We start from the raw sequence: 57,671 nt of genomic DNA, 5'->3' as shown, positions 1-57,671 counted from the left end.
TGCTGGTGGCAACTTTCAAATTAATTTAAGTACCAATGTGGAGTGGACATATCAAATTACCAATGGCGATTGGATTCAAGATATTGAAACCACCGAAACATCAATAAAACTTTCTGCAGAAAAAAATAAAGGTACAGAGCGTTCGGCGACTTTAACTGTGAGTTCTGCAAATCATCCTACTTTAAGCAAAAGTGTTACCATTACACAATTGGATGGAAGTATTGTTTTAGAAGAACATTTCGATTGGTTAACCTACGGAAGCACGATTTTTTACACGACGTCTGGCGAAAAGCGCATGGACTCTTGGACGCAAGACGAAATGGATAGAGGCTGGACAAGTACCCCAAATACAAGTTCAAGCAATCAGCAAGTGGTGTATGCCAGAACAGGTTTTGTAAAACTTGGAAAAACAGGTTATGGTGGCGATTTGGTTTCTCCAAAATTTTTAATTCTAGACGAAGAAACTGATGTTAAGGTTACGTTTAAAGCAGTGCCTTATCAAACAAAAGGCGGCACACAAGACGATAATACTTTGAATGTTGGTGTTATTGGTCCTGGAACTACTAGTGTTGATGCATTTACCATTAGCAATTGGCCAGATTACGATGCCGATCCTGATTGTACAGCAATTTGGGAAGATGCTTCGGCAACTTACACTTTTACAATTACTGGTGCGACTGCCGAAACCCAATTGCAATTACTTGGTGGCGATTTTGCCCTTGTTGGCGTTGGTAAAGGTAAAAATCGCATTTTCTTAGATGATATTAAAGTTGAAATTATAGATTAATGAGTCAATCACGAAGAAAATTCATTAAGCTAAGTGGTTTAACAACGCTTGCAAGTGTTAGCGGTTTAGGCTTTACTTTGCTTAATTGTGAAAGTAATGATGAGGTTGAAATTGATGAGCATAACGACTTAAATATTTCTGGTGTTTCAATTCCTTCGTCATTAGATGTGAGTAGAGAAGGACAAACCACATTAACAGGAAAAGGATTTAAAGTTGGAGATACAATTGAGTTTGTATCTTCAACTACTTCATTAAGTTTTTCAGGAACGGTTGTTGAAGTTTCAGAGAGCACATTCACGTTTACAATTTCTGGAAATTTTGAATCAGGAAATTATGCCGTAAGTGTTTTGCGTAATGCTAACAAACTATTGTTGGGTAACATTTTGTGTAATGTAATAGCAAACACCAATATTCCTGATGTTGCAGGCAAAAACATAAAAGGTGTTGTGTACTGTAATGGTGAAGGTATAGCAAATGTAACGGTTTCCGATGGTTACGACGTTACAGTTACCGATGCACAAGGGCGTTATTATTTAGCATCACTTAAAAAAACAGGATTTGTTTTTATCTCCGTTCCCGGAAATTACGAAGTTACCAATGTTGGAAGTGCACCGCAGTTTTTCAAGCGTGTTAGCAACAGCACCGAAACTGTAGAACAAAAAGATTTCTCGCTTATTCAAGTGAGTAACGATAATCATGTGGTACTGCCTTTAGCCGATTGGCATTTGGCGAATAGAAATAACGATTTAGAGCAATTTACATCTAAAGTCTTACCAGACATCAACAATACCATAGGCAAATATTCCGCAAACGGTACAAAAGTGTATGCGCTTACTTTAGGCGATTTAACTTGGGATGCGTATTGGTACAATAACAATTTCGGACTCAACGATTACGTGCCATACATGAATAAAGTAAATGCTCCGGTATTCAACTTAATCGGGAATCACGATAACGATCCTTATTATGCTAACGACTGGGAAGCCGAAAATAAATACCGTGATATTATCGGGCCAACGTATTATTCTTTCAACTTAGGAAAAGTGCATTATGTGGTTTTAGATAGTGTGGAGTATATCAATTCAGGTGCATCTCAAGGTACTATTGGTAGCAGAAATTACAACGAGCGTTTAACCAACGATCAACTAGAATGGTTGAAAAAAGATTTAGCAACCATTACCGATAAAAGCACGCCAATTATACTGGCAATGCATACGCCGCTATACAAACATCCGGCGTTAGATACTAACGGAAATCAAGTAAATACAACCGATTTATTAAACGGAAGCACCTTAAAAAATGCATTAAGCGAATTTGCAACCGTTCATGTTTTGTCTGGGCATACGCATGTTAATTTTTCGGTAGAAGATAATAACATTATGGAGCACAATACGGCTGCCTTGTGTGCAACATGGTGGTGGACGGGTAGAAGCGGTTATGCCGATAATCATATTTGTAAAGATGGAAGCCCCGGCGGATATGGTATTTGGGAGATGAATAACCGTGATATAAAATGGCGTTTTAAAGGGATTGGTTACGATGAAGATTACCAGTTTAGAACTTACGATGTCAATAGTATTCATATTACTGCGGCTAATTACGCACCAAATTCCAATGATACGGATTTAGCCGATTATGCCGATGTTTACGCAAGCCCAAGTACAAATAACGATGTTTTAATAAACGTTTGGGGTTACGATTCGCAATGGCAAATTGAAGTTTTAGAAGGTAATACACCTTTAGAAATTTCACGAGTAAGCACTAAAGATCCGTTACATATTATTTCTTACGATGCTTTACGTTTAAATGCAGGAGCAACACCAACAAGTGCGTTTGTAACGAATAAAACAGCTCACTTTTTTAAAGTTACGGCTGCGGCGCCAGATTCAACTTTAAATATAAAAGTAACAGATAGATTTGGCAACGTGTACACCGAAAATATGGAGCGCCCCAAAGCACTAACCTTAGATATGAAATAAAAAATTATTAAGAAAAATGAAATCATTATACATTAAACAAACATTAACGGTAGCACTTTTTGCAACTCTAGGGTTTCAAGCTTTAGCACAAGAAAAAGTAGCAGGTTATGTGTTTAACGATGCCAATAAAAACGGCAAAAAAGAATCAAGAGAAAAAGGTATTGCTCATGTTGCTGTAACAAACGGTGTTGATGTTGTGCTTACCGATAAAAAAGGAAAATACGAGTTGCCTTTAGGGGATGATAATATTATTTCGGTGATTAAACCAAGTCAGTATGCAATTGCAACAAATGCCGATAATTTACCGCAATTTTTCTATAATCATAAACCAAAAGGTTCGCCAAAATCAAAATTCAAAGGTGTTGAGGAAACAGGTAAATTACCGCGATTACTTAATTTTCCTTTAATGCCTTCCGAAGAAAAAGACATTTTTACAGCATTAATTTTTGGCGATCCGCAACCGTACACTCAAGAAGAGGTTGACTATTTTGCAAAAGGTGTTGTAGAAGAAGTTGCAAATATTGAAAATGTGCCTTTTGGTTTGAGTCTTGGCGATTTGGTAGGGAACGATTTAGATCTTTTTAACCCATACATTGCTGCTACAAAAAAAGTTGGGATTCCTTGGTATAACCTTCTAGGAAACCATGATATTAATTTTGATGCAAAAACCGATAAGCTTGCAGATGAAACTTACGAAGCGCATTTTGGTCCAGCAAATTATGCCTTTAATTATGGTAAGGTCCATTTTATTGTACTAGACGATGTGTTGTATCCAGATCCAAGAAATGCTACTAAATATTGGGGTGGTTTCAGGGAAGATCAGCTTCAATTTGTAGAAAATGATTTAAAACATGTGCCAAAGGATTATTTAATTGTTTTGGCTATGCATATTCCATTAAGCGAACCAGCAAACGAAGATACTTTTAGAGACGAAGATCGTCAGAGATTATTCAATTTACTAAAACCATTTTCGAACACCTTGTCGTTATCGGCGCACACGCATATTCAGCGTCAAGATTTCTTTACTAAAAGTGAAGGATGGCCGCAAGAAAAGCCACATCATCATTACAATGTAGGCACAACAAGCGGCGATTGGTATTCAGGTAAGTTAGATGAAAATAAAATTCCTGTTTCCACCATGAGAGACGGTACACCAAAAGGCTATGCGTTTATAAATTTTAATGGTAATTCGTACAGTGTGGATTATAAAGTTGCGGGCAAGCCAAAAGCGTATCAAATGGAAATTTTTGCTCCAAAAGTAGTTGCTAAAGCTAAACGCACTAAGTCGGGAGTGTACGTGAATTTTTTCATGGGAAGTAAAAACGATGAGTTACTATATCGCATTGATAACGGCGATTGGAAGCCAATGAAATATATTAACGAACCAGACCCTTCGTATGTATCGCAAATTATTAATTGGGATGAATCTGAGGTTTTAATACCTGGAAAACGCGGTTCAAATGCTATAGATTGTACACATTTATGGCAAGGTAAAGTGCTTTCTAATTTAGAAGTTGGCGAGCACACCATAGAAATAAAGGCAAAAGATATGTATGGCAACGAGCATTTTGGAAGCAAAACATATCGTGTTGAAGCGCCTAAATTTTAATTTAAACCCTTTTTAAGATGAAATATTTACAGGTTTTACTATTGATTTGTATGGTTTTAGGATGTAAAGAACAGGCTAAAACATCAAAGTTAGAAACCTCAAAATCAGATGCAAACCGAGTTGAGGTGCAAGGTCATAGAGGCGAACGGGGTCATAGTCCAGAAAATACAATAATTGGTTTTAAAAATGCCATTTTGAAGGGTGTAGATGTTATCGAGTTAGATGTTGTAATATCTAAAGATGGTGAAGTTGTTGTTTCTCATGAACCTTACATGTCGTCATTGTATGTATTAACGCCTCAAGGCGATAGTATTTCAAAAGAAAACGAAAAGGAATACAATTTGTATCACATGACCTACGATAGTATTAAAACATACGAAGTAGGGTTAAAAGGCAATGTTAAATTCCCCGAGCAAAACAAAATTTCAGCCTATAAACCTTTGCTTTCCGAAGTAATCGATAGTGTAGAAACTTTTGTTAAAAAGCAGCAATTACCACCTGTGGGATATAATATTGAAATTAAATCGGTGCCTTCAGTTTACGATATTTATCAGCCACAACCCGATAAAATGGTCGCTTTAGTAATGCAGGTTTTAAAGGGTAAAACCATTGCAGGTAAGTGGAATGTTCAATCTTTCGATCCTGCAATTTTAAACGAAATGCATAAAACTTATCCAGAGGTTCAGTTGGCATATTTAGTAAGCAAAAGTGGTATTGAAGCTAATTTAAAGTTGTTGGAATTTACACCTCAAATTTATAGTCCTAATTATAAGTTGATAAAAAATAAAGCCTTTGTCGATTCTGTAAAAGCCAAACAAATGAAACTAATACCATGGACGGTAAACGATTCTTTGGCAATACTAGAACAAATAAAACTTGGAGTAGATGGCATTATTACCGACTACCCAGAAAAAGTAATACTACAAAACAATAATTGAGAGTTAATTGTAAATTGAGTATTTAGTTAGTTTTTTCATTGAAAAGCGCAGTTTTTACTGCGCTTTTTTTATTTCCTCGAATTTTTAAATCTGTAAACGATAAAGTTGGTTATAATCAATTAAGCTATTAATTTTACCTTGAATTTAAAATTTAAAAAATGGCGAAGTTATTTCCAATTGAAGGGAAAATCCAAAATTATGCTTGGGGTGGTACCACATATATTCCTAATTTATTAAGTGTTGATAAAAACGGCGAGCAATGTGCCGAATACTGGTTAGGCGGCCATAGTAAAGCTCCTTCAATGATTAAAACTTCCGAAGGCGAAAAATCGTTAGATACTTATATCGAGGCAAATTTAGAACCTGTTTTAGGACATTACATCGCAGAGAAATTTGGTCGACTGCCATTTTTATTTAAAGTTTTAGATGTGCGAGATATGTTATCCATTCAAGTACATCCTACAAAAATTGAAGCCGAAAAAGGTTTTAAAAAAGAAAATGAAGCTGGTATTCCAGTAACGGCACCAAACAGGAATTATAAGGATGATAACCATAAGCCAGAAATTATGGTGGCTTTAAGCGAGTTTTGGTTGCTTCACGGATTTTTAACCGAAGCTAAATTAAAAACGGTTTTAGAAACTGTGCCTGAGTTTAATCATTTAAAAACGGTTTTTGAAACTGGTGGTTATTTCGGACTATACAAGCATGTTATGGAAGAGTCTCAAGAAGAGACCAACAAAGTGCTTCAGCCATTAGTTGATAGAATTTTACCAGAATACAAAGCGGGTAAAATAGCTAAGTCTTCACCAGACTATTGGGCAGCAAAGGCGGTAGATTCTGCTGATGATGCGTCCATTTTAGATAAAGGTATTTACTCCATTTATTTCTTCAACATAGTAAAAGCTAACAAAGGTGAGGCTGTATTTCAAGATGCAGGAATTCCGCATGCATATCTGGAAGGGCAAAATATGGAACTTATGGCAAATTCTGATAATGTGTTACGTGGTGGTTTAACGCCAAAACATGTTGATGTACCAGAATTATTAAAGCACGTAGCGTTTGAAGAAACTATACCAAACGTGATGAAAGGTGACTTACAAGATGATGGTATTGAGCGCATTTACAAATCGCTTGCACCAGATTTTCAATTGAGTTTAATTTCATTAGAAACTTCAAAAACCTACAAAAATACGGCAAAAACTGCCGAAATTATCATTGTTATTGAGGGTGAAGTTGAAGCACAAGACGCTGATGCTAAAGTGAGCTTAGAAAAAGGGCAATCGGTTTTATTGTTGGCAGGTTGCGAGTACACTATTAAACCAAAAGCAAATTCGGTGTTGTACAAAGCGACTGCGCCTGTGGCTTAGGTAGTCTAGTTTTTTCAGAGAAAAATATAGTTTCTGAGTATTGTGTTTCAGAATAGGGACAATGCATCTATTAAAAATTAAAACCATCATAGTTTTGTAAATAACATTAAAAAGCTATTTTAGAGACATCTAATTAAGCTGTTTATGTTGTTTGAAAAAGGAAATTTACTTATTCGTTTAAGTAAAAAACTATTGTTGTGCTGTGTTTTTATGGTGCTTGCGTTTAATAAAGTGAGTGCACAAAAGCTTTTTTTCGAAAAAGTATATGGTCAAGAAAAATCGCCTGTAACTTCTATTCACGGTATCACAAAAGATTCTATTGGTTACATTTGGTTTGGTAGCTGGAATGGTGCTTACCGTTACGATGGTAAGGATTTCGATTTATACCAACATAATCCTAACGACGATACTTCAATCCCAAACAACCGTATTAGAAATATTGTAACCGACGAGAATTTAGGCTTGTGGTTGCTCACTTTCGATTGGAAATACGTAAAGTACAACTATAAACTCAACAGTTTTACGGTGGTTAACGACGATCAAGTTTCAGAAACCATTAAAACCAAGCTTAGTAATAAATCAAACAACATCAATCGAGATAATGTTATTAATGGTAATCACTATTTTATGCATTTACTTAGGTTTATGTCGCGCGATATTAAAACGGGAGAAGAAACCACCTATGTTGCCGATATTAACCAACCAGGGAATTTATTCGACGATTTTGTAACCTCTTTTTTTATAGACGATACTAACGTAATTTGGTTAGGTACGCGTAATGGTGATGTTTATAAGGTGAATCCAAACCGTAACCCGTTCGATTTACATTATACCTATCGCCCAAACACCAAAAAGGAAAAGTTAATAACCGTAAGAGATATTCTTAAGGTTGATGATAAACTATGGCTAGGGACAGACGAAGGCGTTATTATTTACAAAAATAATAATGAGTTAGATGCCAACAATGCCTTTTATAAGTCTAATCTTCAGATGAATTATGTGCGTACTTTTTTTAAAGATAAAAATGAAGATATTTGGATTGGTGGTGTTGATGGCTTAGAGTTTTACGACAGAAGCAAAAACAAATGTACCGAAGTGTTTAGTCGGGAGTTAGACTCCACACTTTTAATACCTGCGGTGCATGCCATGGAATCTTACAACGACGATATTTTATGGGTGGCTTTGTTCGATAGAATGGCGCGAATTAATTTAAAAGATAAGTCGGTAGATTTCTTTTTTTATGCTGAAGATTTACAAGGCCATATTGTAACCGATATTTTAAAACTAGATGACTATACGTTTTTATTAGCTACAGAAGGTAAAGGCATTATTCAGTTAAGTTCTACCAAAAAAATGAGCGAAACGGATAGTATAACATCTTCCGAATCTAAATTCAATAATGAGGTTTTAGGATCTATTTTATACGCACTACATCAAGATAAAAATAATGATATTTGGGTAGGTTCTATTGAAGGATTAAGCAGGATACGAGTAGAAAAGAATTCGTTTGTAACCGAAAAAATTAACCTGCGTTACGATACACCTGAAGCTTATATTTCTTCAATTACAGATGATGATGACAACATATGGGTATCGCACAAGGAAGGTATTTCAGCTATTGATATTAATACTGGATTTGTATCGAGTTATCAGAAAAAAGATCAATATAACTCATGGAGTTTTTGGGAACGCGCCTTTTTTAAAGATACCACAAACAATATTATTTATTACGGAACAAAAAATGGTTATGTGGCATTTAATCCTAAGGATATAAAATCGAATATTAGTAACACCAAGAAAGTGATTTTAAAATCGCTTTATCTCGCTAACGAGGAAGTGCATCCGTTAGATAGCATAAACGGGAAGCCTGTTTTGTTAAAATCTTTATCGCACACAAATTCTATAAATTTAGATTATGAAAACCGAAGTTTTTCGGTAGGATATTCGCTGTTTAACTACAATGAAGCGACCAAAGAAATTTTTGAATATAAGTTAGAAGGTTACGACGACGATTGGATTAAAACCTTAAGCAATAAGGTAACTTACAATAAAGTGCCACCAGGCGATTATGTGTTTAAAGTACGCCCGTTTAACCCAGATGCCGAAAAAACAATTCCTTACAGCTCTTTAAGCGTGCATATTGAAAATTTGTGGTACCGAACCATGCTCGCTAAGTCCGTTATTACGGTGGTGTTAATTGGTATATTTTTCTTCTTTTTCAGAGAAATTTTATACCGCGATCGTTTAAAAAATCAAATTAAGTTAGAGCGTGTAAATCGTGAGCAACAAGCGGCATTAAACCGTGATAAAATAGAGTTTTTTACCAATGTTTCGCATGAATTAAAAACACCCTTGACCTTAATTTCCGATCCCCTTAAACAACTTCAAAAAAAGGGAATTAGTAAAGAAAATAGTGAGATTTATTTATCTATCGTTAACCGAAATGTAAAACATTTAACCCGATTAATAAATCAGATTTTAGATTTTAGAAAATCAGAACAAGGCAAACTAAAATTAAAACCTTCGCCTTGCGATTTTAGCGACATCATTCAAAATTGTTCACAATCCTTTAAACCAGTAGCAAAAAACCGACAAATTGAGTTTAATTATTTGGTTGAAACAACGCCTTTGTACTGCGCTATAGATGCCGAAAAAACAGAGCAAATTATTATGAATTTACTTTCTAACGCGTTTAAATACACACCAAACGGCGGAAAAGTAAATTTAAACGTTAGGCTCAATAATAAAAAGCAAGCTATTAAAATAACCATTACAGATACTGGAGTTGGTATCGATAAAGAATCGTTAAACGAAGTGTTTAAACCTTTCAATAATATAGGTTCTCGTCCGTTTCATGGTAACTCATCAGGAATTGGTTTATCGTTAACCAAAAATTTAATCGATATTTTAAATGGATCCATCAAGTTGAGTAGCGAACCTCAAAAAGGCACTAAAGTTTCCGTAAAATTACCTTATGTTGAAGTTACTGAAGCCGAAGCGCTAGGGCTTAGTGAAAATTCAGCGAAAGCCGTAGTTGTAAAAACAGAGGAAGAAAGCACAAAGGACATTAACAAAACCACCATTTTAGTGGTGGAAGACAACGTTGATGTACAAACTTATTTAAATAAGGAACTTAGCGGAAAATACAGATTGTTGCAAGAGTATAATGGGAAAGACGGGTTGAAAGCCGCTATAAAAAACATTCCAGATTTAATCATTTCGGATGTGATGATGCCTATTATGGAAGGTGTCGATATGTGTAAGCATATTAAAATGAACGAATCTACATGCCATATTCCAATTATTATGCTAACGGCAAAGGCATCGGACGAACATCAAATTGAAGGTTTTAATCTTGGTGCGGAAGCGTACATCCCAAAGCCGTTTAGTATCGGTGTTTTAAAAGCTCAAATTAGCAGTATTTTAGACAATAGAGTGCTGTTGCAAAAACAGTTGGCGGGAATAAAATCCATTAATGAGTTACAAGAAGATGCGCCCGATTTAGATAATGTGTTCTTAAAAAAACTAACCGATTTTATAATGGAAAATATTCAAGATCCCGAGTTTAACTCAGAAAAATTAGCCGAGTATTTACAAATTAGTCAAAGTCAATTATACCGAAAATTAAAAGCGGTTAGTGGTAGTACTGTGCATCAATTTATTATTCGTGTTAAAATGGATCATGCTAAACAATTACTAATAAATTCTGACTTAAACGTATCGCAAATTGCTTACGAAACTGGGTTTACAGAACCTTCAAATTTTTCGCGCACATTTTCAAAATATTATGGCAGTAGTCCATCTAAATACCTCAGTAAGTTAAGCAGTTAATTGTTTTTTTTAGTAATTCAAAATTTGCAAACTATTATCAAAAATTCTCATTGCAAAGATTTGATAGGTGTTTGTAATTTATGATAATAAAAAAAGTCTGCTATCTCTGTATTTTTGGTAAAGTTCTACCACGAACTTATCAACCACTAGATACATGAGACAAAAAAAGTTCCTTTTTATTATTACATACATCTGTTTTGTAAGTACTATTTTTTCACAAATAGAAACCAATCAACGCGAAAAATTAAACTTCAATTATGGTTGGAAATTGCATGTAGGTGATGCTAACAACGCACAACAATTACAATATAATGATGCGTCTTGGAAAAAAGTGAATTTACCATTTGCATGGAATCAAGACGAGGCTTTTAAATTAGATATTACCGAGCTATCTACAGGTATCGCTTGGTACAGAAAATCATTTAGCTTACCAGAACATTTTAACAATCAAAATGTATTTATTGAGTTTGAAGGCGTGCGCCAAATGGGAGAAGTTTATATAAACGATACCTTTATCGGGCGTCATGAAAATGGAGTGATGGCTTTTGGGTTTAATATTACACCGTATTTAAAGCCTTATCCAGAAAAAAATGTTATTGCTGTAAAAACCGATAACGATTGGCGTTATAAAGAGCAATTAACAGGTTCGGGTTTTCAATGGAATAATAAAAATTTTAATGCGAACTATGGCGGTATTCCTAAAAATGTGTATTTGCACATTACACCTAAAGTTTATCAAACATTACCCTTGTACACTACTTTAGGCACTACTGGAACCTATGTGTATGCGTCGGATTTTGATATCGATAATCAAGAAGCTGTAATACATGTGTCTTCGCAAATAAAAAATGAAACCTTAAAACCAGTTGAAGCCCAATTACAAGTTAAGGTTGAAGATATGGATGGCAACATAATTTCGACTTTTACAGGCGATAAAACAATGATTTCACCTAATGGCATGTTTGATATTTCGGCTGCCAACAAAGTATCTAGTCTTAATTTTTGGAGTTGGGGTTACGGTTATTTGTATAAGGTGCATAGTCAGTTGTTGGTTAATGGTGAGTCAACAGACGAAGTTGTTGTTAAAACTGGATTTAGAAAAACAAAATTTCATAAAGGCATGATTTACTTAAATAATCGTGTGATTATGGTAAAGGGTTACGCACAACGTACCAGTAACGAGTGGCCTTCGGTTGGTATGTCGGTTCCTGCTTGGGTAAGCGATTATAGCAACAAATTAATGATTGAAAGCAATGGTAATTTAGTGCGTTGGATGCATGTAACGCCGTGGAAACAAGATGTTGAATCGTGCGATAGAGTAGGGCTTATTCAAGCAATGCCTGCGGGCGATTCGGAATCTGATGTTACGGGTCGTCGTTGGACACAGCGTTTAGAGTTGATGCGCGATGCGATAATTTACAACCGGAATAACCCGAGTATTATTTTTTACGAATCGGGTAACGAAAGTATTTCCGAAGCACACATGCAAGAAATGCTAGCTATAAAAAATCAATACGATCCTTATGGTGGTCGTGCCATTGGTAGTCGTGAAATGTTAGATAGTCGCGTTGCCGAATATGGTGGCGAAATGTTATACATCAACAAAAGCGAACGTATTCCGTTTTGGGCAACCGAGTATAGTAGAGACGAAGGTTTACGAAAGTATTGGGATGAGTTTACACCGCCATATCACAAAGAAGGCAGTGGCGGTACCACGCATGAAAATGTAAATGGCACAAATGTAAAAGATGCGAGTGCTTACAACCACAATCAAGATGCTCATGCTATTGAAGATGTAGTGCGTTGGTATGATTATTACGAAATGCGCCCAGGAACAGGCGAACGTGTAAGTTCAGGGGGCGTTAATATTGTTTTTAGCGATACCAATACGCATTACCGTGGTGCCGAAAATTACAGACGAAGTGGAGAAGTCGATCCTATGCGAATTCCTAAAGATGGCTTTTATGCGCATCAAGTAATGTGGGACGGTTGGGTAGATATTGAAAACCCAAGAGCACATATTTTAGGGCATTGGAACTACGAATCTGGTGTAGTAAAAGATATAACCGTAATTTCTTCAGCGGATGAAATTGAACTTTTTGTAAACGGAAAAAGTTTAGGAAAAGGGGAACAAAGCAAACAGTTTTTATTCACGTTTAAAGATGTTGCTTTTAAAGCAGGAAATATTAAAGCTGTGGGTTATAATAAATCAGGAGCAAAAATTTGTGAAGCTGAAAAAATAACAGCGGGTAAACCTGCAAAAGTAAAACTAACCACTTTAGAGAGGCCTGGTGGTAGTTTAGCAAACGCATCCGATTTAGTTATTGTACAAGTTGAAGTTGTTGATGCTAAAGGTAATCGTTGTCCAACAGCATTAAATATGATTGATTTTGATGTGAAAGGTGCCGGTGAATTTGTTGGTGGTATTGCGAAAGGTCCAGATAATTATATTGGTTCAAAGCAAATTCCTGTAGAATGTGGTGTAAATCGTGTGTTTGTTAGAACGACAGATAAAGCTGGAACAATTAAGGTTGAAGCGACTTCAAAAGGATTGAAAAAAGCTTCAGTTAGTATAAAAACACATGAAACAGATTTAAGTGCGCTTTCAAAAGAAATTCCTTCGGAAAGTTTGCCTTCAAATTTCGAAAAAGGGGCAACACCAAAAACAAAATCTTATACAAAAACACGACAAGCCGTAGCTATTGTTTCTGCTACTGCAAATTCGAATGCCGATGAGGTTGCGAAAAGTTTTGATGATAACGAACTAACCGAATGGGGAAATGTAAATGGAGAAACATCAACGATAACCTATGCATTAGCACATGAGGCAAAAATTAATCAAGTCGTGTTGAAGCTATCTGGTTGGAGACGTCGCCAATACCCAATTAGAATTTCGGTTGATAATAAAATTGTTTACCAAGGTTTAACCGAGTTGAGTTTAGGTTATGTGACTCTAAATGTAGAAGAAACCACAGGTAAAAATGTAAAAATTGAGCTTGTAGGGGAAGCTACCGATAGCGATGCCATTAACCTTGTAGAAATAACAGGTAAGGTTGATGCTGCAGGTTTAAAGGAAAGTAGCAACGTAAAACAACTTAGAATTGTTGAGGTTGAATTTTACGAAAGTTTGTAAATACACGCAAAGCGTTTAAAATATATAGTTTAGTTTGTAGTTGCCTGCATGTTTTTTGGGATTAAACCTAAAAAACAGCAGGCAATACTTTTTGTTTATTACAACTTTTGTAGTTTAATTATAGTATTGATTTCTTCTTCGTAATCGTAACCATCTTCATCTTTTGTTACTACAATTTTAGAGGTGTATGTGATTTTAAATTTTGAACCAATAAGTTTTTCAGAATTTAAATCGAAGGTTTTTAATATGTCTTCGTTTACTTTGTGAAAGGTAACCGTGTATTCTAAATCGTCTTCGGTGGCAATAAAATTATAGCCATAATCTTCTTTACCATCAAAAACGGCGGTAATTGAAATGGGATCATTTTGATTTTTTACAGTTGTAAAACCAGATAATATAACGGTAAATAAAGCCATTAAGCCTAAAATTGAATGTTTAGCTTTCATAATAAAATTTTTAAAAATATTTTTTTGACACTTTTTTTAACCGAAAAAATCTACCAAAGTTTCGGTTTAACTTATAACAACCTTACTCGTAAAGCTGTTGGTAACATAAGTGAAGTAAAAAGTACTGTCTGTGTCGTTAAATAATATTAGAAAGTTTGGCTATAAATAAATCGATAACCTCTATTACAATTAAAATAATGATGATCCACTCTAAACGACTGCTTTCGTTATGATCCATGATGTCTTTAAAGAGCTCAAGGTTTTCTTTTATAATTTCAATGCGGTCGTGAATAACGCGATATCTGTCTTTTAAATCGAAAGCTTGCTTAAGTTCTTGGTTAAGCCTGTTAAATTCTTCTTTTTCCCAAGTAATTTCAGGCGAATCGAAAATGTAAAGGTTTTCAGAAATTTTGTTTTTAATGTTTAAAACTTTTCCAATGAAGCGTTTTAATTTGTTTCCAGAAATATCAAGTTTCCCTTTTTCTTCTAGGTATAAGGTGTGCTTGTTGGTTTCAATTAATAATTCTTCGGTAATTTCAGAATACCGGTTTAGCGCCACAGATTGCGATGCGTTTAACATTACTAAACGAATCATTTCTTGGTCTAAATTGGGTAAAATAACGTTGTCGAATTCAACTTTAAGAGTGTTAGGTTGAATTACGATTTCAACAGAATCAGATAATTTTTCAGAAAAATAGTTGCTGCAATGCGATTTAAGTTGCTGCAAAGCGTCATTTATTTCGGTACTGGTCATGTTAAAAAAACTAACCATACCGTACTGAAAAATATAAATAAATTTATTGGGTGAGCTTGTGTAATAAAGCTCGTCGCTATCTTGAAACAACAATTGCCAAGGCAACTGTTGTTTGCTAGATTTTATACTGATAGCACTAGCTACTTGGTAAGCAACTACGGTGTACATATTTTGTGTAAATACTTTTATTAAAGCGGTTTTAAGCTTTCAACAATGTAAATTACATCGTCGCCATCTTCTTCTTCAATAAAGGTAATTTTAAAGTCTTTATCAATTAAACTTTTATCATTTTTTAAATCGAATTGCTTTAACACTCTTGGGTGTACGTCTTCAAAAGCTAATTCTTCTCCATTTTCAAACCAAAACTTATATAATCCGTTTTTGAATGATTTAAAAACAGCTGTTCTCATATTCGTATTTATATTAATTAATCGTTGTCGTCGTCAGAATCTTCAGTGTCTGGTGGTTGTACAGCTTCTGGATCATCATTATCGAAATCTTCATAATCATCTTCATCGTAATTTTCCATGGTAACTGCTAACTTGGTACTTACTTTAACCAAGTATTTAGTGTCTGCAGTAGTCACCTCAACAGCTTCAATAATTTCGTTGTGTTGATTTCTAAACGAAATAATATGGTCGTCGTCATAACCATCAGGATATTTTTCAACAAGTAGCGCTAAAATCTCTGGCGTGAGTTTTTTAAAATCTACTATCACACGTTTTAGATTATCGTTTCTATTTTTCATGGTGTTAAAATTTGATAGTTTGGTTAATTACTGACCCAAAAGATAAGCAAAAATTAAAGGCGCAACAATAGTTGCATCACTTTCTATAATAAATTTTGGTGTATCAATATCGAGTTTACCCCAAGTAATTTTTTCGTTTGGTACAGCACCAGAATACGAACCGTAACTTGTTGTAGAATCGCTTATTTGGCAAAAATAGCTCCAAAATGGGGTGTCGGTGCGTTCCATATCTTGGTATAACATTGGTACAACACAAATAGGAAAATCGCCCGCAATACCACCGCCAATTTGAAAGAAGCCAATACCGTTTTTAGAGTTGTTGGTATACCAATCGGCTAAAAAGGTCATGTACTCAATTCCCGACTTCATAGTGCTTGCTTTAAGTTCGCCTTTTAAAACGTAGCTTGCAAAAATATTACCCATGGTGCTATCTTCCCAACCAGGGCAAACTATTGGTAAGTTTTTTTCGGCAGCAGCATACATCCAAGAATCTTTTAAATCGATTTCATAATACTGTTCTAAAACACCAGAAAGTAACATTTTGTACATGTATTCGTGTGGTAAATAGCGTTCACCTTTATCATCAGCGTCTTTCCAAATTTTAAAAATATGTTCCTGTAAACGACGGAAGGCTTCTTCCTCTGGAATACAAGTATCGGTAACACGGTTTAAGCCTTTTTCAAGTAAATCCCACTCTTCTTTTGGGGTTAAATCGCGGTAATTAGGCACGCGCTTGTAATGCGAATGCGCGACCAAATTCATAATATCTTCTTCTAAATTGGCACCTGTACAAGAAATGATTTGTACTTTATCTTGACGAATCATTTCTGCGAAGCTCTTACCAAGTTCGGCAGTACTCATGGCGCCAGCAAGCGACACAAGCATTTTAGCACCGTTTTCTAATTGGGCTTCGTAACCTTTTGCTGCATCAACTAATGCTGCCGCATTAAAGTGTAAATAATGTTTTTGTATAAATTGTGAAATAGGACCTTTAGTAGTCATTTTTTCTGTGTGTTTTTTAATTGTTGTAACCTAAAATTTTAAGTAAGTCTTCACTTTTTTGCTGCTCAGAAAATAAGGTTGTTGTTAAATTTCCTTCAGCATCTCTATCTATCAACAAATGTTTTGGCGACGGTATTAAGCAGTGTTGCAAGCCACCAAAACCACCAATAGTTTCTTGATAAGCTCCTGTGTTAAAAAAACCAATGTACAAAGGTTTGTCTTTGTTATATTTTGGCAAATAAATAGCGTTCATGTGCTGTTCGCTGTTATAATAATCATCACTATCACAGGTTAAACCACCTAATAAAACGCGTTCGTAACTGTCTTGCCAGCGGTTTATTGGTAGCATCACAAAACGTTTGTTAATTGCCCAAGTATCTGGTAAGGTTGTAATAAACGACGAGTTTATCATGTTCCATTTTTCGCGGTCGTTTTGTTGTTTTTGGTATAACACTTCGTAAATAGCGCCACCGCTTTCGCCAACAGTAAAACTGCCAAACTCGGTAAAAATGTTTGGTACATCTACACCTTCTTCGTCGCAAACTAATTTTATTTGGTTTACAATTTCGTCGACCATATACTCGTAATCGAACTCGAAAGCTAACGAGTTTTTTATAGGAAAACCACCGCCAATATTTAAACTATCTAAACTAGGGCATATTTTCTTTAAACTAGTATAAACCTTTAAACATTTGGTAAGCTCGTTCCAGTAATAGGCGTTATCGCGAATGCCAGTGTTTATAAAAAAGTGAAGCATTTTAAGCTCAACTTTTTTGTTGTTTTGTATCTGACTTTTGTAAAAAGGTACGATATTTTTATAACCAATGCCTAAGCGCGAGGTATAAAATTCAAATTTTGGTTCCTCTTCCGATGCAATACGAATACCTACTTTAAAAGTATCGTTAATTTCTTCCGATAGTAACTCTAACTCCTCATAATTATCAATAATAGGAATAGCATTTTTATGCCCATTATTAATTAATCTGGCAATATTAGTTACATATTGTGCACGTTTAAAACCGTTGCTAATAACAAAAGTTTCGTCGGTTATTTTACCTTCCGCTTTTAAAGCTTCAACAATATCAATATCAAACGCAGAAGAAGTTTCAATATGTATATCGTTTTTTAAAGCTTCGTTTAAAACATGTTTAAAATGCGAACTTTTAGTACAATAACAATAGTTGTATTTGCCCGCGTAATTATTGTTTTCAATAGCTTTAGCAAACCACTGTTTAGCACGCTGTATATTATTCGATATTTGCGGCAAATAGGTGAATTTTAAAGGCGCACCGTATTGTTCTACAAGTTCCATAAGGTTAATACCATGAAACGCTAATGTTTTATTTTTTAAGTCGAATTCCTCCTGAGGAAAATCAAAAGTCTGATTGATTAAATCAATATATTTAGTATTCATTTATGCTTTTAAAATGTTAAAATTGATAATTGTAGATTAACTACACGTTAAGATAATAAAAACAAAAGAATATCAAATACGAAATTGACTTTGTGTTGTAGGCACAAAGGCATATTCATGCTGTACAGCATAGATAGGAGAAACGGAAGTTAGCTTTAAAATTCGGTCGCTTAATCTGTAAGCTGCTTTTGAGTATGACTTCCTAATTTTCAAAAGCCCGAACATAAAAACAGAGTTCAATTTGTTCAGCTAAAAGTGAAGCAAATGTAATTTATTTTTTAATACAGCAAATAAATTTTAAAAAAAGTTTAAAATAATTTTTTGGGCATTACCCCAAAGCTTTGGAGTCGGGCTATACGCTGCAAGTCCTCGCAAACCAATTAGCATTGGCTTGCTGTGGGCTTTACGCTGCTATCCCTAATGCGGGTGTTAGGTTTAAATAAAGTAATCGTGTCATTCCGAATTTGTTTCGGAATCTACTAAAGCATCTTTAAATTATTAAGCTCTTGTGTAGTTAAATGTTTCCAGTGACCACGCGGAATATCCTTTTTAGTTAAATGCGCAATGGCTACACAATCTATACTCACAATATCGTAGTTAAAATGCTCAAAAATTGTGCGGATTATAGTGTTACCCGTGTTTTTAATTTTTAAGCCAATTTCTTTTTTACTCGAACCATCAATATAACTTATTTCTTCAACTTCAATCATTCTATCATCAACTTTAAAACCGGCTTGAATTTTTTTGAAATCTTCGTGTTTTAAGTTCCTGTCTAATTCTATATGAAATAGTCTTGGCACGCCATTTTTAGAGTTGGTAAACTTTTTTACAATAGCATCGTCGTTAGTAAAAAGCAACAAACCTTTTGAGTTTCTACCTAAACGACCTATTGGCCTAATGTTGGCATTGGTAGCATTAGCTACTAAATCCATTACCGTGCGTCCTTTGCCTTCGCTATTTGTAGTAGCAAAGCCTTTAGGTTTATTTAATAACACATAAGCTTTTTGCTCTGGGTTTACGCGAGAGCCATCGTAGCGCACCTCGTCGCCAGGTTTTACTTTGTAACCCATTTCGGTAACTACTTTACCATTAACAGAAACTAAACCTGTGGCAATATGCACATCGGCCTCACGGCGCGAGCAAATACCAGAGTTGGCAACATACTTATTAAGTCTAACTTCGTTGCTATTAGACTTTTTAGGTGCTTGCGGTTTTGTGCTCTGCGATGGCTTTGTAAATCCACCTTGATTTTTTATTGGTGAGTTACCACGAGAATAGCTTGTACGTTTATTTGAACTGCTACCACCTCGCGATGTTTTTTTATTACTGCCTCTGCCTTGGTTCCTGCTCATAATGTTTTAAATTTTGTGCAAAGATATACTTTAAAATTAACGATTTAGATGTTTTAATTTACGTTTTTTTCGCGTTAGCGATTGAGTAATTGTTGGAGCTCGTGCAAAATGCATTTTGCGCAGCGACTTACGAAAGCGCGGTTTACAGCTTTAAGGAGCTGTAAAAACGCCCAAATCCATTAAATTCTGTTTAAAATAACGCTAACATCAATTAATAAAATACTAAAAACACCAGTAAGTAAAATAACTTTTAAAATATTATGAAGTATTAAATAGTGTATTTTTTCTTTTGATTTCCAGAGTATTACTAAAAACAAACCTAACAAAAAGATACTGGCGTAAAAATAAAAGTCCATATAACCAATTTGGTATTTGTTTAAGAGTAAATAGGTTGGTATTAACGTTAGAATAGATAAAATACTAAGCATTATTTTTGATGCTTTTTCGCCATAAACAATAGGAATGGTATGGTAATCTTGAAGTAAATCGCCTTTTATGTTTTCTAAATCTTTGGTTAGTTCACGCATTGATATTATTAAAAACAAAAAAGTGGCATGTACAAAAATAACCGTATCGAAGTTTTTGTAATACATAAAAATGGCAAAAAAAGGCAAAATGGTTAACACCGCCGATACTATATTACCAACTAAAGGTCGTTTTTTTAACTTATGCGAATACAGCCAAATAGCAAAAATATAGCAGGCAAAGAAAAGCACCGCATTAAAAGCTACATAGCTAGCAAAAACAACGGCTAAAAAATTAAGCACAAAATAAAAAGACAGTTTCGTGTTTTGGCTTACCAACCTATCGAGTTTAGATTTTATGGGTTTGTTTATTAAATCTTTCTCGGAATCGTAAAAGTTATTAATAATATAACCACCAGCTATAGTTGCCGAGGATGCTAAAACTAACATAAAAAGCTTTACATCGAACAGTACTTCACGCAGTGGTAAATGGTATGCTAAAATGTAAATTGAGGTTAAGTATTGGGCTATTGCAATAACTAAGATATTGTAACCGCGAACCACAGAAAACATACTAAAAAACTTTAGTAAAATATGTTTCTGTCTTCTATTTAGCATAAAGAAGTTAAAGATTTGACCCTTCGACTACGCTCGGGGTGACAGAAAATTTAATTAAAAATTATAAACGACTTCTAGTTTATAATTTGATAAAGATTGCTTTGCTTTTTCAATATCTTCAGTAAAACCTAAAATATAGCCTCCGCCACCAGAACCACAAAGTTTTAAGTAATACTCGTTGGTTTCAATACCTTTTTTCCAAAGCTCATGGAATTGTTTTGGAATCATAGGTTTAAAATGACTTAACACCACTTTTGATAGTTGTTTGGTGTTTTTGAATAGCGATTTTATATTGCCGCTTAAAAAGTCTTCAACACATGCATCGGTATGTTTTATAAATTTATCTTTTAGCATATTACGGAACCCTTCTTGTTTCATGTTTTCCATAAAAATGCTTACCATTGGAGCTGTTTCGCCAACAATACCGCTATCTATTAAAAATACAGCGCCTTTACCATTTTGTTGCGCAGGAATACCTGTTGCTTCAATATTATCTTTAGAATTTATAAGAATAGGAATGCTTAAATAACTGTTTAGCGGATCTAGACCAGAAGATTTACCATGAAAAAACGATTCCATTTCAGAGAAAATAGATTTTAGTTCTAATAACTTTTCTCGGGTTAAATTCTCTAGAACTGTAATTTTGTTTTTTGCATATTGATCGTAAATCGCAGCAACTAAAGCACCGCTACTACCAACACCGTAACCTTGCGGGATAGATGAATCGAAATACATACCATCATTAACATCGGCTTTAAGCGTTTCAAGGTCGAAAATTACTAAGTCTGGGTTAATAGCCGCTAAATAATCGACGTATTTTTTTAAACTTTTGTTAGATTCTAACGCAGTTTCATTTGGGTGGTCGCTCTTTTTTAAAGCGCCGTTGTAAAAGTTGTAGGGAATTGATAAACCTTTGGAATCTTTAATAATTCCGTATTCACCAAAAAGTAAAATTTTAGAATAGAATAGGGGTCCTTTCATAATTTGAAGCCTAAAAATTTAGTCAAAATTACAACAATTTTGCTCCTAATCCTATTTTGTCGTTAATATATTGTCCGTTTTGGCAATGCTCAACCAGTTCATTGTTAATAAATTGATTGATATTTTCGGCTTCACTTTCAGGATAAAGCATATGTACATTAGCACCAGCATCTAAAGTAAAACATACTTTAGAATTTGTTTTTTCACGATATGCCCAAATTTTATTAATGATTTGAAGTGTGTTTGGTTTCATTAAAATAAAATACGGCATGCTTGTCATCATCATTGCATGCAATGTTAATGCTTCGCTTTCTACAATTTTTATAAATGCATCTAAATCTCCCGACTTAAACACAGCTATTAAATCGTTTAAGTTTTTATGCGCTTGTTTAAAACGTTCGTCCGCAAATGGATGATTGTGCATTAAACCATGACCAACCGTACTGCTTACTTGTTTTTCGCCTTTATCTACCAATAAAATGGTGTCACGGTAGTTTTTAAAATTCTCGTGAACTTCAAACGGATATTTTACGCCGTATAAATCTGAACTTTCTGTAAATGCTTCATGTTTTCCCCAAGCAACCAAACTTCCTTCTATACTTCGGCATGCACTACCAGAACCTAAACGCGCTAAAAATGATGCTTTTTTATTGAAAAAAGACTTGTTTAAATTTTCATGGTTTTTGCTTAGCATTCTGTCGATACTTGTTAAACATAACGCTAAAGCACTCATGCCAGAGGCCGATGAAGCAATGCCCGAACTATGCGGGAATGTATTTTTTGTTTTTATTACAAAATGATAGTGTTTCAAAAATGGTAAATAAGCTTCAATACGCTTAAAAAACGTTTCAATTTTTGGCTTAAAATCATCCTTTTGTTCATCGTTTAAAAATACATCAAACGAAAAATCGATTTTGTTTTCTTTTTCAGAAAATTCTAAAGTTGTTATGGTTTTACAGTGACTTAACGTAAAACTTATTGATGGATTTGCTGGTATTTGATGTTCTTTTTTACCCCAATATTTTACCAACGCAATATTACTTGGCGATTCCCAAGTTACTACGCCTTCTTCTATGGTTTTTGGGTACGATTTTGTTATAAATTCCTCTACTATCATTCAATCAAAAAATTATGGATGTAACTGCCACGAAACGGACATGTTACTAGAAAATTGCTTGCAAAAATACACAATAGTTTTTTAACATGATAAGTCGATTAGCTTCAATGTTGTTTTGTAGTTTCTAGCGGTTGCGGTAACCTTCAATTTGCGTTCAAAAAAATTATTGCTACACTTGGCTTTGCCATAGCCTATGGCCGAGTAAAAATACACACAGCTGTTAGTTATTTTAAAGGTTTCGTTAGGGTAGTTTAATGCTGAAACCTCTTTTGTTAAATCGGAATTTGGAACTTCAAATAAAAATGTAAAATAGCTTTTTTCTTTTTCTTCCTGCGGAAATGGGCTGTCGTTAAAAATCGCTTTTAATTCATCTGGCGTTAGTACCAAAACAGGTATGTTAAATGAGAATTTATCTGAAATAGCCTTGTTAATTAATGCTTCTAATACTTTTTTATTTGTTTCTGAAGATTGAAAAATTATATTTCCGCTTTGTATGTACGTTTGAACATTTTGTAGATTCGAATTAGTTAGTGCTTGTCGTAAATCTGCCATTGGAATCTTGTTTTTTCCACTTACATTTATGCCTCGTAGTAGCGCTATAAAAGTTTTCATAAACCAATTGATTAAGGTTACAATATAAAACTTAAATAACTAAACTATCTTTAATTGAACAAAAAGTATGAGTACAAAAATATATAGTATTTTAGGTTGTGGTTGGTTGGGTTTTTCCTTGGCTAAACATTTTATAAAACAGCATATTATAATTAAAGGATCGACAAGGTCTTTAGAAAAGGTCAAGGTTTTTAAAGCTGAAGGTATTAAGCCGTATATTATAGATGTTGAAAAGGATTTGGATTACAATGATTTTTTAAAAACCGATGTTTTACTGGTGATGATTACGTCAAAAAGTTTTGAGACTTACCAAAACTTAATTTATAATATTGAACAATCTCAAGTTAAAAAAGTCATTTTTATAAGCTCTACATCGGTATATCCAAGGGGAAATAAAACTTATACTGAAACTATTGAAACTATAGATTCACCTCTCACAAACGTTGAAGCTTTGTTTAGAAATAATTCGAATTTTGAAACGACTATAATTAGGTTTGCAGGTTTGTTTGGAGGTGAACGTCAACCAGGAAATTGGTTTAAGGATAAAAAAATACCACAACCCAACGGTTTTGTAAATATGATTCATCGCGATGATTGTATTGGTATTATTTCTAAAATTATAGATTGTAACATTTTTGGAGAAACGTTTAATGCTTGTGCTAACCACCATCCTACACGGAAAGATTTTTATACCCAAGCAAGAAAACGTTTAGGAAAACCAGCTCCTGTTTTTGAAGATGCGCAACTATTGGAATACAAAAAAATTAGCCCTGAAAAGTTAATTAAAAGGCTTAATTATGAGTTTTTACATCCTGATTTGTTAGACGTTAAAGAGTCGTTTTAAGGTAATAATTGAGAATTTTTTAACGCTACAGTTTCCCTCCTAGTAAGGAGGGATTAAGGGAGGTGTTTATAGTCTTAATTAGAAGTAAAGAATATTACAGGACACACCCCTGATTCCCCTCTTATTAGAGGGGACACTCATGCTCTTGAAGGGGTATGTTTTAATGGCATTAGCTAAAAATTAAAGAAAACGTATTCAATTATTTACTAATATTTTTAGCTACAATAAAGCCACTAGTCCATGCATTTTGGAAATTAAAACCACCAGTAATAGCGTCGATGTTCAACACTTCACCTGCAAAAAAAAGGTTTTTATGTAGTTTACTTTCAAAGGTTTTAAAATTTACTTCTTTTAAATCCACACCGCCAGCAGTTACAAATTCATCTTTAAATGTACTCTTTCCGTTTACAGTAAAAATAGCTTGGGTTAATTGTTTTGCTAAGCCTTCAAGTTGGTTTTTATTAATATCTGCCCAAGTATGGTTGTCTTCAATTTTTGCTGCAGTAACCAATTTTTGCCACAACCGTTTTGGTATGTTAAATTGAGCAAACTTAAGCATAGTTTTTTTAGCTAATTCTTGCTTAAGCTGTTTTAATTCCTCTAAACATGCATTGAATTCTTGTTGAATAAAATTAATTTCAATATCGAAATGATAATTCATTTCGGCGAGTTCTACCGCACCAAAAGCCGATAGTTTTAAAATTGAAGGCGCACTAAAACCAACATGGGTAATTAACAACGGACCTTGCGATTCCAAATGAGTGTTAACCACTTTTACCGTAACATTTGGTACCACAACACCAGGTATATTTTTTATGCGTTTATCGGTAACATTAAACGTAAATAATGAAGGCACAGGCTTAACAATAGTATGATTTAAAGTTTTTAAAACGTCCCATATTTTTGCGCTACTACCTGTGGCAACTACAAGTTTTTCTGCATGAAAAGTCTCGGTTTTAGTTTGTAAAGCCCATAAATCTTCGTGTTTTTCAATGTTAGATACACCAGAGCTATAAATAATTTTAATCTTATATTTTTTAGCTTCATTTAAGAAACAATCAATTATAGTTTGCGACGAATTTGAAGCCGGAAACATGCGGCCATCATCTTCAATTTTCAACGCCACGCCACGTTCTTCAAACCACGCCATAGTGTCGCCCGTCATAAACTGATGAAATGGCCCAAGCAATTCCTTTTCTCCTCTTGGGTAATTGGTGACCAATTCTTGCGGAATAAATTCGGCATGCGTAACATTACAACGTCCGCCACCAGAAATTTTTACCTTTTGCAAGCCCATTTTGGCTTTTTCTAAAATAGCAACTTTATAATCAGGGTTTTGCTCTGCAATATTAATCGCCGTAAAAAAACCAGCTGCACCACCGCCAATTATAATAACGTTAAATGTATTCATAGAGTTAAAAAAACACTGTAAATTTAGCATTTAATACTTGTTTTATGCTCAAACACGCCTACTTATTTCTGTTTATTTTAATAGCGAATTGCCAAAACACAATAGTTGATTTACCTAAAGATTTAAGCGAAGTATCAGGCAATGAAATTACTGTTAAAAATGATGGAATATGGATGCTTAACGATAGCGGAAACAAAGCACATTTATTCTTGGTTAATTACAACGGAGCGGTTGAAAGAAAATTAAAAATAGATGCTAAAAACCACGATTGGGAAGACATCACATCAGATGAAAAGGGTAATATTTACATTGGTGATTTTGGAAATAACAACAATAAAAGAACAAACCTAAAAATATTAAAAGTAAACGCTTCCGATTTAACTTCAGATAAAAAAATAGAAGTTGAAACCATTTCGTTTTCGTATGAAAATCAGAAAAAATATCCGCCTAAAAAAGATAAATTGTATTTTGATTGTGAAGCGTTTTTTTACTTCAATAACTATTTTTATTTATTCACTAAAACCCGGGTGAAAAATGAATACGGCAAAACCAAATTATATAAATTACCTGCTAAAAAAGGTAAGCAGGAAGCTAAATTAATAGGAACTTATAATTTTGGTGAAAACAATAACGATTGGGTTACAGCCGCAGATATTCGTGACGATGGCAAAGAAATCGCCATTTTAACACAGCGCCAAATATATCTTTTTAGAGATTTTAAAAATGATGATTTTTTCAATGGAAATATGGAAAGTATACAGTTTAATAAAACGACACAAAAAGAGGGTATATGTTATAAAAAAAACAATACCCTTTATGTTACTGACGAAAAAAATGATGAATCAGAAGGAAACTTATATACATTTAAAACGCATTAAACTGCAATACCTGAATGCACATTTAAAACATTTAAAATGTCGGATTTTTGCAACACACCCGATTGTCGCCATTTAGGTTCACCATCAACAAATAAAATCATGGTTGGTACGCTACGTACTTGATATTTTACAGCAAGTTCGTTGTTTTTATCAATATCTATTTTTACAATTTTTGCGGCGTCACCAATTTCTGTTTTTACATCTTTTAATATTGGCATAAGCGCTTGACATGGCCCACACCAAGTGGCAAAAAAATCAACAAGCACAACTTTTTCAGACTGTATAATGTTATTAAAACTACTTTTCATAATATTTAATTTTCTTTTTTAGACGAAAAATATAGCTGATAATTACAATTGTAAAAAAGTGATTTATTTAAAAACCAAAGCCTAAAGCAAAGGCAAAACGTAAGCCATCATCGCTATTAAAAGCCGAAACATTTAGCGCAGTTAAATTGGATAAATTTGCAAATGCGCCGCCGCCTATTGAAGTGTTCCAAGTATCAGAATTATGCATGGTATTTGTTATAAAATTGTCATCAACCCAAACTTTACCAATATCAAAACCTCCAAAAACACCAATACTAATTGGCAATATACCTGTTCTAAATTTTTTGAAATTTAAGCGTAAATCCGAACTTTGAGAAAAAGCAGTCTTACCTGAAAAGCGCTCGTTTCTAAAACCGCGCAAACCTGTTTTAGCACCAATATTTGCAGCTTGATAAAACTCAAAATTGTCTCCTAAATTAAAATGAGCACGCGATTTGGTAGCAAAAACCAACTGGCCACTATGTACTAATTTATAATCGAAACTTAATTCCGGAATAATATAACCATAGCCTTTAGCTTCATTTAAATTATTACGATAGCCCGCATTAAAAGAAAATGCCATTCCCATGGTTGGGAAAGCGTCATCGTCGGTGTTTTTAAAATGATAGGTAACATCGGCACCTAAAAAGTTATGATTTACCTCTTCTTTATTATTGTTTAAATACAGGTTTATAAATCGGTTTGCAGTTTCTTCAACTTCAATATTTTGATAAGAAATTCCCACTTTAAAACTCGCGCCTAAGGCACCGCGCCAAATTAATGCTGGAGCAAATTCAAGCGTTTGTAACTTTACGCGATTATAGTTTAAATCGACATCTAAACCATCATTTTCATTAGCTTCAGGGTTTGGTGTGCTGTTACCAAAACCAAAAAAGTTAACAGCATAATTGGGGCTTGTAAATTTTGTGTTTATGGCAAAATTCCAATTTCCAATAGCATTGGCAAACTCGCCATGATAACCAAGCTCAAAACCACTAGTTGCAAAATAATAAGCTCCCGAAAAATTGTGCTGCGATGTAAATGGGTTACGAGCAAAACCATAAGTGGTAAACGTATCGGCAAACCCCATTTTTACACCATCGTCGGGGTTAAATCCAATGGAAGGTAAAATTTGATTCGTGTTGTTCTTAGGTTTTTTGTAATGATACACATTAGTTTCGTAATTATTACTCAATGTTTTACCGCCACGATTTGTTGTAAAAGTGTTTTCTTTGGATTTGTAATCGTAAAGTTTAACTTTTTTGCCGTTTTCAATCGTATAGGTATCATTGTTTTGGCCGCCAATTAATCGTGTTTTAATTAAATTGTTTCCGTCACCAAAAACAGTAAAAATGTCTTTATCGTCTAAACCGTAAATCCAAAGTTCTTTTGTTGTGTTGTGGCTAAACGTTTTTTCGAAAAATAAGGTCGCACGTTCGCCTTTTTTATTTCTATAAATTGAAACTTTTGTGTGGCCGTTAGGTAAGCGTTCTACATCAATAAAATCGTCTTTATCGGTGCCTTTAATCATTACTTTTTTGTTGAGTGCATTGTAATAAGCTTCGGCTATTTCGGGCAAGTTATTTAAACGCGCTTTTAAAACTCTTTTTATTTCTGAAACGGTTTCATCTTGAATTTCTTTTGGGAAATTTTCAAAAGCTTTATTCATTAACTCTTCGGTTAGCGTTTTTTGAATCAAGCTTACCTGTTCGTCCCATTCGGTCTTTGTGGTTTCACTAAGCAACATCATATCTAACGGAAACGGACTTAAATTGAAGCCTTTTACATTCCTAACCGTTTCGTTAAAACCTTCCATAAGTTTTAATGCTGGAATTGCGCGCGATCCAAACGCCATAAAAGCGCCATCCCCCATTATAGAAAAGGCTTGATCACGGTCGCGAGGTACGGGTTTATAAACCACTTTGTCTTTAGTTTTAAACTCTGCCCATCGCCATTGGTCGGTGTGTCTGTCCCAATCACCAATAGTCATATCAAATAATCGCGCCCGTAAAAAAGCGGTTTTGTCGACACTGTATTTTTCGTCTTTTCTTAGGTTTTTCCTCAGATCGTCGGTGCTTACAATATCTTCGGCGTAACCAAAACTTTTAATTTTATGGCCTTCGGAAGGATGTTCTTCAATCATGCACAATTCATCTCCAAATTCATTATTAAAATGACCTAAAGCAGATTGTTTGGGAACGTAATATAAAACGGGATTGGTGTGGTAAATTTCTAAAGGATCGGACAAGGTTCCCGTAACAAACGGCGCATAAGGATGCGAACCCGTAAAGAAATCTTGAACCAAATTTGCAGGTGCTGTATTATCGAACTGACCTTCAATATACTGATCTAAAAACACCACCGCTTGCAAATATAACGTTGCACTTTTTCGTAAAGCACGCATAACGTAACGTGTCCCATTTTTGTCTTTTAAATGAAGTGATTTCGATTGATGCCCGCCGCCTTTTCTAAAAGGTGTTAATCCGCCAAAAAGCGTATCTAATTTTACCGTTGGCGCTGTAATTTTTGTGCCGTAAACATCACGATAACGTTCTCCCCAAATACCTTTATAGAATTTAGATTTATGTGTTTCTTCTGATGTGTAAATTGAAGCTGAAACTTCGCTAGGAAAAGGTTTGTCGTTTTCAATGTTAGTATCAAAATGAGCGGCTTCGTGTATTGGCGTTTGAAATAATAGCTCGTTTTCTTCTGAAAAAAATCGAACGTATGAGGCGCCATTTTTTAAAATATCTAAGCGCGCGTAACCCGATTGGCTAGATGAAAACGCATCAGAAACATTTCGTGTTGGTGTAGATTTAGAGCCAGCACCGCTAATTATTTGAGGCAAATTATCTTTTACCAAATATTGCAAACTGTGCTCGTGACCAGAAACAAAAATTACCTTGTCGTTTTCTTGTGCCATTGTAACCACACGTTTTTTTAAAGTATTGTAGCGTTTGTTTTGCACATCGGCAGGAGAAACACCTGTGGTTTCACGTAAAATATTTTTTAAAGTTCCTAAAACAGGAATAGGTTTTAAATGATTAATCACCGAATACTCACCACCATGAGGGCCATTGGTAAACAACGGATGATGCATGGCAATAACCGTAGTTTTTCCGCGTGCTTTTTTTATTTCGGCTTCTAGCTCATCTAAAAACTCGGTTCTTGTTTTTATCTCGCAATCATCGTTTATAGTTGGGTGCTTATTCCAATTGGTAATGTACCATTCGGTGTCAAGAATAAGTAAAACAATATCTTCGGAAATGTTTATCTTTTCTAACGGACAACCATTTTCGGGCAAAAAGGTATTTTTACCTAAAATAGCTTCAATATATTTTTCTTGACGCTTTAGTCCTTTTAAACCATGGCTATACCAATCGTGATTTCCTGGAATAAAAATAGTTTTGCCTTTAAAATTTTTAACCGTTTCGGTTTGTACATTTAATTGATGTTCGGCAAAACCACGTCCTTCTTCGTCTTCTTTTGGCATCCCTTTAGGATAAATATTATCTCCTAAAAAAAGCGCCGTACTTTGTTTTGAAGCAGCTTTTAGTGTTTCTTGAAAAGCAGATAAGGCTTTGATTTTTGTGCCTATTGGTGAGTTACCTGCATCGCCAATTAAATAAAACGAATGTGCAATGTTGGCTTCGTTAATCGTTCCTGAAATAGGTTCGGTATTATATTGGGTTTTATAGGTGGCGCAAGCACTTAAAAGCGTAATAATTAAAAAAGTTGAAAACGTTTTTAAAGATATTTTCATTTGAACTATTTAAAAATGAAGGATTAAGACTTTAGTTTTGATGCATAAAGTTTCCTAAATTTAGCCAATTTTGGTGTAATTACAGCATTACAATAGCTTTGTGTGGTATTGTTGTTGTAATAATTTTGATGATAATCTTCGGCAGCATAAAAAATACTGGCCTCAGTTATTTCTGTAACAATAGGATCATCAAAATAAGATGCTAATTCTTTTAGTACCGTTTCGGCAATGTTTTTTTGATTGTCGTTATAATAAAATATAGCCGAACGATATTGCGTACCAACATCGGCACCTTGTCGGTTTAAGGTTGTAGGATCGTGCGTGGTCATAAAAATGGTTAAAATATCTTGATACGAAATAGCATTAGCATCAAACGTAATTTGAACCACTTCGGCATGTCCTGTTAAACCAGAGCAAACCTCTTTGTAAGTTGGGTGTCCAGGAGCATTGCCTCCAGTATAGCCCGATACTACTTTTTCTACACCTACAAGCTCTTGAAAAACGGCTTGTGTACACCAAAAACATCCGCCACCAAGAGTGGCAGTTTCTATATTTTTATTCATTTTTTTATTTGTTTTCTAATTGTAATGATTCCGAATTTACGCAGTAACGCAATCCGCTAGGTTCTGGCCCGTCGGGAAATACATGCCCTAAATGCGCATCGCAGGTGTTACACATAATTTCTACGCGAATCATACCGTGCGAATCGTCTTTGTCGTATTTAACGGCATTTTTAGTTATGGGTTGTGTAAAACTAGGCCAACCCGTGCCAGAATTAAATTTTATTGTGGAGTCGAAAAGCAAAGTGCCGCAACAAATACAACTGTAAATTCCAGCTTCGTGGCTGGTACACATAGCACCACTATGAGGCATTTCGGTGCCTTTTAGACGTGTAATTCTAAACTGTTCGGGAGTTAAAAGTTGTTGCCATTCGGTTTCGGTTTTTTCAACTTTATTATCAGGTTTTAAATTTCCGTTAACCGAAAAATTAATAATATCTTTCCAAGTTAGCATAAGGTTTTAGCTTAAAAATTTATATTAAACATAAGTCGTAAAATAATCCACAATCTTACATGCAAAATTACGGTTTAAAGTTTGAAAGTTTTTTTAAAATATACGACAAATAAATGCGTTTACAACACACACTTCTGTTTTAGTAAAGTTTATTACTTTTACATTAAATCATTTTATTTTTATGAGTAACCTTCTTGTTGATGTTGAACAGTTTGCCACTACGCTTTTAAGTGAAAAATTAAATGCATCGTTTATTTATCATAACCTAACCCACACAACGCGTGTTATTGAAAAGGCTAAAGTTTTAGCTGAAGCCTGCAAGTTAAACGACTTAGAAACCGAGGTTTTATTAATTAGTTGTTGGCTGCACGATACAGGTTATACTAAAGGTGTAAGTAAACATGAGGAGGCTAGTGTTAGTATTGCCAGAACATTTTTAGAATCAAAAAAATATGCACCGGAGCATATTGAAACTGTTTGTAAACTTATTATAGCAACCAAATTGGGGCATGAGCCACAGACAAGGTTGGAAAAAATTATTATTGATGCCGATTGCTCGCACGTTGGTAGTAATAATTATGTTGATATTTCTGAGTTATTACGTAAAGAGTGGGAACTTTTATGCGATAAAATTTATACTGAAAGTGAATGGGTTGATAACGGAATTGATTTTCTAACTAAGATGCATCAATTTAAAACGCCAGAAGCGACGGTACTTTGGGAAAAAGGAAAGGGCAAAAATTTAGCGAAATTGCTAAAAATGAAAAAGAAGCTGGCGTCGAGTTCCAAAAAAATCAAACAAAAAAAAGAAGAACTTAAGTTTAAAAAAAATAAAATAGAATTACCAGAACGCGGTATAGAAACTATGTTTAGGGTAACCTTCCGTAACCACATAACCTTGAGTAATATTGCTGATACTAAGGCAAACATTTTATTGTCGGTAAACGCCATTATTGTATCGCTGGTTTTGGCTAATTTAATTCCTAAGCTCGATAATCCATCAAATAAATATTTAATTATACCTACTTTAATTTTTGTTTTGGTAACAGTAGCATCCATAATTTTATCGGTTTTAGCAACGCGACCTAATGTAACCAGTGGCAAGTTTACCAAGCAAGATGTAGCCAATAAAAAAGTGAATCTGTTATTTTTTGGGAACTTTCATAAAATGAGTCTTGACGATTTTGAGTGGGCTATGGGCGAAATGATACAAGATCGCGATTATCTTTATTCATCAATGAAAAAGGATCTTTATTTTTTAGGTTTGGTTTTAGATAAAAAATATAAAATTCTGCGCCTAACTTATAGTGTTTTTATGATTGGCATTATTGTAAGTGTGATAGCCTTTACTATTGCGTTTCAAATGTCTGGTTTGGTTTAAGTTTCTTAATTATCTTATAAAAATTATATCAGGCTGGTTTACAAAAATTTTAGTGTTCTTTTTAGGTAAACCTAATCACTTTATATTCATAAATTAACATAATATATCTTATGCATTAGGCTTTAGTTTAATTTGTTTAGAATTATTCCAAATAATAATCTATATTTGTTATTAAGAATACTTCTAAATAGTAATGTTATGCCATATCAAAGCGCTACTTTAATACAAAATACAGAAAATCACGAGGTTTACGCCAATCAATTGAGTTGTCCTAATGGTGAAATGGGCATTCAATTAGGTTTAAAAATGAATACGTCTCATAAAAATATGATATATGAGAGTATTACAGCCTTAAAATTAAAGGATAAAAATAGGGTGTTAGAGTTAGGTCATGGCAATTGCAATCATTTAAACGATATACTGAAGCAGGCCAACGATTTAAGGTATTTTGGTATGGAAATATCGGAAACAATGCGAACAGAATCCGAAAAAAATAACAGTGCTTTTGTAAAAAAGAATATTGCTAATTTCCAATTATACAACGGTAAAAATATTCCTTACGTTGTTAATTTTTTCGACACTGTTTTAACGGTAAATACCATTTATTTCTATGAGGATGCTCTGGAGGTTTTTAATGAGATTTATCGTGTATTAAAACCTAAAGGAAAATTTGTTTTTGCTTTTGTTCAAGAGTCATTTATGTCACAAATCCCTTTTGTTACACAATCTGTTTTTAAGCTTTATAACAACAAAAACATTGAAGCTTTAATTAACAAAACCAAATTTAAAATTGTAAAAATAGATAATCAGCAAGAACCCATTATTTTAAAAGATAATACATTAAGCTTTAAGCCATATACCATAGTAACATTAAAAAAGTAATGGCCTTAATGCTAATATAAGTTTATGTATAACGAAAGCTGTGTGTTTGTATACGAGGATTTTCTGAAGGAAAATCAGAAGCTAGCAAACGAGCAACTCACTTTGGTTTAGCTAAAACTGGCCATTTTTTTATCTGGTGTTAGCTATAGTTTTTTATTTATTAAGAAAATCAAAGTCTATATAAATTTTGTCACTATCATTTTTATCAAAGTAAATTTTTGTTACTTTTTTAATAGCAAAATGAATTTTAATATTGTCTAGTCCTTTGTTGGTTTTAAATAAATAATTTAATTTTTGTCCGCCAAAAGGGAATTCAACTTTTACTTCATTCGGCTTTTTATTTTTATAAGAGTCTTTTTGATTTAATTGTCCAACTTTTGATTCATAAAAGCCAGGACTCTTTGAGTTGAAAGAGATTATTTCTACATCGTTGAGATTTAAGTCCGATTTTCTTGAATTATTAATGAATATATTAAAATTATTAGATTCTTTTTCCAAAAGGATCTTTTGTCTTTTTTGATATTTATATGAGGAGTAAAAAAAGTAAATTATATAAGGTAATAAAATTCCAAATCCGATAAAAGCCATTGGTAAATAAGAGTCAGATACTCTTTGGTATTTACCTCTATATCCTAATCCAACGGATAAAAGGACTATTCCCATGAAGAGCAGCCCTAACAAAAAATTACTAAGAATTTTTTTTAATATTGACCTTGTTTTATCCATTCACTATTCAAATTGCAGCTAACTATGTGATATAGTGAGTCGAAGATAAGCAAAAACTTTTAATGCTAAGCCTCTTGTAAGGCTTCATTAAATTCTTCTTTAATTTGAGCAATCCATTTTTTTAAGCGTTCGTCGGTTAGTTGCGATTCATTATCGTGGTCTAATGCTAAACCGTAAAACAGGTCTTCTTGAGATTCAATTAAAGCAACAGAATCGGTGTGTCGGTATTCGTTAGCAGGCCAATAGCCAACTACATTGCCACCGTTTTCAATAATAACTTTAGCTAAAATGCCAACACCATCAATAAAATATTCGGCATAGCCAATTTGGTCGCCTAAACCATAAATAGCTACAGTTTTACCTGTAAAATCTATCGTTTGGAAATCCTCAAAAAAATCTTCCCAATCGCTTTGTAAATCACCGTCATACCAGGTTGATAGTCCTAAAATTAATAAGTTGTACGGTTCGAAATCGTTTACAGAAGCATCACCAATTTCCATGATTTCGAGGTTGTCGTCTTCCCAATATGTTGCAAAATCTCTAGTAATATCGTCTGTTACGCCGGTATCCGAACCATAAAATAAACCTATTTTTTCCAATGTGTTTTAGTTTTAATTGAATCACAAAAATACATTATTTTAATTTATTCTAAATAAAAATTGTTTGTATATTTACAAAAAATAAACGTTATGCTCTTTTTAGATCCTATTTATAGCAATGTCATTGGTACGACTTATGTTTTAAAAGATAATCTTGAAAAAGGCCCATTTGACTCAGAAAAAATCCAAATGGTTTTAGGCGAAGTGGCTATAATTTTAAGTAGGGCAGAGTTAGAAAATTTGGTTGTTATTATAAATTCGGCAAAGGCTGGGTGTAATTGTAAAAACTGCCGTTGTAAAATTCTGAAGCAAATAAAAGGCAATACAAATTATGTGGAGTTTGTTTTTAAATCGACTGAAAATAATCTCTCTAATTTAGAAGATTTGGTTAAAGGCACTTTATTTGAGTTACAAATAGCATCCGTTTTAAGCTTCAATAATATAGAATAAATAACATCTTAATTTTCATATTTATTTAATACCTAAAAAATGCCCGAAGAAATTAATACACAAGCTACCGTTAAAAAAGTGTTTACCGATTTTCTTGAAACTAACAGACATAGAAAAACGCCCGAACGTTTCGAGATTTTAGAGGAAATTTATAACACCAATGCGCATTTTGATGTTGATGAACTCTACATTAAAATGAAGGCTAAAAAGTATAGAGTTAGTCGTGCTACTTTATACAATACTATAGATTTATTGATAGCGGCTAAATTAATACGAAAGCATCAATTTGGTAACGGTACATCTCAGTACGAGAAATCCTATTTTAACAGGCAACACGATCATGTGATACTAACTGATTCGGGCGACGTTTTAGAGTTTTGCGATCCTAGAGTACAGGAAATTAAAAAAACGATTGAAGAGGTTTTTAATATTGAAATCAACAAACACTCCCTTTATTTTTACGGTGTAAAAAAGCAAAACGCTTAACCTTTAATTTCGTTCATTAAATCATTATAGGTGTAAAATACATTGCCGCCATCGGTTTTTTGATAGATAAAACTAACACGAAGTGCTTTTAAACCTGTTACTCCTTGTAAATCTTGAAGTTCTAAAATTTCAACATCATCATCTAACATGTTTTTAGACTGCATAAAACTAATGTATTTTAAGTACTCCAATTCGTCTTCTTTTTGCGAATAAACAATACTTAATTTACCTTTGGCTGTAATACGTTCTTCGGTACCTTTTATAAACGCTTTATCTACGCGTTTTTTTACAACTTCGTAACGGGCATTGTATGTGCCATCTACATCAAAACGCTTTTCGTCCATTCTAAAACGTATGGAAAGCGGTTGGTTAAAAACCAATACCATCGATGCGACATCTAAACTAATAGGATATTCGTTTTGGTTTTGGTAAAAGCTATTTTCCATGTCATACATAGCCTGTAGTTGCCAAAGTCTTAAATTGTATAGGTATATTTTGTTAAAACTGTTTTCTTTGGTAATAGATTCGCCAATGTACATGTTGTGCTCAACACCATCTGTTTTAAAACGCTCGAAAAAGTGCGGATACATGGCTTGGGCTTCTTCTTGTTTGTCATCTAAAACAGCCGACATGTTTTTGTTTATAAGCGTAATTGTATCATCGAAACTTTTACGATAATGGTAAATAACGCCTAAATTCGTATCAATCTTGCTGAAATAATCTTCAATTTCGGCTTTAGGGAAATCTTTCTTTTTTAAATAGTGATGAAATAAAGGCTCGATTTCATTTTTAAAATATGAAATTAATTGCTGCTCGCTATCTACTTTAAAATCTGAATTTATTTCACTGCTGAAGGCTTCTAACTGATAATTAAGCTGCTCAAAAATAGGTAGCTTATCGGTTTTTGATATACTTTCTAAAATTTTACTAATTAACGAAAGTTGAAGCGCTAAATCTTTTTTAGTGGCTTCGTTTCTAGCATCCGAGGATCCTTTTACATCAATTTGTCCAAAAAGCGGATAAACTTCATGGAATGCAATTTTGCTAAACGATGGTTTTTCGTTCGGGTTAATATGACTTTGAATTAAAAACTTTTTAGCCGCTTCTTTAAACTTCCATGAAACACTTGGATGAATTGAGGTGCATTCTTGCTGAATAATAGCTTCAATTAAATTTTCTTCTTCATTAATACTGCGTTCTACTGCCGAAACAATAAAAGGCATCACATCAACCAGTTTGTTGGTAGTAATACTATTTAATTCAAATGGGCGAGGAGACACAATCTCTAAAATTCCCATTAATCCGTCATCATTCGCAATTGGAGCAAAAATAGCACTCTTAATACCTTGTTTGTGCAATGCAGCAATGTGTGGTGCTTTACCATTCGATTTTTGGTAAGCGTTATCTACATTCGATACCGAAAAATACTTTTTTTCGTTTAATAATCGGTTGTACGACCATTTACACAAGGCATCGGTACATTTTTTACTGGTTATGTTATTTATTAAAAAGCTATTGGCGCCAATGGCATCGACACGATTAAATGTGTGGTCTTCTTTGTTGTAAATTGAAAAACCTATTTTAAGTGAATTAATACCTAATAGCGAACGAAAAACTTCATGAAATGTATCCACAAAATTTTCGTCGGAGCAGTTATCGTCTATAATTAACCCAGATTTGATGTTTGAGATAGATTGATCGTCGGTAACATCAAACATATTCGAAATTACAAAACCATTAAATTGATAGCTTTGTGGCGGAAATTTTTCTTTCCAAATTTCAATATTTTCGAAATTATCTAGTAATTCTTCGTAATCTTCTTGAGTAATTTTTGGGGCATTTGCCGATGGGATTATTTCACAAAAATCGGCATTATAGGTTATTTTATAATAGCGTAAAATACCTTTTTCATCAGGAATTTGATAGTAAACAGGGCGTTTAAAATTTAGATCGTAACCATAGCAAAAATTTAAAATAACCGTACAAGTAAGTATATAAAACTCCTCGTTAGGCATGTTTTTAATTTGTAGCTTAAAATCTGTTCCTGCCGTTTTTACAATACTTTTAAAACGATTTGAAACATTAAAATTAAAATCGTGAAATGGTATTGATGCGGCTTTAATCTCGTTATTTGTTAATAAGGGATTAAAAATATCTTGCAATAAAATAGCAATTTCTTTTTCGCGCTCGGTTATAACATCAAAGTCACTAATGCCATGTCGAAGTTCTGGATATTGTTCAGCTAAAGTTAAAATAGTTTGGGCTTTAGCTTTTGTGTGTTCATTATCGCTTTTAGACAAGGTTTCATATTGTTCTAAAAGTTTATTAAAGCTAATATTTAGCCTTAATGGCGATTCGATATTGTCGTTAATATCCATTTGCTATAATGTTTCGTGAGATGCTACAAAGGTACTAATTAATGCTTAGTCGTTATTAAGTAGACTTACTAACAGGAAAAATGTTACACTAAAAATGGAATTTTATAAGCTATTTTATTTTTAAAATGAAAGATTCTAACGGATTGAGAGTAACGGGAAGTGTTCCTTCTAAATCTTTAACATTTAAATTAGATTTATATTAATTAGAGAGGATATTGGTTAGTGTATAACTACCCTTTTGAAGCTGAAGTGTTTCAATGCAAGTTTTAGGAATTTTTAAATTGAATTCGGCCGCACGTTCATCATCAAAATTTGAAACTATAAGCAAAATTTCATTGTTACTCCAGCTTAAAAACGACAATACTTTATTGGAATAATTGGGTGTATGTTTTCTGTTATATAAATGAAGATCTTCGTAATTACCCGCTAACGCAGTCTTGGAAATAGTGATATTTAGTAAACGTTTGTAAAAATCTCTCAGATTTTTTTCTGAATTGGTGAGTTGGCCGCCATCAAATATTTTGTTATTCCTATTCCACTTTGGTCAGTTTACCAATTTTAAACATTTTTATATCCATTAAGTTAGTAAGCATCTCATAGACCTATTTCTTGAGCTTATAAGCTATGAGTGATTTAACACAAGGCAAGACCGTATCTAGTTGCCCTTAATGCGATATTTCCAAGGCTTTGGCCGAACTGCTCTTCCAAAATGGAATACGGCTCATTACAAAAGTGAGAAAGAACATGAAAAAACAGAACTTGTCAGATGTGGACGCTATACTGCTTCGCAAAAGAGCTCGAGTAGAATTTGTTAACGATGAACTTAAAAACATTTGTAGAATTGATCATACAAGACACCGATCTGTTAAAGGCTTTTTGGTAAACTTAATAGCAGGATTGACAGCTTACTGTTTTTACCCTAAGAAACCTTCCCTAAATATAACTCCAATTAATACTAACCAACTATCGTTATAGGCTGCTTAAACATTATTCACTTTAAATAGCTATTCCGAAAGGAGAAATAAAAAAAGCTGTCTTAAAAGTTATAAAATCTGTCATCCTGAACTCGTTTCAGGATCTCATTAATCAGATTTTATGTTTGTTTCGAGAATCTGAAATAAATTCAGATTGACAAAACCAAAACTTTAAAACAGCTTTTTTTATGTTGTAAAACGAAGATTATTCGTTTCCTTTTTTGTAATCTGCTAAAAATTTAGCTAAACCAATATCGGTTAACGGGTGTTTTAATAAACCTGTAATAGATGATAATGGCCCTGTCATAACATCACTACCAATTTTTGCACAATCGATAACATGCATTGTGTGACGAATTGAAGCTGCTAAAATTTCAGTACTAAAACCGTAGTTATCATAAATCTGACGAATTTCAGCAATAAGATTTAAACCATCTGTTGAAATATCATCTAAACGACCTAAAAATGGCGATACGTAAGTTGCTCCAGCCTTAGCAGCTAATAACGCTTGACCAGGAGAGAATACTAATGTTACGTTTGTTTTAATACCTTTATCTGAAAAGTATTTACAAGCCTTAATACCATCGGCAATTAAAGGTAATTTAACCACAATTTGTGGGTGTAAAGCCGCTAAAGCTTCACCTTCTTTTACCATACCATCAAAATCTGTTGCTATTACTTCGGCGCTAACGTCACCATCAACAATATCACATATTTTTTTGTAGTGGTTTAGAATGTTTTCTTCACCTGTAATACCTTCTTTTGCCATTAACGACGGGTTTGTTGTAACACCATCAAGTACACCTAAAGCTTGAGCTTCGGCGATATCATCTAAATTGGCTGTATCTATAAAAAATTTCATTGTTTTATGTTTTATTTTGTTTGTAAATATGCTAATACTTCTTTGCTTACTTTTTCGCCAGTAAATCCAAATTTATCATCAAGAACGCCAGCAGGAGCAGAATAACCGAAATGCTCTAAACCAAACACTTTACCATTGTCGCCAACTAAAGCTTCTAAGTTTACAGGTAAACCAGCCGTTAAACCAAATAAAGGTTTGTCTTTTGGAACTATACTATTTTGGTATTCTTTTGATTGTTGTTTGAATAAACCTTCAGAAATAACAGAAGCAATACTAACTTTAAGGTTGTGGTCTGCTTCTAAAATTTCGGCAGCAGCTACTAATGTTGATACTTCCGATCCGTTAGCTACAAGCACTACATCTGGATTATCAACAGATTTTACTAAATAACCACCTTTTTCGGCAGCTAAAGCCGCTTCGTAACGCGATCCTTCGGCAGGTACATCTTTTATGCCTTGACGCGATAAAATTAAACCAGAAGGCGTATCGGTATTTTCCATAGCCATTTTCCAAGCAACGCTAGTTTCGGCAGAATCTGCTGGACGTAACGCTAAGAAACTTTGTTTGTGGCTGTGGTTTTGAAGTTTTTCTAATAAACGAATTTGTGCTTCTTGCTCAATTGGCTGGTGTGTTGGTCCGTCTTCACCTACTCTAAAGGCATCGTGCGTCCACACATACTTAACAGGCAATTCTTGAATCGCACTTAAACGAATGGCAGGTTTCATGTAATCTGAAAACACAAAGAATGTTGCTACAACTGGAATAATACCACCGTGTAAAGCAATACCGTTTGCAATACAAGCCATAGTTAATTCGGCAACACCAGCTTGTAAGAACGAACCAGAGAAATCACCTTTTTGTAATGATGATGTTTTCTTTAAGAACCCATCAGTTTTATCAGAGTTTGATAAATCGGCAGAAGACACAATCATGTTTTCCACGTTTTCAGCTAAATACGCTAACACATTTGAAGATGCTGCTCTAGACGCTAAGCCTGCTTTATGCTCAACTGAAGCGAAATCTAATTCTGGTAATTGTCCAGATAAGAAGAAATCTAACTTAGTCGCTAAGGCTTCGTTATCTTTTTTCCAAGCTTCAATTTCAGCTTTTTTAGCTGTCGCTTGTTTTGTTTTCTCTTCTATTACTGTTTTGTAGAACGCTTCAACATCTCCAAAAATATCGAAAGGACTTTCTGGATTTGCACCCAAGTTTTCTAAGGTTTTTACGTAATCTGCACCTGTATCTCCAATTGGTTTACCGTGTAATTCACAGTGTCCTTCGTACATGCTACCATCGGCTGCTACACAACCTTTACCCATTATGGTTTTACCAATAATTAAGGTTGGCTTTTCGGTTTCGTTGTTAGCATCGGTTAAGGCTTTACGAATTTCGTCGTGGTTGTGCCCATCGATAGTTACAACCTTCCATCCCCAAGCTTCATATTTTTTTGCAGTATCTTCGGTAGTTACTTCGTCTGTTGATGTTGATAATTGAATATCGTTAGAATCGAAGAACATAATAAAGTTACTTAATCCTAAATGGCCAGCAATTCTACCAGCACCTTGCGATATTTCTTCTTGTACACCACCATCAGAAATGAATCCGTATATTTTGTGGTTCATCCAATCTCCAAAACGCGCTTCTAAAAATTTAGCAGCGATTGCAGCGCCAACACCCATAGTGTGACCTTGACCAAGTGGCCCTGAAGTATTCTCGATACCACGTTTTACATCAACTTCTGGGTGACCAGGTGTAATTGAACCCCATTGTCTAAAATTTGCTACATCGTCTTTTGCGTAATTTCCTAATAGGTAATACTGCGCATACATTAATGTAGATAAGTGACCAGCATCCATAAAAAAACGATCTCTAAATGGCCATTCCATGTCCGTTGGATCGTAATTAAAAAATTCTGAATATAATATGTGCATAAAGTCTGCACCTCCCATTGGTCCTCCAGGGTGTCCTGAATTCGCCTTTTCTACCATTGCCACCGCTAAAGCTCTAATATTATCTGCGGATTGCTGATCGATTTTTTTGTTCATCTTGAATAGTTTGTTGTAGTTTTATATTTAACTTCCAATCTCACAAAACTAAGGTATTTTATCTAAATTAGTAGTCTAATTGCGTGTTATATAACTATTAATTATTAAAATTTTGGCAATTTTTAGTAAAAACAGAATTTCGTTTAAAATATGCTGTAATTTTTATAAAATAACCAAAAGACATTATTGATGTAACACCTTGTTTTGTGCCAAATCTACAATAAAATTTTTACAAGTGTAAAAAAAACACTTATTATTTTCAAATTAGTAGAAAATCGCAGAAAACAATATGAAAAAGAAATATGAAATGTGATTTTATTTGAGATTAATCAGCTATCCTTTAACTGATTAATCTCAAATACACGCAAAATTTATCTGCCAAGTTCTGTTTCCTTTGGTAATTTGTACCCTAACTTCTTATTTTTAGTATTTAAAACCATATAATCCAAAGCTACACCTGCATCAACCATAAATATTTTAAGGGTTTGTTTGCCTTTCGTTTTTAACGATACTTTCATTTGCTTTATGGCTTTGTTGGTTAACACGTTTTGCTTCCAAGTATTGCTACGGCCGTAGGTTTTGAAACTTAGTTCTTGTATAGGTTCGTTATTCCATTGGACTTTAATTCTAACGTCGCCGTCGGTAGTTAGTGGATGCGTTGGTATAGCCACGATTTTTAAAATAGCTTCATTTGTAATGGTTTCTGTTTCAATATCGTATTCTAGATATGCCGCTTCAGTTGTGTTTTCAGTTGATTTTGCATTGAGTGGTTTAGCTTGCATTACCGATTGCGTGTGACCAAATCCTGTTTGTTTTTCCCAAAACGTCTTCTCTGTTTTATGGATGTTTGAAAAACTGCTGGCATAAATAACTGCTAATCCGTTTTTTTCAACTAGCGATGCCTCGGATAAATTTTGATAACTGTTTGAAGTATTAATTTGAATAGTCTCGTTAAAACCTTCACTTTTGATTTTGATTTGAGCGGATAGCGGTTCACCGGAAGCTTTCCATAAATTCCAATCTATTGACACTTGGATGCGTTTTTCTAAAACTCTATCATTTAATTCACCTGAAACTTGACTTAATTTTATCCAATTCGGAATATTTTCAAAACTCCAACTAGCTTGATTATTTTTTACCAAAAACACATCAATAAAATAGGATGCGGTATCATTTACATAAAACGTTGGTAATTTTGGTATGCCCGATTTCGTACTTGAAGTATCCTCAACTGAAATACCAATTGGTTTTTCGGTGTTTTTAAATTCTAAGTTAATTTCAGGATTATCAAAAACAGGCAAACGTCGCGGTTTCATATCCATGATTCCTTGCCATTTTCCGTTGGAAAGTGCATTGTAATTTTTGGTTAAAGCAACAATATTCTCATAGGAGTTATTCGATTTATCTTTATAAACGGAAGCGCTTTTTCTGCCTTGATTCGCATAAACCAAAGCTTTATCGCGATACATGAATTTTTTAGTCATGTTCGATGCGCCTTTTACAGGATACGATAAAAGTTGCGTGAAACTAGAATTTAAAGCTTCAGGAAGTTTCTCTTCTATACTATCTACTTTGTTTTCGAGCGTTTCAAACGACTTAATACGCTCAGAAATTTCATCGCCATAACTCAATGTATTGTAAGCCGATTTATAAATAGGTGTGGTTTTTTCGGTTTGGCTCCAACCCATAAATTCCGGTTTGCGTTCAAAAGCCAACTGATAATATGCTGTTTTAATATCAGCCATGGTTTCTCCTAAATCTGCTCCAAAAATATCGGTGAAAAATTGAGTTTGATGCGCTTTTACAGCTTCAGTTTTTTGGAAAGATTCAGCATCAAATGCCATATCCAAAAAGAGTTGCATACTATATTCTGCAGGTTTAATGTCGCCTACATTTAAAATCCAAATGTCTTTGTTGTTCAAATTGTAAGCTTTCATCATTTCCTCATGAATCAAATACGGATTTGTAGATTCTAACCATAAATAATCGTGCGGACGCCCCCAATATGAGGCATGATAATACACGCCGCTACCACCGTTACGTTTTTGTTCTTCAGCATTACTAAGCGACCTGATGTAGCCGTAATTATCGTCAGTCCAAACCAAAGTAATATCATCGGGAACTTTTAGTCCGTTTTTGTATAAATCCAGTACTTCCTTATAAACGGTTAAGGCTTGCGGAACGTCCTCTACATTCGGATTTATGTATTTCTTTAGCAAACCACGTTGGTCAGCAATAACATCGGTAAGTACTTCAACCGCTTCGTCTTTGCTTTTAACGCCTTCCATTCCGCTATCGTGAACACCACGCATTCCCATGGAATAAATGCCGTCAATATTTTTAGCTTCTTTTACACGATCTTCCCAATATTTATAGACACTTTCTTTATTCGTTTTATAATTAAAATGTCCCATGGTTTCTTTGTTCCATTCATCAACATTGTTTCTCAGCATAGGTTCGGCGTGCGATGTACCTATTACGATATTGTAAGCTTCTGCCATTTTACGGTTACTAGGATAATGAAAAAAAGCTTTGGTGCTAGGGTGCATTGCGGGCCAAATGGTATTGGCTTTCAGTCGTAGTAGTAACTCGAAAATTTTGGAATAGGTTTTCGGACCAATATCGCCTGTTTCTGGCTCAAAAGTATGTTCTGCCCAAGGTTGCAAACCCCAATCTTCATCATTTAAAAAGATACCTCGAAACGCTACACTTGGAGCGCTACTGTAAAACTCGGGTTGATTTATAATCAATTCTTGTTGCTTTTTTGCGGGTACATCGGCCCACCAATACCAAGGCGATACGCCTATTTTTTTTGATAAATCGAAAACGCCATAAGCTGTCCCTCTTGGGTTTGTTCCAGTAATAATAAAGGCTTTTTCTATCGTTTTTGTGGGATTGGTTATGGTTTTATAGATATAACTTTCCCATTGATTTTTAAATTCTTGCTTTACGGCATCATCCTCTAAAAAGGTTTTTATAAGGTTGCTTTTTAGTTCACCAATAACAATCACATTTTTGGTAGCTTCGTTAGTACTTGTAATAACTTTAGGTTTATAACTGGTGACTTTATAAATGTCTTCCGCTAGCAAGTTGGCTGTTATAGAATCGAGCCGTTCGCCCTTTCCATATAAAATACTCGTTTTGGTGGTTGGTGTTACAATCTCGAACGAGCTATTTGAAAGTTGATTGTCTTGAGCAGATTTACAAGATATTATCAAAAATGCTATTAGACTTATTTTATGAAATAGTTTCATGTGTTGGATTTAAATATGCTTTAAAATTAAAAAATTAGTGCTTCTTGAAAGGATATAAATGTGTTTTTATATTCCCCAAAAAGATAAAAGGTATCACCTTCTTTAATGATGTTTGCACCATGTGCCGAAACATTTTCACCATTTTGAGTATACCAAGGCACACCAGAAATTATAGCGTTTGTGTTTGATTTGCATGCGGCTAATAAAAATGGCGTAGCTATTACAAAGAAAAATTTATTTATGCTTTTTGTTATCATAGTTTATAAAATGACAGATTTACTAAGTTTTATCGCTTTTTGATAGTTGGAGTGAAGCCATGTTGGATGGAATTGAATGGTTATTATTCATATCATATCATATCAAAAAAACGATTAGCGGTAAATTAAAGAAATGAAAAGGTTTAAAACCTATTGGTCTTTTTTATATATACAAGTTAAGTATATGTTAAAGGTATATCCTTATCAATAGGACGCAATGCATAAATTTGATATGTTTTGACAGTTTTTGATAATTTAAATACATAAAATCCTGTTACTTTTGAAGATAGCTATTCTCAATAAAAAATATTTAGTGTTTTCTTAACAATTAAGGTAAGAGTCTTTTTATGTTTTTTAATAAGCTAATGGCTACAAATGGAAGTGTTCTTAAAAAAAGTAATCAAAAAAACTTAAATAGCATGACCTACAAGTTTGTTTAACCGAACAAGCTTAAAAAACTAAACCAAACAAACTAACTAACTGAATTTATTAACGACTAAAACTAATTTTTTACATTGAAAAACCACTCAATTACCTCCTTTAGCTCCGCGCTAACCGCATAATTTTTATTTTTTAACAACTTAAATAAGTCTAACTATAATGAAGAAAAGAATATTCAATTATTCATTCTTCTTGCTACTTGTATTTACTGTATTTAACTGTAGTAAGAAAGAAGTTGATGAGTATTACGCAAGACCAGACGATCTTGAGCCACCTATTTACCAACAACTTGTGGCGCAAGGCAATTTTACTAACCTTACAGCTTTAATAGAAAAAGCAGGCTATAAGGATATTTTAGGAAAAGCTGGTTACTGGACCATGATGGCTCCAAACGACGAGGCATTTACAGCCTTTTTTCAAGAACAAGGCATCTCAAACGTATCGGAAATCGATTCGGTAATGGCTTCAAAAATTGTAAAATACGCTATTATTTATAATGGGTTTCGTACCGAACGTTTATCCGATTTTCAATCAAATTTAGGTTGGGAAGAAGATTTGGCGTTTAAACGTCGTACCGCATATTATGATGGCTTCCAAAACAAAACCATTAATGGTACGCCAATGGTGGTTGTAAATTCTAATCGCAACAATTCTGAAGGTGGCGATTTTTACATTCCAGGTGATAATAATAATAAATATATCACTTATTTTGTTGAAGAGTTTATGACTAATCAAGGATTGGGTAGTTACGATTATAACTACTTTTATCCCAACGAAAGCTACACTGGTTTTAATGTATTAGCAGCCGAAACAGTGACTGCCGATATTGTAGCAGAAAATGGCATTATTCACGAGGTTGATAAGGTGTCATTACCGCTAATTAATCTCGATCAAAAATTAGAGGAAAGCCCAAATTATAGCATTTTTAGAGACATGCTAGAAACTAATTTGGTACAGTATCTTTTCGATCAAGATGCAACAACAACCTATCAGAACTTCACATTAAATTCTGATGATGTTTTTGTTAAAGTATACGATCCTGCTTTAATATTTTCGCCAAATAACGAAAACTTTATTAAAGCCACCGATAATGATGGGCAAAGCGATGGTTACACACTTTTTGTTCCAGAAAACAACGTTTTACAGGAATTTATCGACGATGTGTTACTTAAAAACTATCCGTCGTTAGACCAGTTACCAAAGTATGTTTACGAAGACTTTTTTAACGCTCACATGGTACAAAATGCCGTTTGGCCATCAAAAGCTGCTGGTTACAACAATGCTTTAGAAGAAGATATTCGTATAGATATTGATAACGAGGTTGTAGAAGCTGAGGTTGTGAGTAACGGGTTCTTCTATGGAACCAATAAAGTACAACCATCAAACTTGTTTTTTAGTGTTTATACGTCGGCTTATTTAGATCCGGCATTTACCTTAGCAACACGTTTATTTAACGATGGTTCTGGATATCGCGAAATAATTAGCAATATTTACGGACGTTACACTATATTTTTACCATCCGATGAGGTTTTAACGCATTTAGGTTATAGTTACGATATAAACCGATCGGAATGGGTGTATACCTCGCCGCAAACAGGAAATACGGTTACTGGTACTTTTGCGAGAACACGTTTATTAAGAGTATTATATAATGGTATTGTACCAACGCCAAACGATGAATTAAACGATTTGTCGGGCTCTGGAATTATTCGTTCGGGTGATTTCGATTTACCAGGTGAATATATTAAATGGGATAATAACCAAGTTTACGCTGCAGGTAACGAAGTGTTAGATAACCGCGTGAATATTATTGGGTTTGAAGATCAGCAAAACGGAAGAACCTATTACATCGATAATATTTTAGAATTTAGTGAAGAAGCTCAAGGTTTAGATTTACAAATGATTGCTTTAGAAACCGATTCGGAGTATTTTAATTTTTATGAATACTTAAGAAATTCGGCACTTTACGAAGAAACCGCGGGTACCATTGATGGTATCGAATTAGGTACACCTTACACCTTTGTAATTCCTAATAATGCAGCCATACAACAAGCCGTTATGGATGGCGTTTTACCAGGTGATGAACTTACAGGTACGCCAAACTTTACACCTAGCGAGCAAGAAGAAATTGATCAAGTTGAACACTTCATTAAATATCACATTTTAGCCACACGTACTGCTTCAGCCGATGGCCTTGTAAATGGTTTAACTGAAACGTTACGTAAAACTGAATTTGGTGAAAAAACCTATGTTAACATTGTTAGTACAGTTGGCGATTTGTCTTTTATAGATGATAATAACAGAATCGCAGATTATATTCCTAGCGAAAGTAATCATCTTGCAGATCGTACACTTATTCACCTAGTTGATAACTATCTTTTATACACCGAATAAAATGAAATATTACAATATAAAACACATATTATACGGTTTTTCATTTATCTTTTTTGCTTTAATATCTTTTGATGTTTCTGCGCAAGCCGAAATTCTTTTAAGAGGTCAAGTTATTGATGCTGAAACCCAAGAACCAATTCTTGGTGCCACAGTTATTGAGCAAGATGCTGAAAAACGAACCATTACAGGGGTAGTAACCGATTTTGACGGAAACTTTGCCATTCGTGTTAAAAGCCCTAACAACCAACTAGTAATTTCTATTATTGGTTATAAAACCCAAACCTTAGCCATTGGCGAAAAACGTACGTTTAATGTTAATTTGGTTGTTCAGGTTGAAGGGTTAGAGCAAGTGGTAATTAACGCTTCAAAAACTCCAGATAACGGACTTTTAAATATTGCAGAGCGTAACTTAACTACCAGTGTAGTAACCGTAAATGCAGCCGATGTAGAAACCACTCAAGCCGCGTCTATCGATGAAGCCCTACAAGGACGTGTTCCTGGGGTAGATATTACTGCTAATTCTGGTGATCCAGGTGCGGGAATGCAAATTCGTATTCGTGGTACATCATCTATTACGGGTTCTTCAGATCCTTTAATAGTAGTGGATGGGATGCCTTACGAAACCTCAATTCCAGACGATTTTAACTTTGGTACTGCAGATCAGCAAGGTTATGCAGCTTTACTTAACGTTGCTCCTGCCGATATCGAGAGTATTACCATATTAAAAGATGCGGCAGCAACCGCCATGTGGGGTGCGCGTGCAGCTGCTGGGGTACTTATAATTAATACTAAAAGGGGATCTATTGGTAAACCAAAAATCGGGTATACTTTTAGAGGGTCGTTTGCTAGAGTGCCAAACACCATACCTATGTTAAGTGGCGACCAATATTCGCAATTAATTCCCGAAGCGTATATGAATCGTAATGGAACACCACTTCCAACATCTTTAAGAGAATTTCAATACGATCCTCAAGAAGTTTATTACTATAAAAACTATGGTAATAATACCGATTGGGTATCTGCAATTTCTCAAACCGGTTTAACTGGCGAGCATAACTTATCGTTACAGGGTGGTGGTGAAAAGGCACGTTATTATGCATCGGTTGGTTATTACGATTCTAAAGGGGTTACCAAAGGTACAGGTTATCAACGTTTAAATGGTCGTTTAAATTTAGATTATGTAGTGTCGGACCGAATTCGTTTTAAAGCCGATATTTCTTATACACATTCCGATACCGAACGTAATTATGTAAATACATTTGGAACCACCGATAGAGATAGAATTAGAAGTGTGGCTTATGGTAAAATGCCTAACATGAGCATTTACGAGTATGATGATGTAGGCGATTTAACACCAAACTATTTTTCGCCAGCGCAAAATATTCAAGGATCATATTCTAGAACCTATAACCCAGTAGCCATGGCAGAATATGCTACTAACGATCAAGTTGGAGAGCGTATTGTACCTCACTTTAATTTAAAGTTCGATATTATTCCTGAGCGATTAGTTTCAACTTTCGATTTGCAATACGATTTTAACAGTACAAAAGCAAAATCGTTTTTACCACAAAACGCAACAGGTAGACCATTTACCGAAACTGTGGTAAACAGAGCATCAGATGCCGATGTAGATGCCACCAGTGTAACAACAAAAACCAATTTTATTTTTACACCTTACTTTGGCGAAAAACATACCTTACAAACTATTTTGTCTTTACAAAGTAACGATTATCGTTATGAGTCGCATCAAGCATTAACATCTAACACGGCGTCGTCGTTATTAACCGATCCTTCGGTGCCATCTAGAACACAAAATGCGGGTTTAATACTGTACACAAATAACAGTCAGTCTCGTAGTGTAGGTGGTTTACTAAGCGCACAATATAGTTTGCTCGATCGTTACATTGTTAACGTTGGTTTACGTGCCGATGGTAATTCTAAATTTGGTCCAGATAACCGATACTCTTATTTTCCATCTGTTTCAGCAAGATGGCGTGTATCGGGTGAACCTTTTATGGAAAACCTTGATTTTGTTGACGATTTTAGTTTTAGAGGAAGTTACGGTCAATCGGGTAGAACACCACGATACGATTACCGTTTCTTTAATAGATATACCAATTATGGTGCTGAATATTTAGGTGAAACAGGGGTTTATCCGCAAAATATTCAATTAAATAATTTACGTTGGGAAACCTTAACGGGTAAAAACTTTGGGGTAAATCTTCAATTATTTGATAGAAAAGTACAGTTAGATGTTGATGTTTACCATAACAGAACCAAAGATTTACTTTTCGAAAACCTCGATTTAACAACCGTTTCAGGATATAGCCGATTATCAGACCAAAACGTTGGTGTGTTAGATAACCAAGGTTGGGAAATTGGTTTATTTACAACGCCGTTTAAAAATGATAAATGGCGTGTCGATTTTAACTTCAACATTTCAAGAAACCAAAACATTATTCGCGAAATTTCAGAGTTTTATCCTAGCGAAAGCGGAAACATCGATAGAAATGGCGAGTACAAACGTTTCCTTCAGGTAGATAACCCATTTGGTTCATTCTATGGTTATAAATTTAAAGGTGTTTATGCCGATTTAGAAGCAACTAAAGCACGTGATGCCAATGGTAATATAATTATTGGGCCTAATGGTCAAGAAGTATTTATGAGATTTAACTATCCAAATACCGATTATGTATTTCAACCTGGTGATGCTATTTATGAAGACATCAATAAAGACGGAAACATAGACAGTCGCGATGTGGTTTATTTAGGTAATAGTAACCCTAAATTTACAGGTGGTTTTGGGCCAAATATTACATTTAACGACCAGTTTAAACTTTTGTTATTCTTTACTTACCGTTTAGATTACGATATTGTAAATGGTACTGATATGATAACAACAAATATGTATGGTTTTGATAACCAGAGTACAGCAACTTTATCTCGTTGGAGAAATCCTGGTGACCAAACCAACATGCCACGTGCCGTTTATGGTGCTGCTTACAACTGGTTAGGATCAGACAGGTATGTAGAAGATGCGTCTTTCTTAAGATGGCGTTCGGCAACTTTTAGCTATAACTTTAGCAAGAAAATGCTACAGAGTTTAAAACTAGACGATTTACGTTTGTATTTCACAGCCGATAATATTTTAACATTTACCAAGTATCGTGGGCAAGATCCTGAAGTAAACATGCGTGGTGGAGATCCTTTTGGTATCGCAATCGATTATTCTCGAACGCCACCAACTCGTAGATTTTCTATCGGATTACAAACCAGATTTTAAAAAAAAAGAACTATGCGAACAAGAATATTTAATGTTATACTACTAGCGGTTGTTTTATTACAGTCGTGTGATAACTATTTAGATTTAAGGCCAGAAAACGGTACGACGCGTGAAGAATTCTGGCAAACCAAAGAAGATGTAAAGGCGGCTGTAACGGGTATTTATTTATCCTTACTTAACACACCTCCAAGTGAAAGTGATTTAACCATACCCGAGTATATTTTTATGTATGGCGAATTACGAGGAGGAATGGTTTCTGCTGCCCAATATACTAGCGACGACCAAATTGATATGTTAACTACAAACATATTACCATCAAATAGCTTAACAACATGGCGAGCATTTTACCGCGTTATTAACTTTTGTAATACGGTTATCGATTTAGGACCACCGGTTTTAGATTTAGATCCAACTTTTACACAAGAGGAATTAAATACTTATTTAGCCGAAGCTTTAACTATTCGTGCTTACATGTATTTCACATTAGCACGTACTTTTAAAGATGTACCGTTAAAATTAGAAGCAACGTTATCCGACGAAGATAACTTTCAATTACCAACAACGCCGCAAGCCGATATTTTTGCACAAGTGGTACAAGATTTACTTGATGCTGAAGCGATGGCAGTTGAAACTTACGAGAGTGTTGCCGAAAACAAAGGGAAAATTACCAAAAACACGATTAACACCATGTTAACCGATGTGTATTTATGGCAAGAAGATTATGATAATGCGCTTATTGCTGCCGATAAAGTTATTACTAACACCAACGAAACTTACGAGCTTATCGAAGCTAGTCCAAGTTGGTTTACTTCGGTTTATGCACGAGGAAACACCAGTGAAAGTATTTTTGAATTACAATACACCACACAGAATTTAAATCCATTTTACTTCATGTTTTTATTGGCGCCGCAGTATTTAGCTGAGGCAAGTGTGCTAGAAGATGTATTTGGATTAGATTTTAACGATCCTGAAAATAAAGATATTCGTGGTGAGCGTGCGTCAATGGTACCAGGTACAAACGAAATTTATAAATACACGGGCTTTGATGAAAACAACCGAAAATCTTTTGCAGAATCAGATACGCATTGGTTTATTTACCGTTACGCCGATTTGCTTTTAATGAAAGCCGAAGCGTTAAACGAACTAAATCGTGGCGAGGAAGCCTTATTAATAATTGAAGAGCTTCGTGAGGCTAGAGCAGCTATCGATTTAACCGAAGAACAAGTTACTGGCGACAACAAAAACGGCGTGCGCCAATATATATTAGCAGAAAGAGCAAGAGAACTTGCCTTTGAAGGGAAAAGATGGTTCGATTTACTGCGTAATGCACGTAAAGAAAACTACGCTTATATTAATTTAATTATTAACGTAGCTATACAAAGTGCACCTGCTAACCAACAGCAGACTATTGTAGCTAAGTTGCAAGATCCTAACAGCCATTACTTACCAATAAACGAGTACGAGCTGTATACCAACAAAGCACTTGTGCAAAACCCGTTTTACAAATAAAAAATAAGTCATGGAAAAAATATTTAAACTAATTAAAAAGTGGAAGTTTTCGATAGTTATTGTGCTATTAGCGACAATTATTCTATGCTGTTCTGAAGAGAAATACAAAGAAACCACCGACGAAACTCTAAATATTACCGAATACCTTCGTACAATGCCTGAGTACTCGATGTTTGTTGAGATTTTAGATGTTACCGGATATGCGTCGTTTATGAATACCTACGGCACGTATACCTTGTTTTTACCAACCAACGATGCGATTACCAACTTAATGGCCGATTTTGGCGTGAGCAGTATTAGCGCAATTCCTATTGAAGAATTACGCGACATCGTTAAGCTTCACATTTTAGAAGAAACCATTACTACAACATCGTTTACTGATGGTAAAATTGCATCTCCAAGTATGCAAGGGCAGTTCTTAATTACAGGAGCTACTTACGATGGAGGATCTGCAAGTATAACTGTAAATAAAGAAGCAAAAATAACGGCTTCGAATGTTGAAGTAGGGAATGGTGTGATGCATGTTATTGATAAAGTATTACGGGTAGCCGATAAAACTTTGGCAGAAACAATTGATACCGATGCGTCACTTAGTATTTTTGCTGAAGCTATAAAAGCAACTGGATGGTATGATAAATTAGACCAACCAGTAACTTACGACGAAGATAGTATTCCAAGTTATTTAACAGTAATTGCACAAACCGATGAGGTTTTTCAAAAAGCTGGTTTTAACAGTTTTGATGAATTAAAAGCACGGTACAGTCATTTAAACGATCCTACAAACTTAGAAGATAGCTTAAATCTGTTTGTTGCCTATCGTATATCTCCTGGTTTAAACTATTTAGCCGATTTAGCGGTTACACCGGCATTATTAACACAAGCGCCTCTTGAAGTGATTAGTGTAAAATTAGCTGCCGATAGCCTTTTAATTAACGAAGAAGTATTTAATGGGGTATTAGAAAAAGGGGTGGAAATTAATAGAGAACCAAGCGACGAAACAGCTTCTAATGGTGTGGTGCATTTGGTAAAAGATAATTACTTTATTAAAAAGCGATTACCACAACCTGTTTATTTCGATTTAGGAGATCAGCCAGAATTCCGTCAATTAAGCGCGGTGTTTAGAAAACCAGGAAACTATGCAAGTCTATCGGATGCAGAATTGTCTAGTATGTCATGGGAAGGAAGCCCAAGTGTTACTTATTCTTGCCCTGCTATTGGTGATGGTAATGCAGCGGGTTGGCATGGCGATTTATTAGATGTTTTACGTTTACGTGACGGTTATATTAATAATATCGAATTTACAACACCAGTTATTATTAAAGGACAATATAAAGTATGGGTGTCGTATAGAACGAATCCAAGAGCACCGTCATCAGCAAGAGCATTTTTTAACGATGTGCCTTTGTCGCGATTATTAAATATGCAAGAATATGGAGATAGTGGTACGCCAGAACGCGTATTAGAGTCGCAAGGTTATAAGCGTCATATTGAGCCATTCTCATCAAGATTTAATTCTAGACTAATGGGTATTATAAATGTTGAAACTACAGGCAGACACACTTTTAGATTCCAATCTTTAGCATATGCTGGTGGTAACAGTTGGTTCGATGTGGTTGAATTTAGACCTGTTGATATGGATCAATTATATCCAAAATTTGAGTCTAGCGGAAGTGGTTTAATATACGATTAATCCTTAACGAGCTAAAATAATACTATTAAACTAATCATATAAAAATGATATCAATACATAAATTATTAAAAATCTTAGTTGTAGGTGCTTTGGTTGTTACCGTGGTAAACTGTTCCGACCCTTGGGACGATCGTGCCACAACTACAGATTCGAACTTAAACGCGAATCTTGGCGAAAGTTTATTAAACGTACCCGAGTTATCAGAGTTTGGAAAATTATTAACCGAAACTGGGTTAAATTCCGTTTTAAACAATTCAAAAACCTATACGGTTTGGGCGCCAAACAACGATGCTATGGCTCAAGTACCAGCATCGGCGCTTGCAAATGCCCAAAGTAAAAGACTTTTTGTACAAAATCATATTGCTTTAACGGCTTTTTCGTCGGTTAGTGAGCAAGATACAGTTACTGTACAAATGCTTTCAAATAAATTTTTAGAGTTTAAAAATGGCTCGGTAATAGCCGATGCGAATGTTGTTACAATCGATAAGTATACTTCAAACGGCTTATACCATATTATTGGTAAAGCGTTGGTGCCAAAACAAAACATTTGGGAGTACCTAAATGCGCGGTCGGGTAGTAATGCCATGAGTAACTATATAACACAAACGCTTACCGAATTTAATATTTATCAATCGGACAGTATTGCAAAGGCCGATGCGCTTCCAGAAATGTATGCCGATTCGTTAACGAATTCATATTTGAAAAATGTATATAATTTAAATAACGAGCAAAATAAGTATACTTTTTTCTTATTAGAAGACGCAGCTTTTAATACCGAAGTAGAAAAATTAGAACCGTATTTAACAAAAAGTAATGCCGATTCTACCACAACGTACGCTAGTTATTTTTCGGTTAGAGATTATGCTTTCCACAAAGCTGTAGCTCGTGAGAATTTACCAGATACTTTAACCTCTCGATTTGAAGTTAAAGTACCAATTAATACCGATAATATTGTAGAAGAAGTGCTTTTAAGTAACGGAGTGCTTTATGTTATGAGTGCTTTTGATGTGCCTTTAGAAACACGTTTGCTAACTACAAAACTCGAAGGAGAAGAGCCGTTTGGTTTTAGTCAAGGTGATAAAGCGGCAAATACCTATTACAGAGATAAAGAAGATTTAGATGGTGTGCCTTTTAACGACATTATGGTACAAAATCACGGTGTAAACCTGTTCTCTATTTTTTACAATGCTAGAGATATGTATAGCACAACGTACCAAGTTTACTGGCGCGCTGTAAACGACATTCAAAGCAATACTTTTGAACAACGTGTACAATTTGGGGGTACTTTTGATGAAGAAGGAACCATTATAGACCCCATTGCTACTTTAGATTATACCGAAGTGCCTGTTAATATGTACGACGAGATTTACGTAGGTGAGTTTACCCTTGAAGAAGCTGGAAACCTCGATTTAATCTCGCTTATAGCAGCGAACTCTTCATCTAACGGTGCCAATACATTAACCTTAGATTATCTAAAACTAGTTCCAGTAATTAAATAAATGTCTATTAAACCAACTATTATGCTCAAAATATTGAAACTAACCAGTCTATTATGCATATTGCTTTTCGGAGGTATTGGCATGAATCTGCATGCGCAAAATTCATCAGATTCTAATCAAGAAACCGCATCAGAAAAGGAAGGTATAAAGATTGAAGGACTCATAAAAAATGCAAACACAGGTGAAGGAATCTCGGGTATAAATATTGCTGTTGAAGATTTTTCGGCAGCCATTAGTGAAGACGATGGAAGTTTTTCTATAAATGTGCCTCATCTAAATGCATTATTAATTATAAGCGGCGAAGGTTATCAAACTAAAGTTTATCCGCTAAACAACAAACAATCAGGAATAGAGATTTCGCTTCACGAAGCTAACTATTCGCAATTTTATGAAACTGCCGAAGTATCTGGTACTAAGGCTTTACAATACACAAATGCTGAAGCAGCTCAAGTTATCGATTTAAAACAAGACCAATGGGGTAATGCCGTAAACAATGCCGTTGGTAATTATTTACAAGGTCGTATTGCTGGACTTAACAGTGTAAGTAATTCAGGAGTGGCTGGCGCCGGAAGTTATTTAACTATTAGAGGCTTTAACTCGCTTTATGCTACCAACAAACCTTTAATTGTGGTTGATGGTATGATTTACGACGAAGAAGACTATGGTTCTGGTATTTTACAAGGTAATATGTCGTCACCTTTAACAATGATTGATGTTAAAGATATCCAGGATATTACAGTTTTAAAAGATGGTGCTTCAATTTACGGTAGTAAAGGAGCTAATGGCGTAATTGTAATTACAACGACACGTCCTGTAGATTTAAGTACTAAAATAGATTTTACTATGTATGGCGGCGTAAATGAAGATCCGCGTGCATTACCTGTTATGAATTCTAGAGAGTATCGTACTTATTTATCGCAATTATTAGCAACACGTGGCGACAGCCAACAACAAATTGCTAGTATGCCATGGATGAACGATAGAATTCAAGGCAATCCAGATTATTATGCCTATCACAACAATACCAATTGGCAAGACAAAGTTTACAGCAGTAGTGCTAACCAAAACATATTTTTAAAAGTACGTGGTGGTGACGATATTGCAAAATACGGTTTATCTGTTGGGTATTTAAATAGTGAAGGTGTAACGCAAAACACGGGTTTAAAACGTTACAATACGAGGTTAAACGCA

At 34.4% G+C, this 57,671-nt stretch carries 42 protein-coding genes and 1 pseudogene (2 of these 43 running past the window's edge); 20 read left to right on the top strand and 23 right to left on the bottom strand.

What is annotated here, in order from left to right:
* The 7 genes from PK35_RS14500 to PK35_RS14470 all read left to right on the top strand — a co-directional run.
* On the top strand, positions 1–787 hold the 3' portion of the coding sequence (locus PK35_RS14500) for a BACON domain-containing protein (RefSeq protein ID WP_082048594.1). It extends 437 nt beyond the left edge of the window; only the last 787 of its 1,224 coding nucleotides appear in the window; its start codon lies off the left edge, out of view; its stop codon occupies positions 785–787.
* Positions 787–2,766, top strand: a complete 1,980-nt coding sequence (locus PK35_RS14495) for a calcineurin-like phosphoesterase C-terminal domain-containing protein (RefSeq protein ID WP_044627284.1) — start codon at positions 787–789, stop codon at positions 2,764–2,766. The genes PK35_RS14500 and PK35_RS14495 overlap by 1 nt, the downstream gene beginning before the upstream one ends.
* Positions 2,767–2,782: 16 nt before the next feature.
* Positions 2,783–4,375, top strand: coding sequence for a calcineurin-like phosphoesterase C-terminal domain-containing protein (locus tag PK35_RS14490; RefSeq protein WP_044627283.1), 1,593 nt, complete (start codon positions 2,783–2,785; stop codon positions 4,373–4,375).
* Positions 4,376–4,392: 17 nt separating this feature from the next.
* The gene (locus PK35_RS14485) at positions 4,393–5,313 is read left to right on the top strand and encodes a glycerophosphodiester phosphodiesterase family protein (protein ID WP_044627282.1); all 921 of its coding nucleotides are present in this window, start codon (positions 4,393–4,395) and stop codon (positions 5,311–5,313) included.
* Positions 5,314–5,471: 158 nt separating this feature from the next.
* Positions 5,472–6,680: a mannose-6-phosphate isomerase, class I gene (manA, locus tag PK35_RS14480; RefSeq protein ID WP_044627281.1), complete on the top strand. Its 1,209-nt coding sequence runs from the start codon at positions 5,472–5,474 to the stop codon at positions 6,678–6,680.
* Between the two features lie 144 nt (positions 6,681–6,824).
* A complete protein-coding gene (locus tag PK35_RS14475; protein ID WP_044627280.1) occupies positions 6,825–10,511 on the top strand; it encodes a hybrid sensor histidine kinase/response regulator transcription factor in 3,687 nt (1,228 codons plus the stop codon).
* A gap of 154 nt (positions 10,512–10,665) precedes the next feature.
* Positions 10,666–13,644 (top strand): glycoside hydrolase family 2 protein, encoded by a 2,979-nt coding sequence (locus tag PK35_RS14470; protein ID WP_044627279.1) that lies wholly within the window; start codon positions 10,666–10,668, stop codon positions 13,642–13,644.
* Between the two features lie 98 nt (positions 13,645–13,742).
* Here PK35_RS14470 and PK35_RS14465 read toward each other — a convergent pair whose 3' ends face one another.
* The 11 genes from PK35_RS14465 to PK35_RS14415 all read right to left on the bottom strand — a co-directional run bounded on the left by PK35_RS14465 (position 13,743) and on the right by PK35_RS14415 (position 23,152).
* On the bottom strand, positions 13,743–14,090 hold the full coding sequence (locus PK35_RS14465; RefSeq protein WP_044627278.1) for a hypothetical protein: 348 nt from the start codon (positions 14,088–14,090) through the stop codon (positions 13,743–13,745).
* Positions 14,091–14,226: 136 nt separating this feature from the next.
* Positions 14,227–15,012, bottom strand: a complete 786-nt coding sequence (locus tag PK35_RS14460; RefSeq protein ID WP_044627277.1) for an RMD1 family protein — start codon at positions 15,010–15,012, stop codon at positions 14,227–14,229.
* Positions 15,013–15,032: 20 nt separating this feature from the next.
* Positions 15,033–15,254 carry a hypothetical protein gene (locus PK35_RS14455; RefSeq protein ID WP_044627276.1) on the bottom strand — a complete coding sequence of 74 codons (222 nt, stop codon included), beginning with the start codon at positions 15,252–15,254 and terminating at the stop codon, positions 15,033–15,035.
* Between the two features lie 17 nt (positions 15,255–15,271).
* Positions 15,272–15,592 (bottom strand): hypothetical protein, encoded by a 321-nt coding sequence (locus PK35_RS14450; RefSeq protein WP_044627275.1) that lies wholly within the window; start codon positions 15,590–15,592, stop codon positions 15,272–15,274.
* A gap of 27 nt (positions 15,593–15,619) precedes the next feature.
* Complete coding sequence (locus PK35_RS14445) at positions 15,620–16,594, bottom strand: deoxyhypusine synthase family protein (RefSeq protein ID WP_044627274.1); 975 nt, start codon at positions 16,592–16,594, stop codon at positions 15,620–15,622.
* Positions 16,595–16,610: 16 nt separating this feature from the next.
* Entirely contained in the window at positions 16,611–18,008 is a 1,398-nt protein-coding gene (locus tag PK35_RS14440) for a type III PLP-dependent enzyme domain-containing protein (protein ID WP_044627273.1), read from the bottom strand.
* Between the two features lie 479 nt (positions 18,009–18,487).
* The gene (locus tag PK35_RS14435; RefSeq protein WP_044627272.1) at positions 18,488–19,360 is read right to left on the bottom strand and encodes a pseudouridine synthase; all 873 of its coding nucleotides are present in this window, start codon (positions 19,358–19,360) and stop codon (positions 18,488–18,490) included.
* Between the two features lie 179 nt (positions 19,361–19,539).
* Positions 19,540–20,442, bottom strand: a complete 903-nt coding sequence (locus tag PK35_RS14430) for a geranylgeranylglycerol-phosphate geranylgeranyltransferase (protein ID WP_044627271.1) — start codon at positions 20,440–20,442, stop codon at positions 19,540–19,542.
* 54 nt (positions 20,443–20,496) lie between these two features.
* Entirely contained in the window at positions 20,497–21,423 is a 927-nt protein-coding gene (locus tag PK35_RS14425; RefSeq protein WP_044627270.1) for a mevalonate kinase family protein, read from the bottom strand.
* Positions 21,424–21,451: 28 nt separating this feature from the next.
* Positions 21,452–22,540, bottom strand: coding sequence for a diphosphomevalonate decarboxylase (locus PK35_RS14420; protein ID WP_044627269.1), 1,089 nt, complete (start codon positions 22,538–22,540; stop codon positions 21,452–21,454).
* Positions 22,541–22,621: 81 nt separating this feature from the next.
* Positions 22,622–23,152, bottom strand: coding sequence for a DUF1697 domain-containing protein (locus PK35_RS14415; RefSeq protein WP_044627268.1), 531 nt, complete (start codon positions 23,150–23,152; stop codon positions 22,622–22,624).
* 67 nt (positions 23,153–23,219) lie between these two features.
* Between PK35_RS14415 and PK35_RS14410 the strand changes: the two genes are divergently transcribed.
* Entirely contained in the window at positions 23,220–23,996 is a 777-nt protein-coding gene (locus PK35_RS14410; RefSeq protein WP_044627267.1) for an NAD(P)H-binding protein, read from the top strand.
* A 199-nt stretch (positions 23,997–24,195) separates the two neighbouring features.
* Here the strand turns inward: PK35_RS14410 and PK35_RS14405 are convergent, their stop codons facing one another.
* Positions 24,196–25,407 (bottom strand): BaiN/RdsA family NAD(P)/FAD-dependent oxidoreductase, encoded by a 1,212-nt coding sequence (locus PK35_RS14405; protein WP_044627266.1) that lies wholly within the window; start codon positions 25,405–25,407, stop codon positions 24,196–24,198.
* Between the two features lie 44 nt (positions 25,408–25,451).
* On the opposite strand from PK35_RS14405, the gene PK35_RS14400 reads away from it, so the two are divergent.
* Entirely contained in the window at positions 25,452–26,285 is an 834-nt protein-coding gene (locus PK35_RS14400) for a hypothetical protein (protein ID WP_044627265.1), read from the top strand.
* On the opposite strand, the gene trxA is transcribed toward PK35_RS14400, so the two are convergent.
* From trxA to msrB, 4 genes are all read right to left on the bottom strand, one after another.
* Positions 26,282–26,593 carry a thioredoxin gene (trxA, locus tag PK35_RS14395; protein ID WP_044627264.1) on the bottom strand — a complete coding sequence of 104 codons (312 nt, stop codon included), beginning with the start codon at positions 26,591–26,593 and terminating at the stop codon, positions 26,282–26,284. The two genes, PK35_RS14400 and trxA, sit on opposite strands and share 4 nt — an antisense overlap.
* A 67-nt stretch (positions 26,594–26,660) precedes the next feature.
* A complete protein-coding gene (locus PK35_RS14390) occupies positions 26,661–30,356 on the bottom strand; it encodes a metallophosphoesterase (protein ID WP_044627263.1) in 3,696 nt (1,231 codons plus the stop codon).
* A 23-nt stretch (positions 30,357–30,379) separates the two neighbouring features.
* Entirely contained in the window at positions 30,380–30,919 is a 540-nt protein-coding gene (gene msrA, locus PK35_RS14385) for a peptide-methionine (S)-S-oxide reductase MsrA (protein ID WP_044627262.1), read from the bottom strand.
* 4 nt (positions 30,920–30,923) lie between these two features.
* Entirely contained in the window at positions 30,924–31,370 is a 447-nt protein-coding gene (msrB, locus tag PK35_RS14380; protein ID WP_044627261.1) for a peptide-methionine (R)-S-oxide reductase MsrB, read from the bottom strand.
* Positions 31,371–31,551: 181 nt separating this feature from the next.
* On the opposite strand from msrB, the gene PK35_RS14375 reads away from it, so the two are divergent.
* Entirely contained in the window at positions 31,552–32,751 is a 1,200-nt protein-coding gene (locus PK35_RS14375) for a Pycsar system effector family protein (RefSeq protein WP_044627260.1), read from the top strand.
* A 198-nt stretch (positions 32,752–32,949) separates the two neighbouring features.
* Positions 32,950–33,633, top strand: coding sequence for a class I SAM-dependent methyltransferase (locus PK35_RS14370; protein ID WP_044627259.1), 684 nt, complete (start codon positions 32,950–32,952; stop codon positions 33,631–33,633).
* Positions 33,634–33,786: 153 nt separating this feature from the next.
* Here PK35_RS14370 and PK35_RS14365 read toward each other — a convergent pair whose 3' ends face one another.
* Both PK35_RS14365 and PK35_RS14360 read right to left on the bottom strand, forming a co-directional pair.
* Complete coding sequence (locus tag PK35_RS14365; protein ID WP_044627258.1) at positions 33,787–34,359, bottom strand: hypothetical protein; 573 nt, start codon at positions 34,357–34,359, stop codon at positions 33,787–33,789.
* Between the two features lie 65 nt (positions 34,360–34,424).
* Positions 34,425–34,958, bottom strand: coding sequence for a flavodoxin (locus PK35_RS14360; RefSeq protein WP_044627257.1), 534 nt, complete (start codon positions 34,956–34,958; stop codon positions 34,425–34,427).
* Between the two features lie 90 nt (positions 34,959–35,048).
* Here PK35_RS14360 and PK35_RS14355 point away from each other — a divergent pair, with 90 nt between their 5' ends.
* Positions 35,049–35,408, top strand: a complete 360-nt coding sequence (locus tag PK35_RS14355; RefSeq protein WP_044627256.1) for a hypothetical protein — start codon at positions 35,049–35,051, stop codon at positions 35,406–35,408.
* 39 nt (positions 35,409–35,447) lie between these two features.
* Positions 35,448–35,894 (top strand): Fur family transcriptional regulator, encoded by a 447-nt coding sequence (locus tag PK35_RS14350; protein ID WP_044627255.1) that lies wholly within the window; start codon positions 35,448–35,450, stop codon positions 35,892–35,894.
* On the opposite strand, the gene PK35_RS14345 is transcribed toward PK35_RS14350, so the two are convergent.
* Positions 35,891–38,272, bottom strand: a complete 2,382-nt coding sequence (locus PK35_RS14345) for a GAF domain-containing protein (RefSeq protein WP_044627254.1) — start codon at positions 38,270–38,272, stop codon at positions 35,891–35,893. The two genes, PK35_RS14350 and PK35_RS14345, sit on opposite strands and share 4 nt — an antisense overlap.
* A gap of 675 nt (positions 38,273–38,947) precedes the next feature.
* Between PK35_RS14345 and PK35_RS18030 the strand changes: the two are divergent.
* A pseudogene (locus PK35_RS18030) lies at positions 38,948–39,247 on the top strand (transposase); the annotation flags it as partial.
* 204 nt (positions 39,248–39,451) lie between these two features.
* On the opposite strand, the gene fsa reads toward PK35_RS18030, so the two are convergent.
* The 4 genes from fsa to PK35_RS14325 form a co-directional block, all read right to left on the bottom strand.
* Positions 39,452–40,108 carry a fructose-6-phosphate aldolase gene (gene fsa, locus PK35_RS14340; protein ID WP_044627253.1) on the bottom strand — a complete coding sequence of 219 codons (657 nt, stop codon included), beginning with the start codon at positions 40,106–40,108 and terminating at the stop codon, positions 39,452–39,454.
* 11 nt (positions 40,109–40,119) lie between these two features.
* Positions 40,120–42,153 carry a transketolase family protein gene (locus tag PK35_RS14335; protein ID WP_044627252.1) on the bottom strand — a complete coding sequence of 678 codons (2,034 nt, stop codon included), beginning with the start codon at positions 42,151–42,153 and terminating at the stop codon, positions 40,120–40,122.
* Positions 42,154–42,524: 371 nt separating this feature from the next.
* Complete coding sequence (locus PK35_RS14330) at positions 42,525–45,407, bottom strand: glycosyl hydrolase 115 family protein (protein WP_044627251.1); 2,883 nt, start codon at positions 45,405–45,407, stop codon at positions 42,525–42,527.
* A 26-nt stretch (positions 45,408–45,433) separates the two neighbouring features.
* Positions 45,434–45,664 (bottom strand): hypothetical protein, encoded by a 231-nt coding sequence (locus PK35_RS14325; RefSeq protein WP_044627250.1) that lies wholly within the window; start codon positions 45,662–45,664, stop codon positions 45,434–45,436.
* A 600-nt stretch (positions 45,665–46,264) separates the two neighbouring features.
* Here PK35_RS14325 and PK35_RS14320 point away from each other — a divergent pair.
* The 6 genes in view from PK35_RS14320 to PK35_RS14295 are tightly spaced (at most 44 nt apart) and all read left to right on the top strand, a layout consistent with a single transcriptional unit that may run on beyond the window.
* Positions 46,265–48,499 carry a fasciclin domain-containing protein gene (locus PK35_RS14320; RefSeq protein ID WP_044627249.1) on the top strand — a complete coding sequence of 745 codons (2,235 nt, stop codon included), beginning with the start codon at positions 46,265–46,267 and terminating at the stop codon, positions 48,497–48,499.
* A gap of 1 nt (position 48,500) precedes the next feature.
* Positions 48,501–51,782, top strand: coding sequence for a SusC/RagA family TonB-linked outer membrane protein (locus tag PK35_RS14315; protein WP_044627248.1), 3,282 nt, complete (start codon positions 48,501–48,503; stop codon positions 51,780–51,782).
* A gap of 12 nt (positions 51,783–51,794) precedes the next feature.
* Entirely contained in the window at positions 51,795–53,291 is a 1,497-nt protein-coding gene (locus PK35_RS14310) for a RagB/SusD family nutrient uptake outer membrane protein (protein WP_044627247.1), read from the top strand.
* Positions 53,292–53,301: 10 nt separating this feature from the next.
* Complete coding sequence (locus tag PK35_RS14305) at positions 53,302–54,981, top strand: fasciclin domain-containing protein (RefSeq protein ID WP_044627246.1); 1,680 nt, start codon at positions 53,302–53,304, stop codon at positions 54,979–54,981.
* 44 nt (positions 54,982–55,025) lie between these two features.
* The gene (locus PK35_RS14300) at positions 55,026–56,480 is read left to right on the top strand and encodes a fasciclin domain-containing protein (protein ID WP_044627245.1); all 1,455 of its coding nucleotides are present in this window, start codon (positions 55,026–55,028) and stop codon (positions 56,478–56,480) included.
* A 21-nt stretch (positions 56,481–56,501) separates the two neighbouring features.
* Positions 56,502–57,671 carry the 5' end (the start) of a SusC/RagA family TonB-linked outer membrane protein gene (locus PK35_RS14295; RefSeq protein WP_044627303.1) on the top strand. The gene runs 1,995 nt beyond the window's last position, so 1,170 of the gene's 3,165 nt are visible here — the first part of the coding sequence; the start codon lies at positions 56,502–56,504; its stop codon lies off the right edge, out of view.

This window comes from Neotamlana nanhaiensis, from assembly GCF_000943555.1.
GTDB lineage: Bacteria > Bacteroidota > Bacteroidia > Flavobacteriales > Flavobacteriaceae > Neotamlana > Neotamlana nanhaiensis.
This window is presented reverse-complemented; position numbering and strand designations above follow the sequence as displayed.

Excerpts from the sequence above, each read along its gene's own strand:
- PK35_RS14495 (WP_044627284.1), top strand. The coding sequence starts at position 787 with ATGAGTCAATCACGAAGAAAATTCATTAAGCTAAGTGGTTTAACAACG.
- PK35_RS14490 (WP_044627283.1), top strand. The coding sequence starts at position 2,783 with ATGAAATCATTATACATTAAACAAACATTAACGGTAGCACTTTTTGCA.
- PK35_RS14485 (WP_044627282.1), top strand. The coding sequence starts at position 4,393 with ATGAAATATTTACAGGTTTTACTATTGATTTGTATGGTTTTAGGATGT.
- manA (WP_044627281.1), top strand. The coding sequence starts at position 5,472 with ATGGCGAAGTTATTTCCAATTGAAGGGAAAATCCAAAATTATGCTTGG.
- PK35_RS14475 (WP_044627280.1), top strand. The coding sequence starts at position 6,825 with ATGTTGTTTGAAAAAGGAAATTTACTTATTCGTTTAAGTAAAAAACTA.
- PK35_RS14470 (WP_044627279.1), top strand. The coding sequence starts at position 10,666 with ATGAGACAAAAAAAGTTCCTTTTTATTATTACATACATCTGTTTTGTA.
- PK35_RS14465 (WP_044627278.1), bottom strand. The coding sequence starts at position 14,090 with ATGAAAGCTAAACATTCAATTTTAGGCTTAATGGCTTTATTTACCGTT.
- PK35_RS14460 (WP_044627277.1), bottom strand. The coding sequence starts at position 15,012 with ATGTACACCGTAGTTGCTTACCAAGTAGCTAGTGCTATCAGTATAAAA.
- PK35_RS14455 (WP_044627276.1), bottom strand. The coding sequence starts at position 15,254 with ATGAGAACAGCTGTTTTTAAATCATTCAAAAACGGATTATATAAGTTT.
- PK35_RS14450 (WP_044627275.1), bottom strand. The coding sequence starts at position 15,592 with ATGAAAAATAGAAACGATAATCTAAAACGTGTGATAGTAGATTTTAAA.
- PK35_RS14445 (WP_044627274.1), bottom strand. The coding sequence starts at position 16,594 with ATGACTACTAAAGGTCCTATTTCACAATTTATACAAAAACATTATTTA.
- PK35_RS14440 (WP_044627273.1), bottom strand. The coding sequence starts at position 18,008 with ATGAATACTAAATATATTGATTTAATCAATCAGACTTTTGATTTTCCT.
- PK35_RS14435 (WP_044627272.1), bottom strand. The coding sequence starts at position 19,360 with ATGAGCAGGAACCAAGGCAGAGGCAGTAATAAAAAAACATCGCGAGGT.
- PK35_RS14430 (WP_044627271.1), bottom strand. The coding sequence starts at position 20,442 with ATGCTAAATAGAAGACAGAAACATATTTTACTAAAGTTTTTTAGTATG.
- PK35_RS14425 (WP_044627270.1), bottom strand. The coding sequence starts at position 21,423 with ATGAAAGGACCCCTATTCTATTCTAAAATTTTACTTTTTGGTGAATAC.
- PK35_RS14420 (WP_044627269.1), bottom strand. The coding sequence starts at position 22,540 with ATGATAGTAGAGGAATTTATAACAAAATCGTACCCAAAAACCATAGAA.
- PK35_RS14415 (WP_044627268.1), bottom strand. The coding sequence starts at position 23,152 with ATGAAAACTTTTATAGCGCTACTACGAGGCATAAATGTAAGTGGAAAA.
- PK35_RS14410 (WP_044627267.1), top strand. The coding sequence starts at position 23,220 with ATGAGTACAAAAATATATAGTATTTTAGGTTGTGGTTGGTTGGGTTTT.
- PK35_RS14405 (WP_044627266.1), bottom strand. The coding sequence starts at position 25,407 with ATGAATACATTTAACGTTATTATAATTGGCGGTGGTGCAGCTGGTTTT.
- PK35_RS14400 (WP_044627265.1), top strand. The coding sequence starts at position 25,452 with ATGCTCAAACACGCCTACTTATTTCTGTTTATTTTAATAGCGAATTGC.
- trxA (WP_044627264.1), bottom strand. The coding sequence starts at position 26,593 with ATGAAAAGTAGTTTTAATAACATTATACAGTCTGAAAAAGTTGTGCTT.
- PK35_RS14390 (WP_044627263.1), bottom strand. The coding sequence starts at position 30,356 with ATGAAAATATCTTTAAAAACGTTTTCAACTTTTTTAATTATTACGCTT.
- msrA (WP_044627262.1), bottom strand. The coding sequence starts at position 30,919 with ATGAATAAAAATATAGAAACTGCCACTCTTGGTGGCGGATGTTTTTGG.
- msrB (WP_044627261.1), bottom strand. The coding sequence starts at position 31,370 with ATGCTAACTTGGAAAGATATTATTAATTTTTCGGTTAACGGAAATTTA.
- PK35_RS14375 (WP_044627260.1), top strand. The coding sequence starts at position 31,552 with ATGAGTAACCTTCTTGTTGATGTTGAACAGTTTGCCACTACGCTTTTA.
- PK35_RS14370 (WP_044627259.1), top strand. The coding sequence starts at position 32,950 with ATGCCATATCAAAGCGCTACTTTAATACAAAATACAGAAAATCACGAG.
- PK35_RS14365 (WP_044627258.1), bottom strand. The coding sequence starts at position 34,359 with ATGGATAAAACAAGGTCAATATTAAAAAAAATTCTTAGTAATTTTTTG.
- PK35_RS14355 (WP_044627256.1), top strand. The coding sequence starts at position 35,049 with ATGCTCTTTTTAGATCCTATTTATAGCAATGTCATTGGTACGACTTAT.
- PK35_RS14350 (WP_044627255.1), top strand. The coding sequence starts at position 35,448 with ATGCCCGAAGAAATTAATACACAAGCTACCGTTAAAAAAGTGTTTACC.
- PK35_RS14345 (WP_044627254.1), bottom strand. The coding sequence starts at position 38,272 with ATGGATATTAACGACAATATCGAATCGCCATTAAGGCTAAATATTAGC.
- fsa (WP_044627253.1), bottom strand. The coding sequence starts at position 40,108 with ATGAAATTTTTTATAGATACAGCCAATTTAGATGATATCGCCGAAGCT.
- PK35_RS14335 (WP_044627252.1), bottom strand. The coding sequence starts at position 42,153 with ATGAACAAAAAAATCGATCAGCAATCCGCAGATAATATTAGAGCTTTA.
- PK35_RS14330 (WP_044627251.1), bottom strand. The coding sequence starts at position 45,407 with ATGAAACTATTTCATAAAATAAGTCTAATAGCATTTTTGATAATATCT.
- PK35_RS14325 (WP_044627250.1), bottom strand. The coding sequence starts at position 45,664 with ATGATAACAAAAAGCATAAATAAATTTTTCTTTGTAATAGCTACGCCA.
- PK35_RS14320 (WP_044627249.1), top strand. The coding sequence starts at position 46,265 with ATGAAGAAAAGAATATTCAATTATTCATTCTTCTTGCTACTTGTATTT.
- PK35_RS14315 (WP_044627248.1), top strand. The coding sequence starts at position 48,501 with ATGAAATATTACAATATAAAACACATATTATACGGTTTTTCATTTATC.
- PK35_RS14310 (WP_044627247.1), top strand. The coding sequence starts at position 51,795 with ATGCGAACAAGAATATTTAATGTTATACTACTAGCGGTTGTTTTATTA.
- PK35_RS14305 (WP_044627246.1), top strand. The coding sequence starts at position 53,302 with ATGGAAAAAATATTTAAACTAATTAAAAAGTGGAAGTTTTCGATAGTT.
- PK35_RS14300 (WP_044627245.1), top strand. The coding sequence starts at position 55,026 with ATGATATCAATACATAAATTATTAAAAATCTTAGTTGTAGGTGCTTTG.